Annotated in this window: 45 protein-coding genes and 1 riboswitch; of the genes, 18 read left to right on the top strand and 27 right to left on the bottom strand. The window is 45.6% G+C overall.

Annotated elements, in window-relative coordinates; all coding sequences use genetic code 11:
• Positions 1-157 precede the first annotated feature (157 nt).
• Positions 158-439: a hypothetical protein gene (locus tag DXD78_RS19385; RefSeq protein ID WP_005825583.1), complete on the top strand. Its 282-nt coding sequence runs from the start codon at positions 158-160 to the stop codon at positions 437-439.
• Positions 440-530: 91 nt separating this feature from the next.
• On the opposite strand, the gene DXD78_RS19380 is transcribed toward DXD78_RS19385, so the two are convergent.
• The 3 genes from DXD78_RS19380 to DXD78_RS19370 all read right to left on the bottom strand — a co-directional run bounded on the left by DXD78_RS19380 (position 531) and on the right by DXD78_RS19370 (position 3,938).
• Complete coding sequence (locus DXD78_RS19380) at positions 531-1,922, bottom strand: integrase (protein WP_009038446.1); 1,392 nt, start codon at positions 1,920-1,922, stop codon at positions 531-533.
• Between the two features lie 508 nt (positions 1,923-2,430).
• Positions 2,431-3,393 (bottom strand): S9 family peptidase, encoded by a 963-nt coding sequence (locus tag DXD78_RS19375; RefSeq protein ID WP_008664634.1) that lies wholly within the window; start codon positions 3,391-3,393, stop codon positions 2,431-2,433.
• A gap of 311 nt (positions 3,394-3,704) precedes the next feature.
• Positions 3,705-3,938, bottom strand: a complete 234-nt coding sequence (locus tag DXD78_RS19370) for a YecH family metal-binding protein (RefSeq protein WP_005825578.1) — start codon at positions 3,936-3,938, stop codon at positions 3,705-3,707.
• Positions 3,939-4,147: 209 nt separating this feature from the next.
• On the opposite strand from DXD78_RS19370, the gene DXD78_RS19365 reads away from it, so the two are divergent.
• Positions 4,148-4,861 (top strand): hypothetical protein, encoded by a 714-nt coding sequence (locus DXD78_RS19365; protein ID WP_008664631.1) that lies wholly within the window; start codon positions 4,148-4,150, stop codon positions 4,859-4,861.
• Between the two features lie 72 nt (positions 4,862-4,933).
• On the opposite strand, the gene DXD78_RS19360 is transcribed toward DXD78_RS19365, so the two are convergent.
• The 3 genes from DXD78_RS19360 to DXD78_RS19350 are packed head-to-tail and all read right to left on the bottom strand — an operon-like array spanning position 4,934 to position 8,121.
• The gene (locus DXD78_RS19360) at positions 4,934-6,943 is read right to left on the bottom strand and encodes an alpha amylase C-terminal domain-containing protein (protein ID WP_009038444.1); all 2,010 of its coding nucleotides are present in this window, start codon (positions 6,941-6,943) and stop codon (positions 4,934-4,936) included.
• A gap of 31 nt (positions 6,944-6,974) precedes the next feature.
• Positions 6,975-7,421: a YhcH/YjgK/YiaL family protein gene (locus DXD78_RS19355; protein ID WP_005825575.1), complete on the bottom strand. Its 447-nt coding sequence runs from the start codon at positions 7,419-7,421 to the stop codon at positions 6,975-6,977.
• 34 nt (positions 7,422-7,455) lie between these two features.
• Positions 7,456-8,121 (bottom strand): DUF2461 domain-containing protein, encoded by a 666-nt coding sequence (locus tag DXD78_RS19350; RefSeq protein WP_008664625.1) that lies wholly within the window; start codon positions 8,119-8,121, stop codon positions 7,456-7,458.
• A 335-nt stretch (positions 8,122-8,456) separates the two neighbouring features.
• Here DXD78_RS19350 and DXD78_RS19345 point away from each other — a divergent pair, with 335 nt between their 5' ends.
• A complete protein-coding gene (locus DXD78_RS19345; protein ID WP_009038443.1) occupies positions 8,457-8,687 on the top strand; it encodes a hypothetical protein in 231 nt (76 codons plus the stop codon).
• A gap of 104 nt (positions 8,688-8,791) precedes the next feature.
• Here the strand turns inward: DXD78_RS19345 and DXD78_RS19340 are convergent, their stop codons facing one another.
• From DXD78_RS19340 to DXD78_RS19325, 4 genes are all read right to left on the bottom strand, one after another.
• Positions 8,792-10,489 carry an alpha-amylase family protein gene (locus DXD78_RS19340; RefSeq protein ID WP_008664621.1) on the bottom strand — a complete coding sequence of 566 codons (1,698 nt, stop codon included), beginning with the start codon at positions 10,487-10,489 and terminating at the stop codon, positions 8,792-8,794.
• Between the two features lie 32 nt (positions 10,490-10,521).
• Positions 10,522-11,331, bottom strand: a complete 810-nt coding sequence (locus DXD78_RS19335) for a patatin-like phospholipase family protein (RefSeq protein ID WP_005825568.1) — start codon at positions 11,329-11,331, stop codon at positions 10,522-10,524.
• 285 nt (positions 11,332-11,616) lie between these two features.
• Positions 11,617-12,126 carry a hypothetical protein gene (locus DXD78_RS19330; RefSeq protein WP_009038442.1) on the bottom strand — a complete coding sequence of 170 codons (510 nt, stop codon included), beginning with the start codon at positions 12,124-12,126 and terminating at the stop codon, positions 11,617-11,619.
• A 69-nt stretch (positions 12,127-12,195) separates the two neighbouring features.
• Positions 12,196-13,317: a DUF362 domain-containing protein gene (locus DXD78_RS19325; RefSeq protein ID WP_009038441.1), complete on the bottom strand. Its 1,122-nt coding sequence runs from the start codon at positions 13,315-13,317 to the stop codon at positions 12,196-12,198.
• A 169-nt stretch (positions 13,318-13,486) separates the two neighbouring features.
• Here DXD78_RS19325 and DXD78_RS19320 point away from each other — a divergent pair, with 169 nt between their 5' ends.
• On the top strand, positions 13,487-14,134 hold the full coding sequence (locus DXD78_RS19320) for a DUF4476 domain-containing protein (RefSeq protein ID WP_005825555.1): 648 nt from the start codon (positions 13,487-13,489) through the stop codon (positions 14,132-14,134).
• A 108-nt stretch (positions 14,135-14,242) separates the two neighbouring features.
• On the opposite strand, the gene thiD is transcribed toward DXD78_RS19320, so the two are convergent.
• The 10 genes from thiD to fabD all read right to left on the bottom strand — a co-directional run bounded on the left by thiD (position 14,243) and on the right by fabD (position 22,866).
• Positions 14,243-15,070, bottom strand: a complete 828-nt coding sequence (thiD, locus tag DXD78_RS19315) for a bifunctional hydroxymethylpyrimidine kinase/phosphomethylpyrimidine kinase (protein ID WP_009038440.1) — start codon at positions 15,068-15,070, stop codon at positions 14,243-14,245.
• 21 nt (positions 15,071-15,091) lie between these two features.
• Positions 15,092-15,694 (bottom strand): thiamine phosphate synthase, encoded by a 603-nt coding sequence (locus DXD78_RS19310; protein WP_009038439.1) that lies wholly within the window; start codon positions 15,692-15,694, stop codon positions 15,092-15,094.
• An 18-nt stretch (positions 15,695-15,712) separates the two neighbouring features.
• Positions 15,713-16,408, bottom strand: a complete 696-nt coding sequence (locus DXD78_RS19305; RefSeq protein WP_009038438.1) for a HesA/MoeB/ThiF family protein — start codon at positions 16,406-16,408, stop codon at positions 15,713-15,715.
• A 35-nt stretch (positions 16,409-16,443) separates the two neighbouring features.
• Positions 16,444-17,577: a 2-iminoacetate synthase ThiH gene (thiH, locus tag DXD78_RS19300; RefSeq protein ID WP_008664609.1), complete on the bottom strand. Its 1,134-nt coding sequence runs from the start codon at positions 17,575-17,577 to the stop codon at positions 16,444-16,446.
• Between the two features lie 20 nt (positions 17,578-17,597).
• Complete coding sequence (gene thiC / locus DXD78_RS19295) at positions 17,598-19,280, bottom strand: phosphomethylpyrimidine synthase ThiC (RefSeq protein WP_005825547.1); 1,683 nt, start codon at positions 19,278-19,280, stop codon at positions 17,598-17,600.
• A 157-nt stretch (positions 19,281-19,437) separates the two neighbouring features.
• Entirely contained in the window at positions 19,438-20,217 is a 780-nt protein-coding gene (locus DXD78_RS19290) for a thiazole synthase (protein WP_009038437.1), read from the bottom strand.
• Between the two features lie 23 nt (positions 20,218-20,240).
• Entirely contained in the window at positions 20,241-20,891 is a 651-nt protein-coding gene (locus tag DXD78_RS19285) for a thiamine phosphate synthase (RefSeq protein ID WP_009038436.1), read from the bottom strand.
• A gap of 5 nt (positions 20,892-20,896) precedes the next feature.
• Positions 20,897-21,094, bottom strand: a complete 198-nt coding sequence (gene thiS / locus DXD78_RS19280; protein WP_005837106.1) for a sulfur carrier protein ThiS — start codon at positions 21,092-21,094, stop codon at positions 20,897-20,899.
• 69 nt (positions 21,095-21,163) lie between these two features.
• Positions 21,164-21,254: riboswitch (TPP riboswitch) on the bottom strand.
• A gap of 74 nt (positions 21,255-21,328) precedes the next feature.
• Positions 21,329-21,871 carry a hypothetical protein gene (locus DXD78_RS19275; RefSeq protein ID WP_016273742.1) on the bottom strand — a complete coding sequence of 181 codons (543 nt, stop codon included), beginning with the start codon at positions 21,869-21,871 and terminating at the stop codon, positions 21,329-21,331.
• Between the two features lie 107 nt (positions 21,872-21,978).
• Positions 21,979-22,866, bottom strand: coding sequence for an ACP S-malonyltransferase (gene fabD, locus DXD78_RS19270; RefSeq protein ID WP_005825542.1), 888 nt, complete (start codon positions 22,864-22,866; stop codon positions 21,979-21,981).
• Between the two features lie 398 nt (positions 22,867-23,264).
• Here fabD and DXD78_RS19260 point away from each other — a divergent pair, with 398 nt between their 5' ends.
• The 11 genes from DXD78_RS19260 to DXD78_RS19210 all read left to right on the top strand — a co-directional run bounded on the left by DXD78_RS19260 (position 23,265) and on the right by DXD78_RS19210 (position 37,580).
• The gene (locus DXD78_RS19260; RefSeq protein WP_005825541.1) at positions 23,265-23,996 is read left to right on the top strand and encodes an NUDIX domain-containing protein; all 732 of its coding nucleotides are present in this window, start codon (positions 23,265-23,267) and stop codon (positions 23,994-23,996) included.
• A 47-nt stretch (positions 23,997-24,043) separates the two neighbouring features.
• A complete protein-coding gene (locus DXD78_RS19255; RefSeq protein ID WP_034529774.1) occupies positions 24,044-25,522 on the top strand; it encodes a xylulokinase in 1,479 nt (492 codons plus the stop codon).
• Between the two features lie 105 nt (positions 25,523-25,627).
• On the top strand, positions 25,628-26,944 hold the full coding sequence (xylA, locus tag DXD78_RS19250) for a xylose isomerase (RefSeq protein ID WP_005825539.1): 1,317 nt from the start codon (positions 25,628-25,630) through the stop codon (positions 26,942-26,944).
• A gap of 114 nt (positions 26,945-27,058) precedes the next feature.
• Positions 27,059-28,546 (top strand): D-xylose transporter XylE, encoded by a 1,488-nt coding sequence (xylE, locus tag DXD78_RS19245; RefSeq protein ID WP_005825537.1) that lies wholly within the window; start codon positions 27,059-27,061, stop codon positions 28,544-28,546.
• A 192-nt stretch (positions 28,547-28,738) separates the two neighbouring features.
• On the top strand, positions 28,739-30,271 hold the full coding sequence (locus tag DXD78_RS19240) for a carbon-nitrogen hydrolase family protein (RefSeq protein ID WP_005825535.1): 1,533 nt from the start codon (positions 28,739-28,741) through the stop codon (positions 30,269-30,271).
• A gap of 217 nt (positions 30,272-30,488) precedes the next feature.
• Positions 30,489-31,295: a hypothetical protein gene (locus DXD78_RS19235; protein ID WP_005825533.1), complete on the top strand. Its 807-nt coding sequence runs from the start codon at positions 30,489-30,491 to the stop codon at positions 31,293-31,295.
• Positions 31,296-31,787: 492 nt separating this feature from the next.
• Complete coding sequence (gene ileS, locus DXD78_RS19230) at positions 31,788-35,276, top strand: isoleucine--tRNA ligase (protein WP_009038433.1); 3,489 nt, start codon at positions 31,788-31,790, stop codon at positions 35,274-35,276.
• Positions 35,277-35,309: 33 nt separating this feature from the next.
• The gene (locus DXD78_RS19225; protein WP_004290962.1) at positions 35,310-35,690 is read left to right on the top strand and encodes a TraR/DksA C4-type zinc finger protein; all 381 of its coding nucleotides are present in this window, start codon (positions 35,310-35,312) and stop codon (positions 35,688-35,690) included.
• Positions 35,691-35,692: 2 nt separating this feature from the next.
• On the top strand, positions 35,693-36,325 hold the full coding sequence (locus DXD78_RS19220; protein WP_005825525.1) for a lipoprotein signal peptidase: 633 nt from the start codon (positions 35,693-35,695) through the stop codon (positions 36,323-36,325).
• The gene (locus DXD78_RS19215; protein ID WP_005825524.1) at positions 36,322-37,248 is read left to right on the top strand and encodes a DUF4296 domain-containing protein; all 927 of its coding nucleotides are present in this window, start codon (positions 36,322-36,324) and stop codon (positions 37,246-37,248) included. Before DXD78_RS19220 ends, DXD78_RS19215 begins: the two co-directional genes overlap by 4 nt.
• Positions 37,245-37,580: a hypothetical protein gene (locus DXD78_RS19210; RefSeq protein WP_005837115.1), complete on the top strand. Its 336-nt coding sequence runs from the start codon at positions 37,245-37,247 to the stop codon at positions 37,578-37,580. Before DXD78_RS19215 ends, DXD78_RS19210 begins: the two co-directional genes overlap by 4 nt.
• Here DXD78_RS19210 and DXD78_RS19205 read toward each other — a convergent pair.
• Positions 37,528-38,289, bottom strand: coding sequence for an RNA methyltransferase (locus DXD78_RS19205; RefSeq protein ID WP_008664596.1), 762 nt, complete (start codon positions 38,287-38,289; stop codon positions 37,528-37,530). The two genes, DXD78_RS19210 and DXD78_RS19205, sit on opposite strands and share 53 nt — an antisense overlap.
• A gap of 143 nt (positions 38,290-38,432) precedes the next feature.
• Between DXD78_RS19205 and DXD78_RS19200 the strand changes: the two genes are divergently transcribed.
• A complete protein-coding gene (locus tag DXD78_RS19200) occupies positions 38,433-40,742 on the top strand; it encodes a BamA/TamA family outer membrane protein (RefSeq protein WP_005837118.1) in 2,310 nt (769 codons plus the stop codon).
• A gap of 83 nt (positions 40,743-40,825) precedes the next feature.
• On the opposite strand, the gene DXD78_RS19195 is transcribed toward DXD78_RS19200, so the two are convergent.
• The 3 genes from DXD78_RS19195 to DXD78_RS19185 form a co-directional block, all read right to left on the bottom strand.
• Positions 40,826-41,380, bottom strand: a complete 555-nt coding sequence (locus tag DXD78_RS19195; RefSeq protein WP_005837119.1) for a DUF3332 domain-containing protein — start codon at positions 41,378-41,380, stop codon at positions 40,826-40,828.
• Between the two features lie 138 nt (positions 41,381-41,518).
• The gene (locus DXD78_RS19190) at positions 41,519-41,956 is read right to left on the bottom strand and encodes a DoxX family protein (protein WP_009038432.1); all 438 of its coding nucleotides are present in this window, start codon (positions 41,954-41,956) and stop codon (positions 41,519-41,521) included.
• A 56-nt stretch (positions 41,957-42,012) separates the two neighbouring features.
• Positions 42,013-43,299 carry an NAD(P)/FAD-dependent oxidoreductase gene (locus tag DXD78_RS19185; RefSeq protein WP_005825516.1) on the bottom strand — a complete coding sequence of 429 codons (1,287 nt, stop codon included), beginning with the start codon at positions 43,297-43,299 and terminating at the stop codon, positions 42,013-42,015.
• 208 nt (positions 43,300-43,507) lie between these two features.
• On the opposite strand from DXD78_RS19185, the gene DXD78_RS19180 reads away from it, so the two are divergent.
• Both DXD78_RS19180 and DXD78_RS19175 read left to right on the top strand, forming a co-directional pair.
• Positions 43,508-44,701, top strand: a complete 1,194-nt coding sequence (locus DXD78_RS19180; protein WP_009038431.1) for a BamA/TamA family outer membrane protein — start codon at positions 43,508-43,510, stop codon at positions 44,699-44,701.
• Positions 44,688-46,388 (top strand): sulfatase-like hydrolase/transferase, encoded by a 1,701-nt coding sequence (locus tag DXD78_RS19175; RefSeq protein ID WP_009038430.1) that lies wholly within the window; start codon positions 44,688-44,690, stop codon positions 46,386-46,388. Before DXD78_RS19180 ends, DXD78_RS19175 begins: the two co-directional genes overlap by 14 nt.
• Before the next feature lie 24 nt (positions 46,389-46,412).
• Here the strand turns inward: DXD78_RS19175 and DXD78_RS19170 are convergent, their stop codons facing one another.
• The 3 genes from DXD78_RS19170 to DXD78_RS19160 all read right to left on the bottom strand — a co-directional run.
• On the bottom strand, positions 46,413-46,829 hold the full coding sequence (locus DXD78_RS19170; RefSeq protein WP_005825513.1) for a DUF1893 domain-containing protein: 417 nt from the start codon (positions 46,827-46,829) through the stop codon (positions 46,413-46,415).
• A gap of 1 nt (position 46,830) precedes the next feature.
• The gene (locus DXD78_RS19165) at positions 46,831-48,231 is read right to left on the bottom strand and encodes an aldo/keto reductase (protein WP_009038429.1); all 1,401 of its coding nucleotides are present in this window, start codon (positions 48,229-48,231) and stop codon (positions 46,831-46,833) included.
• Positions 48,232-48,252: 21 nt separating this feature from the next.
• Positions 48,253-48,450, bottom strand: a 198-nt coding sequence (locus DXD78_RS19160; protein WP_117652914.1) for a 4Fe-4S binding protein, incomplete at its 5' end; no start/stop codon positions are given.

Raw genomic sequence — 48,450 nt, 5'->3', positions numbered from 1 at the left:
AACTTATAACTGAATCCCGTTTCTATTTACACAAAATTATGGATACTGCCTTTATATTGTAATAATTGTTCGTTTCTTTTTTGTCAGAAATTCCTATTATAGAGGGTTGTTTTATACAAAATAATGTTTATATTTGTATTCTAATCCCTATTGTATTATGAATGACAAACAACAACTTCTAATTGATTGTATTTCCCTTCTTCCCGTTATAGGCATTCTGGTTTTGATAACTGTTGCCAATGACCAGCTTGTTACTATGGTTGCTGCCTATGTGCTTTGCGGAGAACTCTTATGTGTATTGGTTAGCAGGATATTAAATTTGTACTATATTGATGTGGCTTTTGTTTGGTTGGGTGGGATTATGCTTTGGCTGTGGTATTGGCTCTGGTTGGAGTCAAGCCATGTAGTGATGGAGATTGTGGAAAAGGCAGTTGAATGAATCGCTTCTTTTTCAGTAAAAATCCCCGTAGCGGCTCAACTACGGGGATGGTGTCAAATAACAGAGTATCAATATGAGATACTAAGTGAGCCTATTCCATTACAGATAAATCATCGTCAACTTCATACTGATTACAGCCAAAAGCCGCACACATTAAAATAAAACGTTCTTTTATACCTAATCCGGTATATCTGTCTACAGCTCCGCTGCCTTTTGCATGAAGTCCTGCTGCGTATTTATCTATCTGAACTTTATTCATTAAATCTACATGAGTTTTACGGGCAAGTTTACTGCTTGCAATCTCATATATGGATTTGTACTCATTTGTTCCCAATGCCGCACTAAACATTGCCACTTTCCGGCTAATCTCACAGTATTCAAGTAGTTTTTTTATTTGATAATTGTACCCGGTTTCACCATTGCCATCAGGATAATAGGGTAACAAAGCATTGCTTGGTAGCCTACCTTTATACTTCATAATAATATCATAAGCAATACGAATGATGGGAGTTTTTATCTCAGTGCGTATAAGTCCATCCTTGTGTGTTTTTTGAGGTAAATAATGAATGTAAGGTATTCCTTCTTCAATGCTGATATTATCAAAAGTGAATCGTCTGAAATCACCTATACGGCAACCGAAACAACATTGAACAACGAATACATCTTTTACTCGCTGCAATGTTTCGGGACATTCTTTGTGGACAACTTCATTGAATTCTGTTTTGGTGAGAAAGAAAGGCTCGTCATATTGTTGCTTCATAATGGACTCTTTTTCTTTTCCTATCTTGCGGAAAGGAGATACGGGAATAACATCATTACTTTCAAGCTCCACCATAAATGCTTGTAATAATAATAGTTTCTCAGCAATTGTATTCTGGCTTCTTTCCTTTGATGGTATATTCCGCTTATTCATTTCTGCGTACAGTTCTGGAAATTTTTCAACCAGAGTGTATTCTTTGCGTAGAAAATCACGAAAATTTAGAATATGTTCCTTGTTGAATTTATTGACCGGCAACCCGTCAATGCCATTGATAATGAGGAATCGAGTCAGTTCCCTTATCACTACATCGTAATGTTTCTTTCTGCCGGGACCTATTACACCTGCATTTAGCCATCCGTCAACATAGTGTTGGAACATACTACACATGGATTCCTCTTCACTGCTGATGTTATATTTTTCAGGATGTAAGTGCTGGTCTATTAAGATTTCCAGTTTTTCACTGGTTAATTCTTTGTTGCTCCCATAAATGGATAAAATTAGATTCTTCCGTTCTTCAATAGATGTGTTAAATGATGTTCTTATGTCTAACTTTATAATACTTTTAGCCTTATATTTTTCAGTCTTGGCATCCCAAAGAGTAGGAGAGACCATAATATCTGATTTGTGGAATAACTGTACATTGCGTCCATCAGATAATCGAAATCTGACATTTACTTCTTTATCTTTCTTCCCAGTTCTTATAAATGCTTTTACTGTAGTCATATATTCTCTGTTATATCGGTTGTGCAAATATACATAAATTGCACAACTCAGTTCAAATATTGCACAACATAATGCAATGGCATGCAATATAATATTTTTATATTACTCTGATTTTTAATACAATGTTATATGTATTGGTTTTATAGTATTTTACATTCCGAATCGCAACGGAATCACAAGGAAAAAACCGCAAATGGCTAAAAAAAGCTTTTGCGGTTTTCTTGTTTTAGAATTAGAAAATGTCCGCATTTTGTCAGCATAGGTTGTAATGGGAAACAAATTGGAGTATTTGGTTTACATTGCAGGCAAGATTTATTTGCGATACCTGGAGAAAAAATTATCAATCCAACGGACTAGATATACTATAATAACTCCGGCTATGACCATACTGATAATACGTACCAACATAATTTATAGAATTAAAGATTTGTTTTTATGGAATAATAATGTGCAAAGATAATTGATTGGTGGAGAAACAAAAACTCTGGAAAGGATATAAAGATAGGAATTAACGCATATTTTCACGGATATAATCTTCTATTGTAAAATCACTCTTATATCTAGATATTTCCGGATTCTTCTCTACAGTCGTAATGCAACGTTTTTCTTTACCAAGTACCAACCGGTTTAGGAAGCTCAGGATGTCATGACGATTATCCTTCATAGGAGAATAGGATAGGGAATGTCCTATACCTTCCGCTATATAGAAATAGTATGCTGTCTCTTTTTCTTTCAGTTGCATACAGATAAAGTTTGAGCCCCATAGCCCCATTTCCTCTTCTACTACTGCCTTAGTAAAAGGAACCGTGCTGTCGGCATCACCATGGAACAACATAAGAGGACAAGGGGACATTATCCATTTTGGAATACCATTGGCACAGATTGCTCCAGAAAAGGAAATGACCCCTGCATAATTGAAATTGGCAGGTAATCTGTCCGCAAAAGCCGTTTGATTGCAAATCTCATACTCTGCTTGAAGGGCAGTTATCGCACCTGCACTTGAACCGCAAGCTATAATTTGTGCAGGATTTATTTGCCATTCTACACTATGCTCAATTATATAATTTGTAGCATCACCAAAATCTTCTACAGCACAAGTGATTGCTTGTTGCAGGGCAGAAGAGAATCCTTGCAAGTCCGAATACTCCGATTTATCTATATCCTTTAATTGGGTACGGTAATCTGTTGATACTACCACATAGCCGGCTCGTGCCAAAAAATGAAAATAAGAAATGTAATCGGGATTATCTCTTCTCCCGCCTTTGAAACCTCCCCCAAATGCAAAAAGAATGACGGGCTTTGATTGTGTCCCTTGTATTTGATCAATCATTACATACTTGTCCAGTTTCAGAGTATCAACCTTTTTGATGGCAAAAATATATGTTTGCTTGTCAATATGCTGTGCATGCACAACAGTAGCTATACTCAATAATGAGCATGCCATCAAGATAAAAATAAAGCGTTTTCCCATATTCAGTTTATTCTATTAATGCTGCGTGGATTATCTGACCTACAAAGATAGAATAAAACTATAACTAAAAAGGGGAAAGATGACATTTAGACATAAAAAAAGGCTATCTATCCCAGACAGCCAATCTTTTTTATTAACCTTAAATCTAATACTATGAAAAACACAGTACAAAGATACGTACTTGCAGGAGATATCCAAATTTTAGCGGGTAATCAGCGGATATTATAACATGGTTTAGTAGAATATTATTTCCGTTAACTATTAACATAAATAATATTCAATTTAACAGAAGAAGGAATTAATATTCCTCATCAGTGATTGCAAACTTTAGTCATGTCCACTGTAAATCCACCATTGGCGGGTATAAATTTTCCTTTTCTTTTAAGAAATTCTATCAGGGTATCTACATCCATATTGTTGGCAGAGCAGGTGAAAAAACGCTGCTGCTCGCCGAATTTTTGGATAATGGCTTCTCTCAATGATAACTCAGTATAACTATTACCTTCCATCATGTGAAGGACTTCATGTGCATGTAATTGTTCCATAATCTTTTTTTGTGGCAAAGATAATATGATATTCTAAGTATAAGTGTAACATATGTGACAAAGCCCAACACACATATCCGGATATTTGCTTTTACGTAAAATAACACTTGTTACGACTATGCTAAAAACCTCAAAAAAAGTAAAAAGGTTTTGCTTCTATACCATTGTAAACTAACTTTGGGAATCAACTTTTAAATGAATTAAAGCATATGAAAAAATTAATCTTATCTATTGCACTATGTTGTGCAGCTACGAATTTCTTTGCGCAGAATGCTGACCCTGCCCAGTTGGTCAACGATGGTAAGGCTGCTCTTGAAGCTAAAAATTACCAGGAAGCTTACACAAAATTTAGTACTTATCTGACACAAACAAACAACCAAGATTCCGTAATTGCATATAACTGTGGCGTTTGTGCCGATAAGATAAAGAAACCTGCCGAAGCTTTGAAGTATTTTGATATTGCTGTACAGAAAAAGTATAACCTGGCAAATGCTTATATAGGTAAAGCCGGTGCTTTGAAAGATTTGAAGAAAAATGATGAGTATGTTGCCACTTTAAAGGAAGGGCTGGAAGCAAATCCCGGTAATAAGACATTGACTAAATTGTATGCCACTTATTACGTAAATCAAGGTATCATGGCGCAGAAAGCCAAAAAGATGGATGCAGCCGAAGAAGCATTTAAACAAGCCATAGCTATCCAAGCAGATAATGTAAATGCACTTAACAGTCTGGGTTCTTTGTATTATAGTAAGGGTGCCAATACCATGAAAACAGATGTAGAAAAAGCAAAAGTTGAATTCAAGGAAGCCAAAGAATATTTGGATAAACTTATTCCATTGCTCTCTGCAGACAAACCAGCTCAAAAGAAGATGATGGATAATGCAAAAACGATGTTGAACTTCATCGACAGTCAATTGAAATAAAAGACTCTCCTATATAAAAAAGAGGCAGATATCTGAATTGATATCTGCCTCTTTTTTAATGTTATGAAATGATTATTTAGTTCTTTTCAGTACAACAGCTGTACGTGCCGGTATGTAAAGCTTCAGCCACTCCTTCTTGTCTTTTTTATAAAGCGGATCGTGAATGGTAAAATGTTTGATGGTATCATCCGTCAAACCATTACCGCCATAATCTGGATTATCTGTATTCAAAATAACTTCATAAGTTCCGGCAGGAACCAAGAAACCGTAATCAGTAAAAGACTGCTTAGGGTTGAAGTTGAATACAAAAATCAAGTCCTTGCGCATATAGGCCAATACCTGGTCACCGTCATTATGCCATATTTCTTGGACCGGAGTAGCCTGGAAGTTCTTTATGCTTTTTACAACTCCCAACATGGCAGCATCAAAGTCACCCATATAATGATATGCCAGATTCTTGTTGTCCACCAAATCCCATTGACGGCGGGCATATTTACAAGACCAACCGTTACCTTCACGGGGGAAATCAATCCATTCCGGATGTCCGAATTCATTGCCCATAAAGTTAAGATAACCGCCATTGATAGTAGTCGCAGTCAGTAAACGTATCATTTTATGGAGAGAAATGCCTCGATTTACGGTATAGTTCTCGTCTCCTTTCTGCATGTGCCAGTACATATCCGCATCAATCAAGCGGAAAATGATGGTTTTATCGCCCACCAAAGCTTGGTCATGGCTTTCCGCATAGGAGATGGTCTTTTCATCTTTGCGGCGGTTGGTCACTTCCCAGAACATGCTGGATGGCTTCCAGTCTTCATCTATTTTCTCCTTGATTGTCTTAATCCAATAATCGGGAATATTCATGGCCATACGGTAATCAAATCCGTAGCCGCCATCTTCATATTTTGCCGCCAGTCCGGGCATTCCCGATACTTCTTCGGCAATGGTGATGGCTTTGGCATTGACCTGATGGATAAGCCGGTTGGCAAGTGTCAGATAACAAATGGCATTGTCGTCTTGATGTCCGTTGAAGTAATCTCCATAATTACAGAATGCTTCTCCCAAACCATGACTATAATATAACATGGAGGTTACTCCGTCAAAGCGGAAGCCGTCGAAATGATATTCTTCCAGCCAGAATTTACAGTTAGACAGCAGGAAGTGAATAACTTCGTTCTTGCCGTAATCAAAGCAAAGTGAATCCCAAGCTGGATGTTCCCGACGTCCACCGGGATAGAAATATTGATTAGGATCACCGGCAAAGTTACCCAAGCCTTCCACTTCATTCTTCACAGCGTGTGAATGGACAATATCCATGATAACGGCAATCCCCATACTATGGGCTGTATCAATCAACTCCTTCAGTTCTTCCGGAGTACCAAAACGGGAAGAAGCGGCAAAGAAACTGGAAACATGGTATCCGAAGCTACCATAATAGGGATGTTCCTGGATAGCCATAATCTGTATGCAGTTGTAGCCTTCTTTGGCGATACGTGGAAGAATCTTTTCCTGAAATTCCTTATAGCTACCGACCTTTTCCTCCTGCTGAGACATACCGATATGGCATTCATATATCAATAAAGGATCTGTAGATGGCTTGAAAACCCGCTTTTTCATTTTATAGGGTTTCTCCGGAGCCCAAACCTGGGCACTGAATATTTTAGTCTGTTCGTCTTGTACGACACGTGTAGCCCATGCAGGAATGCGTTCACCGCAACCACCGTCCCAATGTACCATCAGCTTGTACAAGTCACCGTGTTTCACGGCATCAGCAGGAAGCTTGATTTCCCAATTACCGTTTGCTTTACGCTTCAAGCTATATTTTTTTTCTTCTTTCCAATCGTTAAAAGTTCCGACCATAAAGATTTGGGTTGCGTTAGGCGCCCATTCACGGAAAACCCAACCATCGTCAGTACGATGCAGGCCGAAATAGAGGTATCCGGATGCAAAATCAGACAAGGTTAGTTTTCCTTTGTTGGTCAATTCCGATTCTTTGTCTATGGCATGTTGATGACGTCCGTTGATGGCATCGGCAAAAGGTTCCAGCCATGGGTCATTCTTGATTAAATTCAATGTTTCCATAAAGAGGATGAGTTTTGGATATTTGATAAATTTACGCTTTAACTTTCACAATTATTTTTTTTACACCGTCAGGGGTAATACCCGGAGCATGCCCGTCCTGAGGGAAAAAGATAGCAAACATTCCGGGCTTCACTGCAATATAGTCCTCCGCCAGTCCTTCAAAAAAAGTGATGTCTTTTTCCGCATTGTAAGGAGCATCAACCGGAAGGCAGTCTTGGGCGGCGGTATAACCCATTATCTCCGTACCGGACAAGGGTATTTGAATGTCAATATAGTCTTTATGGGTTTCCAGTTTGGCATTTTCTTTTTCTTTTGGGTTTGTCTGCGCCACGTTGACCAGCAAGTCCTTTCCTTTCAGTTCGGTCTTGCCGATTTCCAAAGAGTGCAAGTCATGTGATTTTAAAAAATCAATGGCCTGCTCAAACAGAGGATGCAGCAAAGTATATTTTTCTATGTTTTCAAGTCTGTCTATAACCATAATTCAAATGTTTTAAGTTAGTTATATAGGTAAATTATTCAAAGTCGTCTATGGTGTAATTCACAAAATCAGAAAAACGCTTCATCTGCTTGAAGATGTCGTCTGTACGATCCAAAAAGTCTGGAGCAAGAAAGAAGCTGTCCGGCTGGCAGCAGGCAACCGTATACTCTTTACACTGAAGGTATTTCAGATAGGGATAGTCCTTTGGAAATCCTTTTGGAGCTGTTTTTAGAAAATTCTCTCCGATGACGGGAAAGTATTGCTTGAAAGCAGGATCTTCCACTATACTGCGAAATTCATCTATATTGTCGTGTACCGCTTGTCGCAGAGCTCTTAACAAGGGCGGGGGAGGACAATAACTTCCACCGGCCAACAAGCAGTTTCCCGGTTCCAGATGCACGTAATAGCCACAATGGTCGGATTTCTTTCCTTTCGCATTGATATATCCTCCCAGATGTGTCTTGTAGGGAGTTTTATCTTCGGAAAAGCGTGTATCACGATAAATACGGTATGTACAGTCCTTTGCTTCTATACCACGGATGCTTTCATCAAATAAAGAGATACGGGAGATAATTACTGTAAGCAAGTTTTCAAACTCGCTGCGGGCGACTTCATACTGTTCCCGGTGAGAATTGAACCATTCACGATTGTTGTTTGCAGACAGTTCTTTCAAAAATTGAAATATAACAGGGATATTCATATCATATTCTTTCCTTATTATCTGCCAAATTTACGGATAATATTTCTAACATGCTACAAAGAAGGGTAAAAAAAAGCATCGGCTCTGGTAAACCGATGCTCCTTACACATTTATCAATCAAACAGACGCTTCTGTTTTTGATGTACTTACTTATCACAAGCGGGTACGTCTCTTTTAATTAATCTTATATCTAATACTATGAAAAACACATTTATATAACACAACAAATTGGAATTTTGTTCATGCAGATGAGGATAACTTTAGCATAAAAAAATGGGTGGGTCATTTTATTCTGCATCCGGTTTGCACTATCTTTGCAAGAAAATATGTAGAATATGGCCGAATATAAATTTGATGAAGATAGCGTTAAAGCGCTGATAGCTTGGGCAAAGAGCACATCTTTCCCTCAAAGTGTAACATTGTCTGATGCTGAGAACATAGTGGATGTGAAACGTTTTGTGCAAGCTAACCTGAGTGACATAGATGCACATTATCCTGATGATTTTTATAATCCTGCCATCACGCGGCTATATCGGCTGAAGGAATATATGGAAGAGAACAAATAAAGACTTGGCACTGATTATGCGGAAAACCACGAAGCGATTAAGAAATCCGTGTTGTTCTGCATAATCAGTGCCAAATCTAATAAATCACCAGAGTTGTGATTCCGTTATAGCTTTATCTTAAGTATCTTTCCTCCATATCCTTCGACGGCCACATTAGTAGCCTTATAGGGAAGCAGACTTATGTTTTCTTCTTTTCCGCTGAGCAGCTCCGTAGCTTTGTACTGGTCCATCTGCGGTATTTGCAGGAAGTCAAAAGCATGAGAAGGAATATTTATGGCAAGGTCTGCCGAGATATGGTCGAAGTTCACGACGAACAGCAGCAGGTCTCTCTCAAATTTGCGCAGGAATGTATATTGCTTATGTTCATTAAAGCGCCATCCGTTGACATTGGCATACATCAAATCGAAGAAAGCCCCCTGAGAGATGGCCTTTTCTTCATTGCAAAGAGTCAGTAGCCGTTTATAAATGCTGTATAGGTGTTTCTGGTCCTCCGTCAGCATCTTGCCGTCGAACTTGCCGCCATTGCGCCAACGGCGGATAGTATCTACACTCCAATAGTCAAAGATGGTTGTACGTCCGTCCCGGCCGCTGAAACCTTCACTATCCATGCCCAGCTCACCAAACTCCTGACCGAAATAAATCATCATCGGATTGGTGTTCATGCAAGCTGACACAATGAGTGCCGGAATCGCCTTGCGTGGGTTACTGGCAAAAAAGTCGGAAGCGATACGTTGCTCGTCATGGTTTTCCAGAAAGTTCAGCATGCGTTTTTCTATACCTCCCAGACTTTGCCAGGAACGGGTGATGGCAGTTGCCGATTCATACCCGCAAGTAACAGCCCGCAAGGTATCATAAAGTCCTACTTTGTCGTATAAATAATCAAACTTGCCACGGAACAAGTAATTCTTGTATTCTCCCGGGTTGTAGACTTCGGCTATAAACAGCAGGGAGGGATATTGTTCCTTGACCTGCGGAATTGCCCATTCCCAGAACTCTACGGGAACCATCTCGGCCATATCGCAACGGAAACCGTCTATGTTCTTTCCCGCCCAGAACAGCATGATATCCAGCATCTTGGTCCATGTGTCGGGAATGGGGTCGAAATGGCAAGTCCCGCCGTTCTGGTAATCCACTCCATAATTCAACTTTATAGTTTCGTACCAATCGGTGATGTTTGGATAAGCATCAAAACGGTTGTTTCCGGTAGCTTTTGCCGGAAACTCCCTATAAGGTTCGGCGGCTGCACCTTTCATGTCAAATTGGCCATGCAGTTCCGATTTCGGGATATAATAGAAGTTATTATATGGGCTGAACGCATAATTGGTATCATCGTTTGACCCCAGTTGTGAAGTGCCATCCGGCTGGGCATCCGAGTGATATTGACGGGCTACGTGGTTGGGAACAAAATCTATGATAACCTTCAGACCGCTACGGTGAGTGCGCTGCACCAGATTCTCAAACTCTTTCATACGCTCCGGTACGTCCTTGGCGAGATCCGGGTCGACATCATAGTAGTCCTTGATGGCATAGGGAGATCCGGCTTTACCTTTCACTATGGCCGGATGGTCGGGTTGGATATTGTGACGGCGGTAGTCAGTTTGCGTAGCATGCTCGATGATGCCCGTGTACCAGATATGTGTAGCGCCAAGCTTCTTGATTTCTCCCAACGCCTTGGCTGTAAAGTCGGCCATCTTGCCGCATCCATTTTCAGTGATGCTGCCATTATTGATGCAGTGGTTATTGTTGTTTCCGAATAGTCGGGTGAACACTTGATAAATAATCAATTTGTTTTCGTCGTTCATTTCTTTGTTTTCTATGTTATAGAATGGTTATTTTATTCTTTCCAAATGCTGCCTTTGTCAATGAGCAGGCGTTCCAATATATCATTGGTCGTATTATATCCCTGCATGAATATCTCCTCCGCCTTTTCCAGCTCTGTATTGCTGTATCCTTCCAAGTTATAAGGTTCTATCAGCAAATCAGCCTTCTCGCGTTCAGGAAAAGAGTTGGAGCGGAACATAAAATTATAGGAACGTAAGGCAATGCTCACAATGTTCATTTTATACTTGGTCGCCATCAGAGGGCTGACATTCACGGCAATCACTTTTTCGCATATACGGCGGAGGGTAGAGACAGGCAGGTTCATCAGCAGGCCTCCGTCCACGTAATGGGTGCCGTCTATATTGACCGGGGCAAACAATACCGGCATGCAACACGAAGCTGCTACGCGTTCGGCGATGTCCCCTTTATGGAAATGTACCAGACGTCCGTGGTCCAGGTCAGTAGCTGTAATAATCAGAGGGATTTGCAGTTCTTCCAGTTTCTTGGATTTCAGATTGCTTTTCAGGAAATCGATGAATTCTCCCAATTCAAACAATCCGACTTTGGGAATCACCAGTTTGGTCAGGTCCTGAAACTTGTGCCCGGCAAAGTAGTCAAGAACTTTATGCGGTTCATTGCCGTCGGCGTAGAATACCCCGGCCAAGGCTCCGGCGCTGACTCCGGAAAGTATATTGGGCTTTATGTCATGTTCCAATAAGGATTGCATGGCACCCAAATGGGCAAAGCCTTTGATGAAACCGCCGCTTAAGGCAAAACCTATTGGATATTTTTTAGTGAACCAGTTGTTCGTTACTACTTCCATGTTGAAAATATGATATATTGTTCGGCACGAAATTAATGATTTTATTGTAGGGAGAAAGGAAAATAGCGGAAAAAAGTTCAAAGTATTAAGAGAAAAGTCTTCTCTATTAAGGAGAAAGTTTTTCTTAGTTAGGGAAAAAGTTTTTATCAGTTAAGAAAAAACTTTGTTTATGGTTTGCGGATGTCTATCCCAAGCCTTGGGATAGACATCCGCAAACTGGGGATATGTATCCGCAGTGTGCGAACAAAGTTTTAGGATTAAGGGATACTGTTTGAGAATATACGTTTATTTCTTTGCGATTGCTTTCAGCAGTGCATATCCTCCAAACCACTGAATCAGCATGCCCGGAATGCCCATACGGAAATCTTGCACTGCCAAAAAGAAATTACCGCACAGTGCCCATTCAAAGGCCGTACCGATAATTTGATAGGAGAGGATTACACCCAGCAATGCCAATAAAGAGATATTCTTGGCATAGCGTGCAGCAAGAGCGGCGGTTCCGGCCAGCAGACCGGACTTTATAAGTATGGCCGGCAACACGGCTGCTGCAGGCATGGCAAAAAGCAGATGATTGATGACCGGAGACAAGAGAGCCGTCAGCAGACCTACCTTGAAACCATATTTATAAGCAGCTATCAGTGTAAAGAAATAGATGGGAAGCAACGTCGGACCGCCTGCTGGGACCAGATGGCAGAGTTGCGGCAAGGCGATGTTTCCTGCCACGAACAGCAGGGCGAATAGATAGGTCTTTACGTTGCCGAAAGGCAAAGAATAAAGTTTTGCAGATGTTTCCATTTGTATAATATTATGCATTAGTTGATAAATCTATTTTTATTATGACTGTTTAAAACTGAAAAGGTTTAATCAAATCTTCACCAATTCATATTCCATGGTTCCCAATCCTATTTTCTCGGCATGGCGCAATCCGGCAAGCCAGTCCGTGTCGGGGTGCATCAAGTGGAACTTGTCGCATCCACACAAGTCGTCGTGCTCGTGTGCCGTGGCAAGGCAATTGTTACCGTGCAGTATCGGGGCTTGGATGACCATATCTGCACATGCCTTGTCCAGTGCAACCGGGTCTGCCGAAGCCAGAATGCCGAGGTCGGGCACGATGGCGGCATCGTTGTGGTTCCAGCAGTCGCATTCGGGAGATACGTTCATGATGAAGCTGATGTGGAAATGGGGCTTGCCCATAACGACAGCGAGGGCATATTCCGCAATCTTGTAGTTCAGGCGCTCGGAAGTATCTTCGGCTCCCATCACGGCACCGTCGTGCTGGCAGAGGGCTACGCACTGTCCGCAACCTACGCATTTGGCGTAGTCTATTTCTGCCTTGCGGCTGGCATTGAGGTGCACAGCGTCGTGTGCGCAATGCTTCACGCAGATGTTGCAGCCGATGCAGCTTGCTTCATCAATCTTGGGTTGCGAGGCGCAATGCAGTTCCAGCTTTCCGCCTACGCTGGCACATCCCATGCCCAGATTCTTCAAGGCGCCGCCAAAACCGGCTTGTTCGTGCCCCTTGAAGTGGTTCATACTGATTACAATATCGGCATCGGCTATCGCTGTGCCGATTTTGGGTGCCGGACAATATTCCCCGTTCAGAGGGATTTCGCGGTAGTCCGTTCCCTTCAGTCCGTCGCCGATAATGACCTGGCACTGGGCCGAGATAGGGTTAAAGCCATTCTCCATCGCACTTTGCAAGTGGTCTACAGCATTGGCACGACGACCGGAATACAGCGTGTTGCAGTCCGTCAAGAAAGGTTTGGCTCCCAGGCTGCGGAGCAGGGTTGCCATTCGAGCTGCATAATTGGGACGCAAGTATGCCAGGTTTCCGGGTTCGCCGAAATGGATTTTAATGGCAGCAAAGCTATCTTTCAAAGGAAGTTGCTCGATGCCTGCCCTTTTCAGCAAGCGTTCCATTTTATCCAAAAGATTGGATGTAGGGGAGGTACGCAAATCAGAGTAGTATACTTTTGCTTTTTCCATGTGTTTTTACCTATTTATAGTGATAGTATCTGCAAAAATAACGGATTATTTCCATATTAATAGGTATATGGCTAAAAAAAGTAGGGAAATCCCTTTTGACAAATAGGGGGATAATAAGAGGTCTATCCATGTTTCTGCCTACCTTTGTGGCAACTAAAAACTCGATAAGATGAAAACAATCAGACTAATTATTGCGGGACTGGTAATGACGATGGGATTCAGCAGTTGTTCCAGTTTGTTTTATGATGCTAAGGTAGATGTGTTGAACAGTATCCAGAAGGGGATGAGCAGGCAGGAGGTCACCAAGATATTGGGAACTCCAGAGTATCGCCGCTTCGACCGGGATATAGAAGAATGGGAATATTCCAGAGTGCTGTCCGGTAAAAGTAATATCAGCCGAACTCAGATTGTCGTGACTTTTGAAGGTGGGAGAGTCGTTGCAATGGACTCATTCTCCGGAGAGCCACGTACGTTGCCGGTTGTTCCCAGTGAAGTAGTGATAGATTCTCCAGCTCCGGTTTATGTCAGGGGGATGCACCCCGAAGACTTCCGGCATTTTTATGAAAAAGTGAAGTCCCGCCCTTTCAAGGATGATCAAATCGAAATGATGAGAACTGTTGCCCGAAACAACAGTCTGAACTGTGTGCAATGTGCCAGTTTGATGGCACTATATACTTTTGATGACGACAAGATGAAAGTCCTCAACATATTCGCTCCCAATATCGTAGATCCGGAAAACTACGAAGCGATTTTAGACGTCATTGATTCACTGTTCAAGAAAGACGATGCCAAGAAAATTCTGGGCATACGCTATTAAGAAGCAGGCATGTCGAAACGCATTGTCCGTTGGTGCCAAACACATGATGTATCGGAGGCTGACAGATAATGCGTTTAAGGTAAACAGATAATGCGTTTCGACGAGCTCTTATTCCGATAAAGGAAAGTGCCATAACGGACCGTTCCCGTGCCCTATATTCATGTCTTTCCCCCGGTTTATCGCAGTACCGATATACTCTTTAGCCTTGCAGACCGCTTCATCGAGTTTGTTGCCACCGGCAAGAAATGTAGCTATGGCAGAGGAAAGGGTACACCCCGTGCCGTGCAGGTTACGGCTCTCTATTTTGGGATTGGAATAGAGGATGCATCCGGATGGCAGGACGTCAGCCCCGGCAGAAGGTTGCCGGCAATAAAGCACGTCGCACATGTCATTGCCCTCCAGATGTCCGCCTTTGACGAGAACAGCGGTATTGTATCTGCAGGATAATTCCTGTGCCGCTTGCTGCATCTCCACAGTGCCGGCAATGGTTCGCCCCCAAAGCAGGCTTGCTTCATTCAGGTTGGGAGTAATGAGGGTGCATAGCGGAAACAGTTCCGTCTTAATGACTTGTATGGTTTCTTCGGTCATCAGCCGCCGTCCGCTGGTCGATATCATGACGGGGTCATAGACTATACACTCCGGAGTATATGTCTGAAGACAATCGACAATGGTGGTCACAATACCGGCATCATATACCATACCTATCTTGACGGCATCCGGCCTTAAATCATCCATAACAGAGGTGATTTGTGCCTTAACCATATCCACAGGTATCGGATAAACCGATTGTACTCCCAGTGTGTTTTGTGCAGTAACAGCCGTGATGACGGAAGCGGCATAACCTCCCAAAGCGGAAATGGTCTTTATGTCTGCTTGTATGCCTGCACCGCCCGAACAGTCGGAACCGGCAATGGAAAGGATAATAGGGGGAAGCATGAAATAATTAAAAATTAGAAATTAAAAATTAAAGGGGTGAGAGGAAAGCTGTTTCAGGTGGAGGAAGTGGGGGATGAAAGCTTCCTTCGCTTGCTGCCAGACATCTCCCAGCAGTACGGCACCTCCGAAACCTAAAGCGGCTATTTCCGGAAGATGTTCCAAGGTGATGCCACCCAATGCCATCACCTTTGAGTCGATAATACCAGCTTGCTGCGCCTTCTGCAAGGTATCGCAGGAGTAAGCGGAAGAATAGCCTTCTTTGGATATACTGTCATAAATGGGGCTGAGGAACACATAGTTACAATCTGATTTATGTTTCAACACTTCTTCAAGAGAGTGACAAGAGCGACTGACATGTCCCTTATATCCGGACGGTATCTGCGGATTGCGCCCGTTCAGATGAATTCCTTTCAGACCGAAAACGGATGCCAGCTGGAATTGCTCATGCGTGACAATGCGTGGCATATATTCCATCGGTAGCTGTTGAAGAAAATTCCCCATCTCCTCTGCCGAAGCTCCCGGCTTGCGCAGGTGGAGCATTTCCAAACCGTTTTGGAATAAGGAGGTAACTGCCTCTGCTTCTCCTTCAAAGAATTGCGGCGTGGTAATGACTATCAGTTTCATATCTTTATGGATGTTTGCCTATAGTGAGAGAATATACGACTGCATGGTCCTTAAATCAATCGTCCATAGCTTTCCAGCCAAGGGTTCACCGTAGCCGCAAATCAGTTTCAACACTTCATTGGCTTCTACGCTACCCACAATGGCAGGGGTTACGCCGATAACCGATTTGTCCGGAGATGGCATGAGCAGTGTCCCTTCTTCATCCGGATAGAGGTCACGATAGTTTTTTGCACTCTCACCGTAGCAGAAGACGGACACTTGGCCTTCAAAGCCTTGAATGGCACCATAAACGTAGGGCTTGCCCCAAGCGTTGCATACGTCATTCAGCAAGTAGCGGGTAGCGAAGTTGTCGCACCCGTCTACCACTATATCGTAGTTCCTTATCAGTTCTCCGGCATTCTTCTTGTCCAGACGGAAGGGGTATACTTCCACGTTTACATCGCTGTTCAAACCCTGCACTCTACGGGCGCCACATAGAGGTTTAGGCTGCCCAAGGTCAGCTTCAGCATACAGAACCTGACGTTGAAGATTACTGATGCTGACCTGGTCATCGTCCACCAATCCCAGCGTTCCGACTCCTGCTCCCGCCAGATAGAGGGCAATGGGAGAACCCAATCCTCCCACACCGACTATCAACACCTTGGCATTACGCAGTTTCTCTTGTCCGGCTTCGCCTATTTCAGGGAGGGACGTTTGTCTGGCATATCGGTTCATTTGTTCATTATTATTAAGGTTCTGTATTCGGCCACTCATCTCTTGAAAGCCTTCAAATCAAAACTCGCATCCCAATCTTTCCACACTGGTTCGCGCCCCAGGCGTTTCAATGCTTTGTCCACTTCCACAGCCTTGCGCTCGTCGCTGACATGAAACTGTTCCAGTGTTTGCGGATAGCTGTAATATCCTCCCGGTTCGGTCTTGCTTTCGGCGCTCATGGTTGTCACACCGAGTGTTGCCATATGGTCGCGTATATCGGCAGGCTCGCGGGTGGAGTAGGAGATGTCTACATCATGGTCGAAGATGCGCATGGCGAAAGTGACTTGTGCCAGTTCGCGGTCGCTCATGATGACATTGGGCTGGAAGCCGCCGTTCTCCGAAGGACGCATACGGGGGAAGTTGACGCTGTATTTCGTTTGCCAATAATGTTTCTGGAGATAGCGCAGGTGATAAGCCATCATGGTGATGTCTGTCCGCCATTCTTTCTCCAGACCGATGAGCACTCCCATGCCGATGGAGTGGACGCCTGCCTGCCCCATGCGGTCGAAACCATTGACACGCCATTCGAATTTGGACTTCATGCCACGGGGGTGGTAGATGTTGTAATTCGACTTGTGGTAGGTTTCTTGAAAACAAATCACGCCATTCATGCCGTGTTCTTTCAGCGTTGCATACTCTTCCGTTTTTAAGGGCATCACTTCTATTTTCAGATTGCTGAAGTAGGGTTTTGCCAGGTCCAGTGCACGGGCTATGTAGGGCACGCCTGCTTTGGCCGGATTTTCTCCCGTTACCAACAGCAAATTCTCGAAAGGTGCCAGCTTCTTGATGGCCTTGTATTCGTTCACGATTTCTTCTTCCGTCAGTATGGTACGCGGCATGGGGTTGCTGATATGGAAACCGCAATACACGCAAGAGTTGGTGCAGGAATTCGTGATGTAAAGAGGCACGAACATGGAGATGGTTTTCCCGAATCGTGCCTCGGTGTATTTCTTGCTCAATCGTGCCATCGTCTCCAGATAGGGGGCAGCGGCGGGTGAGATGAGGGCCATGAAGTCCTCTACATTACAATGTTCTTTGGAGAGGGCACGGCGTACATCCGCATCTGTCTTGGCATGGATGCGTGCCGTGGTTTCCTCCCAGGATATATGTTCTAATTCGTCTGAAAACATAGTGCTCTATCAATTCCCATTTATTTCTTTTTTAATTCTCTCGACAACCGCATCGCACAGAAGTTCGGTCCGCACATCGTGCAATACTCCCCATCCACATGCTTCCCTGCATGAAAATAGCTGAACGCACGTTCCGGGTCGAGCGACAAGTCAAACTGGTCTTTCCAGCGGAATTCATAACGTGCTTTGCTCAGTGCATTGTCACGCACTTGTGCTCCGGGATGCCCTTTTGCCAGGTCGGCGGCATGGGCGGCTATCTTATAGGTGATGACACCTACACGCACATCCTCCTTATCGGGCAGTGCCAGATGCTCTTTGGGAGTGACATAGCAGAGCATCGCCGTACCCAGCCAGCCTATCTGCGCCGCACCGATGGCGGACGTGATATGGTCGTATCCCGGTGCGATGTCCGTCACGATGGGGCCGAGCGTATAGAAAGGCGCATCGTGGCATTTTTCTATCTGGCGCTCCATATTCTCCTTAATCTTGTGCATGGGCACGTGGCCGGGACCTTCGATGAAAGCCTGCACATTCTTGTCCCAGGCACGCAGCACAAGCTCGCCCATCGTGTCGAGTTCTGCAAACTGCGCTTCATCGTTGGCATCGTGCGTAGACCCCGGACGCAGCCCGTCTCCCAAAGAGATGGCAACGTCATACTGTGCCAGAATGTCGCAAATGTCATCAAAGTGTTCGTAAAGGAAACTCTCGCGGTCGTGCACCAGGCACCATTTGCTCATGATGCTGCCGCCACGGCTCACGATGCCGCACAACCTTTTCTCGGCCAGATGCACATTGTGGCGGCGTATGCCGGCATGGATGGTGAAGTAGTCCACTCCCTGCTCGCATTGTTCAATCAAGGTGTCGCGGTAGATTTCCCAGGTGAGGTCTTCCACCTTGCCGTTCACTTTCTCCAATGCCTGGTAGATGGGGACAGTGCCCACGGGAACGGGACAGTTGCGGATAATCCATTCGCGCGTTTCGTGTATGTTCTCGCCCGTGGAGAGGTCCATCAGCGTGTCGCCGCCCCATTTGCAGCTCCACAATGCTTTCTCTACCTCTTCTTCGATGCCCGAGGTGGTGGCGGAGTTTCCGATATTGGTATTTATCTTCACCAGGAAGTTACGGCCTATAATCATCGGCTCTGCTTCGGGATGGTTGATGTTGGCAGGAAGCAGGGCGCGTCCGGCAGCAATCTCCTGGCGTACAAATTCCGGTGTGATGTGCGTCTCTATTCCCAGCTCCGCGCAGTTCATGTTCTCGCGAATCGCCACATACTCCATTTCAGGCGTGATGATACCTTGTTTGGCATAGTACATCTGTGTGCAGCATTTTCCTTGAAGGGCGCGGTAGGGCAGGGTGATATGCTCAAAGCGCAGAGAGTCGAGCGACTGGTCGTCGCGGCGCATGCGTCCGTACTCCGACGTTATTTCGGAAAGCTGCTCCACATCGCCGCGTTTCAGTATCCACGGCTCGCGCAGACGGGGCAGCCCTTTCTTCAAATCCACTTCGACGGCAGGGTCGCTGAACGGTCCGCTGGTATCATACACATACACTTCCGGATTCGGAGTAAGTACCTTTTCTCCATCAATGAAGTTCGTACTGGGCACTTGCTCCACCTTGCGCATAGCTACGCGCAATTCGGGAAACAAGGTGCCCGGCAAATATACTTTCTCGGAACGGGGGAATTTTATCTTCTGGTTCATTTTTCTTTAGGTTTTGTTATGTAGAGATTTACGATTAGACAATTTACGATTGGAGTTTGTATTGTTAAACAACCTCTCTCAACCGGTAGGTTTATGATTGCATGAGTAACTTCAATCGTAAATCGTAAATTGTCTAATCGTAAATCTCCCTGTTTTGTCATTTTTCATTCAAGAAAGCCGTCAGCGGTGAGCTGGCTTCCGCAACAAAATTATCTGCCTGTATGCCCAGACCTGCTTCGTATGCCATGCGTCCCGCCTCTACAGCCTGCTTGAACGCTACCGCCATGGTCACGGGGTCGCCCGCCACTGCAATGGCTGTATTCACCAGGCAAGCCGAAGCGCCCATTTCCATAGCCTCTGCCGCATGGCTCGGGGCACCGATACCGGCATCCACCACTACGGGGATATTGGCTTGTTCAATGATTATTCTCAGGAAATCCCTTGTCTGTAGTCCTTTGTTTGTACCGATAGGAGCACCCAGCGGCATGACGGTGGCGGCACCGGCTTCTTCCAGCCTCTTGCACAGTGTGGGGTCGGCCTGGCAATAGGGCAGTACCACAAATCCTAACTTGACCAGTTCTTCCGTGGCTTTCAGCGTCTCTACAGAATCGGGCAACAGATAGCGGGGGTCGGGGTGTATCTCCAGTTTCAGCCAGTTCGTGCCGAAAGCTTCACGCGCCATCTGTGCAGCAAAAACAGCTTCTTCGGCATTGCGCACGCCGGAGGTGTTGGGCAGAAGCTGGATACCGGGATGCTGTATGTGTACCAGCATATTGTCTTCCTTGTTGTCCAGTTCAATGCGTTTCATGGCTACCGTCACCATTTCTGTGCCGGATGCCAGGATAGACTGCTCCATCACTTCATCGGAATTGAACTTTCCGGTTCCTAAAAACAGACGGGAGTTGAACTCACGTTCCGCAATCACTAATTTTTCCATATCAGTCGTCATATATTAATTCTTTATTTTTCATTCTCCATTAAAGAAATGATTCTTTTCATTTCATCTGCCGGACTATCGGCATGCAGTACCGTGCCCGAAAGGGCAATCCCGCTTACCCCCGTCTGCATAACGGCTGGAATATCCGCTATGGTTATTCCACCGATGGCTACTATCGGAAGGTGTATATCCTTCTCCTGCATCCGGTGGATGATAGCTGTATATCCTTCCAGTCCCAATATCGGACTCAGATTCTTCTTGGTAGTGGTGTAGCGGAAGGGGCCGCAGCCTATGTAGTCGGCACCGGCTTTGTAGTGTTGCAGTACATCCTCAAAAGTATTGGCGGTACCGCCTATAATGTACTCCGCGCCCAGAATCCGGCGTGCGTCGGCTATGGGCATGTCTTTCTTTCCAAGATGTACGCCGTCGGCATGCAGTTTTCGCGCCAGTTCCACATGGTCGTCAATGATGAAGGTGGCACCGTATTGCCGGCAAAGGGCCTGCACTTCCAAAGCTACGGGTTCTATCGTTTCCACCGGGGTGTCTTTCATGCGCAGTTGCACCCAGCGGCAACCGCCCTCAAGAGCCATGCGTGCAGCATCCAGATACGAATATCGTTCCGTATAGTGCGTGATGAACTGCATTCCTCCGTTTTTCAGTCTCTCGTCCTTCATCTTCCTCACCCTCCGCAAGCTGCTTTGATAATGATGATGGGCATGTATTCCCTCAGGATGCATTTTGTCCATTCCGTGCGAAGTACAATACGGTTGTCTACGGCCACGGCAATGCCTTGCATCGGTAGGGCAAGTTCCTCGATAAGTTGTGAAAGGGTAGTGGCGCCGGTTTTCACTTCCTTGTTGTTGACCAATACTTTCATTTTTCTGTTCATTAAGAAATAAAACAATGGAAGTAAATACAAAGAAGCGTCTTTACGGCAAGTTCAGTGAAGAAAGAAATATCCAATTCCTACGGCAGTACTAACTGCATCAGGTTCGAGGGTATAATCTCAGCCCGTCGGGGCACCCCTTTGTCTTTACGGCAACAAAGGTAAGGGAAAATCGGAAATAAAAAACAAAAGAACGTACTTTTTATTTCAGTGATTACTTTTTGTTTACTTGCGCCCCTTTGTGGCACGTATCTTTTTCAGCGTATTCCGAACAGTGGTTCTGACTCCAGTTGAATAAAAATCAAGCTCTGTATTTTCTAGTATCAGTTGCAATTCCTGCAGCAGTTCCGGCTCCTTCCTGCAAAGCAGATAGGCTATTCTGATGGAAAGGGCTTGCACTCCTATGCTTTCTTGCGGAGATAGCATGTGGTCCAGGCAGTAATTCAGCAAATCGACGGAGATTGGAGTAGGGATGGGAATATTATACAGTATAGATAATAAGAGACGTTTGGAACCGTCGTGCGTGCAGTCTATCAGCCGTTGAATGATTTCATCGTACAGTAGGATGAACCAGTCGGGATGGATTTCGCTCAATTTCTCGCATACCCATATTGCTCGCCATGACACCGTCTGTTTTTCATCGTATGTCAATCGGTATATATCTTCAAAATACTCGGGGCAGAGGCATACCTCTTGTACCAGAGAGTCTATCGATAACTTATGAATAGGTACTGCCAAGGTATTTCTGAACTCCGTAATCTTTTCCATATATCCCATTTTGTTGTGAGTGGCAAATATAAAGGAAATGGCCTACTAAAACAAGAAAGGCTGTCTATTTGAAGAAAGACAGCCTTGAAAATATTCTATTTAAGGAATTATGCAATCCCGTGAGCCGTAGCTTCCGGTGCAATCTTCTTGATAAGACCTTGCAGCACTGCACCAGGACCGCACTCTGTGAAGTCCGTAGCACCATCGGCAACCATGTTCTTCACTGTTTGCGTCCAACGTACCGATGCTGTCAGCTGAGCCACCAGGTTCTTCTTGATTTCTACCGGGTCAGTATGAGGCATAGCGTCTACATTCTGATATACGGGGCACTTCGGAGCATGGATTTCTGTTGCATTGATGGCTGCTTCCAGTTCAACTTTGGCAGGGTTCATCAGCGGAGAGTGGAACGCACCGCCTACCTTCAACGGCAGAGCACGCTTTGCACCTGCAGCCTTCATCAGTTCGCAAGCCTTGTTGATACCTTCTATGGAACCGGAAATTACAATCTGTCCCGGGCAGTTATAGTTGGCTGCCACGCAAACTTCACCTTCAGCACTTACTTGAGCGCAGATTTCCTCAACCTTTTCATCCGGCAGGGCAATAATGGCTGCCATAGTGGAGGGCTGTGCCTCGCAAGCCTTTTGCATAGCCATGGCACGGGCATACACCAGTTTCAGACCATCTTCAAAGCTCAGTGCACCGGCAGCAACCAAGGCAGAGAACTCGCCCAATGAGTGACCGGCGGTCATCTCCGGCTTAAAGTCATCGCCCATGCAGAGGGCGGAAATAACGGAATGAAGGAACACGGCAGGTTGGGTAACTTTAGTCTGGCGCAGGTCTTCATCTGTTCCGTTGAACATAATATCAGTAATACGATACCCGAGGATATCATTTGCTTTCTCAAAAAGTTCCTTGGCTAATGCCGAATTTTCGTACAGGTCCTTTCCCATGCCAACGAATTGGGCACCTTGACCCGGAAATACAAATGCTTTCATATTTACTCGTTTTTTAGTGTTTAAATAAAAAGTGCTGCAAAGGTAGAGGTTTTTCTGATATTCACCGCACAAACGGATGTTTTTTGTGCAATGCCCTTACTTTAAGGAGGGAAGCTAAAATACAATATGTATGCTTGGGCCTTCTGTGGTATCCGGAGGCTGAAATACTTATAAATGAAACACTTTCTCCTTATTGTACTTCCTACAATTAGACCTCTTGTATATTCTTGTAAATTACATATTGTATTCCATACGATAACAACTGAAAATGATATTGTATAAAGTAAGATATGTATTCAGTTGAAAAATAATGCTTTATAATATTATAAAAATATTCTTTTCCTTTATTGCAAATTAGAAAAACCTATTTATATTTGCAGCGCTTAACGAGATATATTATGCAAAACATAGAACAAAAAACGCCGTTGGCAAACAATCATATCTCTGTGGACTGTGTAGTGATTGGTTTTGACGGAGAACAGCTAAAGGTTCTGCTGATTAAGCGTGCAGGAGAGGAAGAAGGAGAAATCTTTCATGATATGAAGCTTCCCGGAAGTTTGATTTACATGGATGAGGATTTGGATGAAGCTGCCAAACGGGTGTTGAATGAATTGACGGGGCTGAAGAACGTCAATCTGATGCAATTCAAGGCATTCGGCTCAAAAAACCGTACGAAGGACCCCAGAGATGTACATTGGCTGGAACGTGCCATGCAGTCCAAGGTAGAGCGTATTGTCACCATAGCCTATCTTTCCCTGGTGAAGATAGACCGCGCATTGAACCGTGATTTGGACAATTATCAAGCTAGTTGGGTAGCCATGCCGGATATAAAGGCTCTGGCATTCGACCACAACCTGATTATCAAGGAAGCCATTACCTATGTCCGTCAGTACGTCGAGTTCAACCCGTCTTCACTGTTCGACTTGTTGCCGCGTAAGTTCACCGCATCCCAGCTTCGCACTTTGTACGAACTGGTGTATGACAAGCAGTACGACGTACGCAATTTCCATAAAAAAATTGCCTTGATGGAGTATGTCGTCCCCCTGGAAGAAAAACAGCAGGGCGTGGCCCACCGGGCGGCACGCTACTACCGTTTCGACAAAAAGATATACAATAAAATCCGACGGTAGCCGGATTGTAAATTCTTCATATCACTTTCATTTTAATATTGATAGAAATGTATTTATTAGGTTATGACATCGGCAGCTCGTCTGTAAAAGCGAGTCTGGTAAATGCGGAAAGCGGCAAGTGTGTATCGTCTGCCTTCTTCCCCAAGACTGAAGCGGAAATTATCGCAGTGAAGCCCGGCTGGGCAGAGCAAGACCCCGGAAACTGGTGGGAAAACTTGAAACTGGCCACACAAGCGGTATTGGCAGAATCCGGAGTAAACGCAGAAGACATCAAGGCGATCGGTATCTCTTATCAGATGCATGGCTTGGTATGTGTAGATAAAAACCAGCAGGTGTTGCGTCCTGCCATTATCTGGTGCGACTCCAGAGCCGTGCCCTACGGACAAAAGGCTTTCGAAACATTGGGAGAGGAGACTTGCCTTTCACATCTGCTGAATTCTCCGGGCAACTTCACGGCCTCCAAACTGGCTTGGATTAAGGAGAATGAGCCTTCCGTTTACGAAAAGATTCATAAGATAATGCTGCCGGGCGACTATATCGCCATGAAGTTGAGCGGTACCATCTGTACCACGGTGTCCGGTTTGTCCGAAGGGATGTTCTGGGATTTCAAGAACAACCGGGTTGCCGACTTTCTGATGGACTATTATGGGTTCGACTCCTCTCTGATTGCCGACATCAAACCGACTTTCTCCGAGCAGGGACGTGTCAATGCTGCTGCAGCCGCAGAGCTGGGTCTGAAAGAAGGTACGCCTATCACTTACCGTGCCGGCGACCAGCCCAACAATGCCCTTTCCCTGAATGTATTCAATCCGGGTGAAATAGCTTCCACCGCCGGAACGTCCGGCGTGGTATACGGCGTGAACGGTGAGGTGAACTACGACCCCAAGTCACGTGTCAACACCTTTGCACACGTCAACCATGCTGCCGGGCAAACCCGTCTGGGTGTTCTGCTGTGCATCAATGGTACGGGCATTCTCAATTCATGGGTAAAACGCACCGTTGCTCCCGAAGGCATCTCCTACAGCGATATGAATCTGCTGGCAGCACAAGCTCCCATCGGCAGTGCCGGTATCAGCATCCTGCCCTTTGGAAACGGTGCGGAGCGTATGCTTGAGAACAAGGAAACAGGCTGTTCCATTCATGGCATCAACTTCAACCAGCACGGCAAACAGCATATCATCCGTGCAGCGCAGGAAGGCATCGTTTTTTCCTTTAAATATGGAATCGACATCATGGAACAAATGGGCATTCCCGTGCAGAAAATTCATGCAGGCAAGGCTAATATGTTCCTCAGCCCGCTGTTCCGCGAGACATTGGCCGGTGTGACGGGAGCTGTCATCGAACTGTATGATACCGACGGCTCTGTAGGTGCCGCCAAAGGCGCCGGAATCGGTGTGGGCATATACAAGGACAACAACGAAGCATTTGCCACGCTTGAGAAGCTCGAGGTGATAGAGCCGAAAGTGGCAGACCGCCAGGCTTATGCCGACGCATATGCGCGCTGGAAACACTGGGTAATGTGCTAATGTGCACATTAAAACGTTAGCACGTTAAAACAATAAATTAATAATTAACCCCGTGATGAATGTGTCTGTCATTGGCACATTCTCACATTAAAACATTAAATTCTTATGGCAACAAAAGAGTATTTTCCCGGAATAGGAAAGATTAAATTCGAAGGTAAAGAGAGCAAGAACCCGATGGCATTCCGTTATTACGATGCCGATAAAGTAATCATGGGTAAGAAAATGAGCGAATGGCTGAAGTTCGCCATGGCATGGTGGCACACTCTTTGCGCAGAAGGTGGTGACCAATTCGGTGGCGGAACAAAGAAATTCCCCTGGAACGGTGAGGCTGACAAGGTTCAGGCTGCCAAGAACAAAATGGACGCCGGCTTTGAATTCATGCAGAAAATGGGTATCGAATACTACTGCTTCCACGATGTAGACCTCTGCGAAGAAGCCGAGACCATTGAAGAATACGAAGCCAACTTGAAGGAAATCGTAGCGTATGCCAAGCAGAAACAAGCAGAAACCGGCATCAAACTGTTGTGGGGTACTGCCAACGTATTCGGCCATGCCCGCTACATGAATGGTGCAGCCACCAATCCCGATTTCGATGTTGTGGCACGTGCCGCCATCCAAATCAAAAACGCCATCGACGCTACTATCGAACTGGGAGGCTCAAACTATGTATTCTGGGGCGGTCGCGAAGGCTACATGTCATTGCTGAATACAGACCAGAAGCGTGAGAAAGAGCACCTCGCACAGATGTTGACCATCGCCCGCGACTATGCACGTGCCCGCGGCTTCAAAGGTACCTTCTTGATTGAACCGAAACCGATGGAACCTACAAAACACCAGTATGATGTAGACACCGAAACCGTTATCGGCTTCTTGAAGGCTCACAATCTGGACAAAGATTTCAAGGTGAACATCGAAGTGAACCACGCTACTTTGGCGGGCCACACCTTCGAGCACGAACTCGCAGTAGCCGTAGACAACGGTATGCTCGGCTCCATCGACGCCAACCGTGGTGACTACCAGAACGGCTGGGATACAGACCAGTTCCCCATCGACAACTTCGAACTGACCCAGGCAATGATGCAAATCATCCGTAACGGAGGCTTTGGCAATGGCGGTACAAACTTCGATGCCAAGACCCGTCGTAACTCCACCGACCTGGAAGACATTTTCATTGCCCACATCGCCGGTATGGACGTGATGGCACGTGCACTGGAAAGTGCAGCCAAACTGCTTGAAGAGTCTCCTTACAAGAAGATGCTGGCCGACCGCTATGCTTCCTTCGACAGTGGTAAAGGCAAGGAATTTGAAGATGGCAAACTGACGCTGGAGGATTTGGTAGCTTACGCAAAAGCCAACGGTGAGCCGAAACAGACCAGCGGCAAGCAGGAATTGTATGAGGCAATCGTGAATATGTACTGCTAATAATGATCAATGTTTAGTGATTAGTGGTTAATAAGTTGCGCATGAGGTGTTTCAATATTAATCATTAATCGCTAATCATTAATCGCTAATCATTAACCATTAATCATTAATATCATGAATTATACAGAAAAAGGCAGTAAACTCTACCTCTTCTCTATTGTGCTGGTAGCCGTCATCGGGGGCTTGCTTTTCGGCTACGATACAGCAGTCATATCCGGTGCCGATAAAGGGCTTCAGGCATTTTTTATGGGTGCCTCCGATTTTGTCTACACAGATACGATTCACGGCATTACCTCTTCCAGTGCACTTATCGGATGTATCATCGGTAGTGCTCTTTCGGGATTCTTCGCATCCAATCTGGGACGTAAGAATTCTCTTTTCATAGCCGGCGTCTTGTTCTTTCTGTCGGCATTGGGCTCCTACTACCCGGAATTCCTTTTCTTCGACTATGGTGTTCCTTCCTATTCCTTGCTCGTGGCATTCAATTTCTACCGTGTATTGGGAGGAATCGGCGTAGGTTTGGCATCGGCCATCTGCCCGATGTATATTGCGGAAATTGCGCCGAGCAACATTCGCGGGACTCTGGTATCATGGAATCAGTTTGCCATTATCTTCGGCCAGTTGGTGGTTTACTTCGTGAATTTCCTTATTCTGGGCGAGAATTCAAATCCGGTGATAAAGGCCATTGAAGGAGTCAACCAGATTCTGAATCCCGAAGCGGCAGCATGGACCACAGAGATAGGATGGCGTCTGATGTTTGTCAGTGAGGCTGTTCCTGCAGGAGTCTTTGCGTTGCTCGTACTGTTTGTTCCCGAAACGCCACGCTATCTTGCCATGAGTGGCAAGGATGATAAGGCACTCCAGGTGTTAAGCCGTATCAACGGCTTGGCTCAGGCAAAGGTTATTCTGTCTCAAATCAAAGCCACGGCAGAGGAAAAGACGGAAAAGCTTTTCACTTATGGCTGGATGGTTATCTTTATCGGTATCATGCTGAGTGTATTCCAGCAAGCGGTAGGTATCAACGCCGTACTCTATTTCGCACCGCGTATCTTCGAAACGATGGGAATGGGCAACCCGATGGTTCAAACCGTCATCATGGGTATCATCAATATTCTGTTCACGTTGCTGGCTGTCTTTACAGTCGAGAAATGGGGACGTAAACCGCTGCTCATCTCGGGGTCTATCGGCATGGCGATAGGTGCTTTCGGAGTAGCTCTTTGCAACGTTGTGGCAGGGCTTCCTCCCATGTTGGCTGTTGTCAGCATCATGGTCTACAGTGCTTCGTTCATGTTCAGCTGGGGCCCCATCTGCTGGGTACTGATTGCTGAAATCTTCCCGAATACCATCCGTGGCGCTGCAGTAGCCATTGCCGTAGCCTTCCAATGGATATTCAATTTCATTGTATCTTCCACCTTCGTACCTATGTACAATATGAGTTTGGGAGATATGGGAGACAAGTTCGGGCACATGTTTGCTTATGGCTTATACGGAATCATCTGTGTGGTGGCTGCTCTGTTTGTCTGGAAGCTTGTTCCCGAAACGAAAGGCAAGACACTGGAAGACATGACCAAGCTGTGGAAGAATAGAAGAAACAATAGATAAGACCGTCATTGAAACTGTCCATATAAAACGGGAAAGAGGAGGCCTGATGAATGCCTCCTCTTTTTGTTATCAATTCCGTATCTTTTCCCTTATCCGTTCAAGATGGGAAAGAAAAATCTTCGGAGGGGAAGATAACATGTAAGGATAAACCGTACCTTTGCACTGTTTTTAATCAGGAATAGCAAGAAAGTTATGGATTCAATGAAAATCAATAAGGTGCAGATACGCAATCTGCAGATTGAAGATTATGACCAGTTGGCACAATCGTTTACGCGCGTTTATTCAGACGGAAGCGATGTGTTCTGGACGCACAAACAAATAGAAAAACTGATACGCATCTTCCCCGAGGGGCAGATTGTGACGGTGGTTGACGAGAAAATCGTGGGCTGTGCGCTTTCCATCATAGTGAACTACGATGATGTGAAGAACGACCACACTTACGCCCAGGTTACGGGCAAGGAGACTTTCAACACCCACAATCCGAAAGGCAACATACTTTATGGCATCGAAGTCTTTATCCATCCCCAATACCGTGGCCTGCGTCTGGCACGCCGTATGTATGAATACCGCAAGGAACTTTGCGAGACATTGAACCTGAAGGCAATCATGTTTGGCGGACGTATCCCCAACTACTACAAATATGCCGATCAAATCCGCCCCAAGGAGTACATAGATAAGGTGAAGCAAAAGGAAATCTTCGACCCGGTGCTGACCTTTCAGCTCTCTAACGACTTCCACGTGCGCAAGGTGATGCGCAACTACCTTCCCAATGATGAGGAGTCCAAGCACTACGCCTGCCTGCTGCAATGGGACAATATCTACTATCAGGCTCCCACACAAGACTATGTAAACCCCAAAACCACTGTCCGCGTAGGCTTGGTACAATGGCAGATGCGTACCTACAAGACACTGGATGACCTTTTTGAGCAAGTGGAATTTTTTGTGGATGCCGTGAGCGACTACAAGAGTGACTTTGTCCTTTTTCCCGAATACTTCAACGCACCGTTGATGGCAAAATTCAACAACGAGGGCGAGTCGCAGGCTATCCGCGGGCTGGCGGCCTATACCGAGGAAATCAAGGAGCGTTTCGTCAAGCTCGCCATCAGCTATAACATCAACATTATTACGGGCAGTATGCCGCTTATCAAGGAAGACGGGCTGCTATACAACGTAGGATTCCTCTGCCGACGTGACGGAAGTTATGAAATGTACGAAAAGATACATGTCACTCCCGACGAGATAAAGTCCTGGGGACTGAGCGGAGGCAAGTCCATCCAAACTTTCGATACGGACTGTGCTAAGATAGGCGTGCTGATATGCTACGATGTAGAGTTCCCCGAACTGAGCCGCATCATGGCGGACCAAGGCATGCAGATACTCTTTGTTCCTTTCCTTACCGATACGCAGAATGCTTACAGCCGCGTAAAGGTGTGCGCCCATGCTCGTGCCATCGAAAACGAGTGCTTTGTAGTGATAGCCGGCAGTGTAGGCAATCTTCCCCGCGTGCACAACATGGACATCCAGTATGCCCAGTCCGGCGTGTTCACTCCCTGCGACTTCGCTTTCCCCACAGACGGCAAGCGTGCGGAAGCCACTCCGAATACCGAAATGATTCTTGTGTCGGATGTGGATCTGGACTTGCTGAATGAACTGCATACCTACGGCAGTGTACGCAACCTGAAAGACCGGAGAGGCGATTTGTACGAGGTGAAGATGAAAAGATGACTTTCCCGAATGCCACACTCGGTTGCCTCCAATGCCACACCTTATTCTCCGAAATGCTACACTTCATCGTCCGGAATGCCATAGGTTTCGGACAACGGAGTGTGGCATTTCAGCTGCTGAAGTGTGGCATCCGGGACGATGAAGTATGGCATTTCGGATGGTAATTCCATAGTTTATCCGTATCTTTACAAAACTTTTATTCTAAAAAACAGAAACAATGGCCAAGAAAGCTCTCTCTGCTCCCGAAATACCTCTCTGCATCAATGTGTTGCGATTACTTAACTACCGTCTGGCTCCCGACGAGCTGATTCTGTTCGACTGGCTTACAGTAAAACAGATTTCTTTTAAATACAAGCCTTTCCATTACTCCCAGGCGCGTGTAGAGGAAGAAACCCGTATCCGCCGTACCCGGCAGGAAGTCATCATTAAGCAATTCTCGGCCTTGGGCTTCTTGAAAACCGACATAAAGGTCAATTCCGTCACCCGTGGACGTGTCCGCTATTACTCCGTGGACTTCAGTGTACTTGCCGACGTGGATGTCCTGGTAGAAATCATCATGCCCCAAACCACGCTCTTCCGTGACTTCATCCTCTACTTTGCCTACCACGCCACTATGCAGAAGAAGAGCAAGGAAGAACAACTGAAGCCTGCCTCCGCCATAAATCACGAGGCTGCCGCCCGAATCTATCAACTGCTGAGCCAAGTCTATGACGAGCGCCGCCAATACTATAATGATGGGGGACTGACCGGAGATGTGAAGCCTGAACGCTCGAAATCTGCCATGCAATTGCAGCATAACAAACCCATAGAACGTAAACTGGCAAAGTTGGCAGACTACTACAACGATAACAGCATCAAAAACGCCTTTCTTGCCTATGTGGACGAAATCCTGACCCAAAAGAAAGAACCCGAAAACCTGATGTATTACTTTCTCTCTTTCGATGAGACATCGGATTGTTTCGGAGTGGTGAATCATTACCTTAATTATTTCACCTTGCATTATAGTTACAGCAGCAACAGTTGAAGTCTATCCGCTGATGATGCTGTTATTATTTCTTTTAATATAATACTTTATTATTCTTTCCCATGCTGTTCTCTGCACGCTTATTGCTGATTGCGGCAATAGCATTCGCAGAATTCTACATACCATTTGTTGAACTCAGCAAAATAGCCCTCTCATTTGTTGTTTTCAACGTAGTTTTCAGGGGGTAGGTTTTGGCAAATTCTGCGTTTTTTGTCGTTTTTTGCTTAGGGAACCCTGCATTGCCCCAAACGACATCTACAGATGCACTTCTATGTACTAATTCGGGAAAAGAGAAAAGAGGGACAGTGTTGAGTGAGCGAATATTTTTTAAAATCGTACCTGCATATTTTTTTGTTCTTAAAAAGTCTCTTGTATTTAAGTTTTTTGTAAATTTGCACCCTTAAAATGGAGAAGGTAGCTTTTGACGTACCAAATGCCTATCAAGAGTATCTTCAATCGTAAATTGTAAATTGTCAAATAGTAAATATCAAGATGGGTAAGAAGTTTGCCGAATATTCGAAGCTCGACCTTTCCGAAGTGAACGGAAAAGTGTTGAAGAAATGGGACGAAAACCAGGTTTTCGCCAAGAGTATGACAGAACGTGAAGGTTGTCCTTCTTTCGTATTTTTCGAAGGACCTCCCTCGGCCAATGGTATGCCGGGCATTCACCACGTAATGGCTCGCTCCATTAAGGACATTTTCTGCCGTTACAAAACGATGAAGGGGTTCCAAGTAAAGCGTAAGGCCGGATGGGATACTCATGGACTGCCCGTGGAACTGGGTGTGGAAAAAGCACTCGGCATTACGAAAGAGGATATTGGCAAGACTATTTCCGTAGCAGAATACAATGCTGCCTGCCGCAAGGACGTCATGAAGTTCACCAAGGAATGGGAAGACCTGACGCACAAGATGGGCTACTGGGTGGACATGACGGACCCGTATATCACCTACGACAACCGCTACATCGAAACCTTGTGGTGGCTGCTGAAACAGCTCTATAAGAAAGGACTCCTTTATAAAGGGTATACCATACAACCTTATTCTCCTGCTGCCGGAACCGGACTCAGCTCGCACGAGTTGAACCAGCCCGGATGTTACCGTGACGTAAAAGACACGACCATGGTGGCACAGTTCAAGATGAAGCATCCGAAACCGGAAATGGCAGAGTGGGGAACTCCTTACTTCCTGGCATGGACCACTACTCCGTGGACGTTGCCCAGCAACACTGCGCTCTGCGTCGGTCCCAAGATAGACTACGTGGCCGTACAGACTTACAACGGATATAGCGGTGAGAAGATGACTGTTGTCTTGGCAAAAGCACTGCTCTACACTCACTTCAACAAAAAAGCGGAAGGCATTGCATTAGAGGATTATAAGCCGGGTGATAAGCTGATACCTTTCAAGATAGTAGGTGAGTACAAAGGCCCCGATTTGGTAGGTATGGAGTACGAACAGCTCATCCCTTGGGTGAAACCGATAGACGTTGCCGAAGACGGTAGCTGGACTCCCAGCGACAGAGGTTTCCGTGTAATTTCTGGTGACTATGTGACGACTGAAGACGGTACGGGTATCGTACACATTGCCCCGACCTTTGGTGCGGACGATGCTTTTGTGGCACGCGCTGCAGGTATACCGTCCTTGTTCATGATAAACAAGAAGGGTGAGACCCGCCCGATGGTAGACCTCACCGGTAAGTTCTTCTTGATTGACGAACTGGACGAGGAGTTTGTAAAGGCATGTGTCAATGCAGACCTTTACAAAGACTATCAGGGCAAGTGGGTAAAGAATGCCTATGACCCTCAATTCACTGTAGACGGCAAGTATGATGAGCAGGCTGCACAAGCTGCCGAATCATTGGATATCGAACTCTGCATGATGATGAAAGCCGCCCGCCAGGCATTCAAGATAGAAAAGCATGTACACAATTATCCGCACTGCTGGCGTACGGACAAACCCGTATTGTACTATCCGCTGGATAGCTGGTTTATCCGCAGCACCGCTTGCAAAGAACGTATGATAGAGTTGAACAAGACCATCAACTGGAAGCCGGAAAGCACCGGTACGGGACGTTTCGGCAAGTGGCTGGAAAACCTGAATGACTGGAACCTCAGCCGTTCACGCTACTGGGGTACTCCGCTGCCCATCTGGCGTACAGAGGACAATAGCGAGGAAAAGTGTATCGAGTCTGTAGAAGAACTTTACAACGAAATAGAGAAATCCGTAGCTGCCGGCTTGATGCAGTCCAATCCTTACAAGGAGAAGGGCTTCCAGCCGGGTGTATATACCAAAGAGAATTACGACAAGATAGACTTGCACCGTCCTTACGTGGACGATGTCATCCTTGTTTCCAAAGACGGCAAGCCGATGAAACGCGAAACGGACTTGATTGACGTTTGGTTCGATTCCGGTGCCATGCCTTATGCACAGATACACTATCCGTTCGAGAATAAGGAACTGCTGGATAGCCACCAGGTATATCCTGCCGATTTCATCGCCGAAGGGGTGGACCAGACACGCGGTTGGTTCTTCACGTTGCACGCCATCGCTACAATGGTGTTCGACAGTATTTCTTATAAGGCTGTCATTTCCAACGGCTTGGTGCTCGACAAAAATGGTAACAAGATGTCCAAGCGTCTGGGCAATGCCGTAGACCCCTTCTCGACCATCGAGAAATACGGGTCCGACCCGTTGCGCTGGTACATGATCACCAACTCTTCTCCGTGGGACAATCTTAAGTTCGACGTGGATGGCGTGGAAGAGGTGCGCCGCAAGTTCTTCGGAACACTCTATAACACCTATTCATTCTTCGCCCTCTATGCCAATGTAGACGAATTTGACTACAAAGAAGCCGATGTGCCCATGGCAGAACGCCCTGAGATAGACCGTTGGATTCTCTCTGTACTGAATACGTTGGTGAAGAACGTGGATACCTGCTACAATGAATACGAGCCCACGAAAGCAGGACGTCTCATTTCCGAATTCGTGAACGACAACCTCTCCAACTGGTATGTCCGCCTGAACCGCAAACGTTTCTGGGGCGGTGGTATGACGCAGGACAAGCTCTCTGCATTCCAGACACTCTATACATGCCTCGAAACCGTGGCTAAGCTGATGGCACCCATCGCTCCGTTCTATGCTGATATGCTCTATTCCGACCTGATTGCAGCTACGGGACGCGACAATGTGGTTTCCGTACACCTTGCCAAGTTCCCCGAATATAAGGAGGAAATGATAGACAAGGAATTGGAAGTCCGCATGCAGATGGCACAAGACGTCACTTCCATGGTATTGGCACTGCGCCGCAAGGTGAACATCAAAGTCCGCCAACCGCTTCAGTGTATCATGATACCGGTAGTGGATGAAGAACAGCGTGCACACATCGAGGCTGTGAAAGCACTTATCATGAACGAGGTGAATGTGAAAGAAATCCAGTTTGTGGACGGTGCTGCCGGTGTACTGGTAAAGAAAGTGAAATGCGACTTCAAGAAGCTGGGACCGAAATTCGGTAAGCAGATGAAAGCCGTGGCTGCTGCTGTGGCGGAAATGTCCCAGGAAGCCATTGCCGAGCTGGAGAAGAAAGGCTCTTATACGTTCAATCTGGACGGTGCAGAAGCCGTGATTGAAACGGCAGATGTGGAAATCTTCAGTGAGGATATTCCGGGATGGCTGGTTGCCAACGAGGGCAAACTGACCGTGGCTCTGGAAGTTACCGTTACCGAAGAGCTGCGCCGTGAGGGTATTGCACGCGAGCTGGTAAACCGCATTCAGAATATCCGCAAGTCGAGCGGTTTTGAGATAACAGATAAAATAAAGATTACATTATCAAAAAATCCTCAAACAGATGATGCGGTAAATGAATATAATGACTATATTCGCAACCAAGTTTTAGGAACTTCACTGACGCTGGCAGACAACGTAGAAAATGGTACAGAACTGAACTTCGACGATTTCTCGCTGTACGTGAGCGTTGTGAAAGAATAATTAAATACTAACCCTGATTAACACGTAAAAGTTATGGCAGAAAAGACTAGATACTCAGATGCTGAATTGGAAGAATTCCGCGCTATCATTATGGAGAAGTTAGAGTTGGCACAACGTGACTATGAACTGTTAAAGGCCAGCCTGACGGGTGCAGACGGTAATGACACCGACGATACATCTCCTACGTACAAAGTACTGGAAGAAGGTGCCAACACCTTATCCAAGGAAGAAACCACACGTCTGGCCCAACGCCAGTTGAAGTTCATCCAAGGATTGCAGGCTGCTTTGGTGCGCATTGAGAACAAAACATATGGCATTTGCCGCGAAACCGGCAAACTGATACCGGCAGAGCGCCTTCGTGCAGTGCCCCATGCCACTTTGAGCATCGAAGCTAAAAACAACGGCAAGAAATAAAAATGGGTAAATTCTTTACGAAGGGCCGGATAGCCTGCCTTATCATATTTTCGGTATTGGTTATAGACCAAATTATCAAGATTTGGATAAAGACCCACATGTACTGGCATGAGAGTATCCGGATTACGGATTGGTTCTATATATACTTTACCGAGAATAGTGGTATGGCTTTCGGTATGGAAATATTCGCCAAACTGTTCCTGACCTTGTTCCGCATTGCTGCAGTCACGGTCATTGGCTGGTTTCTGTACAAGTTCGTGAAGCAAGGCATGAAGACCGGATTTATCATCTGTGTGTCTTTGGTCTTGACGGGAGCCTTGGGAAACATTGTCGACAGTGTGTTCTATGGCGTGCTGTTCAACGAAAGCACCCATTCGCAGATAGCCTCCTTCATGCCTGAAGGAGGGGGATATGCCCCGTGGTTCCATGGCAAGGTGGTGGATATGTTCTATTTCCCCATCATTGATACAAACTGGCCCGCATGGATGCCGTTTGTCGGTGGAGAACATTTCATTTTCTTCAGCCCGATATTCAATTTTGCGGATGCAGCAATCAGTTGCGGTATCATTGCTTTGCTGTTGTTCTACGGCAAGGACTTCAATGATGCCTATCATGCTGCCATAAAGAAATCATGAAAGGAATAAATCGAATTCAATGGTGTAGCGTAGTCCTTCTGGTGTTCAGTCTGACGGCTTGTAAGGTGAAAAGACCTGAAACCGTCCTTCCGGATGCCAAGATGGAAAACGTGCTTTATGATTATCACATAGCCAAAGCTATGGGTGAAGAAGTGCCGTATAACGAAAGTTATAAGCGGGTGCTATACATTGAATCGGTTTTCAAGAAATATGGCATTACTCAGGCCGATTTTGACTCTTCTATGGTCTGGTTTGCCCGTAACCCGGAAGTACTTACCAAAATCTACGAGAAAGTGAATGTACGGTTGAAAGCCGAGAGAGACGGTATCAACCACTTGATTGCCCTGCGTGACAACAAGCCGAAAGAATCACTTCCCGGAGACAGTATCGACGTGTGGATATGGCAGCATATCTATCAGTTGACGGGTATGCCCCTGGACAACAAGATAACGTTTACGTTGCCATCAGACACCAATTTCCACGACCGTGACACGCTGCGCTGGAGCGTGCGCTTCCGTTTCCACAACGGTGCACCGGACAGCATACATGCTCCGTTGATGGCGATGCAGATTCTTTACGAAAAGAATGACAGTGTCATCAGTGCCATTCGGAAAGTACAAGACACAGGTGTGGAAACGCTCACCTTGTTTGCCGATACTTTAGGAGAAATCAAGGAAATACGCGGGTTCATCTATTATCCGCAGCAGGAGACTCCACAGCCTTTGCTGGCAGACCGTATCTCACTGATGCGCTATCACGCCACGGACAGCTTGGTCATTGCCCCAAAGGACAGCCTTCAGCAGGCGACAGACTCCCTTCGCAAAGACAGTATCGGAAAACCTGAGAAATTGAAACCTCTGGAAATTCAGGAGCAGGAAAATACCACGACTCCCAGAACCATACGTCCCCGTCCGAAAGCATGAAACGCTACGCTTCCCATTTTCTGTTTCTTCCCGGGCATGGCTATCTGAAACAATATGTGGTGGAGATAGGTGAAGGACAATGTGTATCACGTATCTTCCCATTGACAGAAGAGGTGGAGAATACGGAATGGCTACCGGGAGTCATAGCTTTGCTTACGGAGGTGGAAACAGACTATCCTCATTTTGATACGTGCTGCAATATACTGACGGCAATCCCTCCGGTTATCGAGGAAGAATTGCCTTATTTGATTCCCTGGTTGTTTTTTCCTTTTGATTTTACTACAATGCAGCCTGGCGCCGGAACTCAGCGCAAACTACTGCTGTGGCAATAGCCACGTTCAATGACTCCGAGGTCTCACGGCTGGCGGGATAATTCGGTATGTATAGTTTGCGGTTGATGAGTGCCTCCACTTCTTTTCCGATGCCATTTCCTTCATTACCCATCACAATCAGCCCATTTTTCGAAAGCGGTTGTCCGTACATATTCTCTCCGTCCAGGAAAGTGCCGTAAACGGGAATATCCTTCAGTGAGCGGATGAACTCGGGTAGGGGAGTATAATGCAGTCTGACGCGTGCGATACCTCCCATCGTTGCCTGCACAGTTTTGGGATTATAGATATCCACCGTGTTGGGCGAACAGAAAATATGCTCTATCCCGAACCAATCAGCAAGGCGGACAATCGTTCCCAGGTTACCGGGGTCTTGCACATCATCCAAAGCCAGACAGAGGGAGTGGCTGATGACGGAAATATCCGTCTCCTCATCCGGCTGCCGGAACACAGCCAGCACTTGTTGGGGAGTTTTCAGCAGGCTGGCACGCGAAAGTTCCTCCTCCGATACTTCCGTGACATCCGTTACGGTGGAGAGAGGGCGGTTCCGGGAAAGCCATTCTGAAGTTGCCAGCAAGAACTGACAAGGAAAATGTCCCAACAAATCCCCTACGAGTTTAGGTCCTTCTGCCAGAAATACCTTGTCGGCCTTCCGGTTCTTTTTCTGCTCCAACGAGTGGATATATTTAATGCGATTTTTACTTAATGCCATAGGACACACATGTTATCATTTGACAAAAATACGTGATTATTTCAATATAATCAAAAACTCTGCACTCTTCCGGCGTTTTTTATTTCGGGAACAAAAAAATACAAGTATATTTGTAGCTGTTTATGCGCAATTAATGACTCGGTATGAATAAAGGTTTCCGCTACGCGATACTTACTACTATCGTACTTTTGTTGGCTTCCTGTTCTTCTACCAAATATGTGCCGGACGGCTCGTATTTGCTGGATGAAGTGCGCATACATACTGATAATAAGGAAGTAAAACCATCCAATCTCTCCATGTACATCCGCCAGAATCCCAATGCGAAGTGGTTCAGCCTGATAAAGACCCAGTTGTATGTCTACAACTGGTCCGGACGGGACTCTACACGCTGGATAAACCGTACATTGAGGAAATTAGGTGATGCCCCGGTCATATACAGTGAGGAGGAAACCAACCGGACCAGGGAAGAAATCACTAAGGCTGTGCAGAATATGGGCTATATGGGCGCCCTGGTGGAACCGGTACGCCAAGTCAAGAAGAAAAAGATGAAGTTGGTCTATAAAGTGACAACCGGCAAGCCCTATAAAGTTCGTACCTTGAAATATGATATCCAGGACAGTAAAATAAAGGAATACATGCGGCAGGATTCCGCAGTAACCTTATTATCCGAAGGCATGTATTTTGATGTCAATGTACTGGATGCAGAACGCCAGCGCATCACAAACAAACTGCTTCAGAATGGATATTACAAGTTCAATAAAGAGTACATATCCTATACTGCGGATACTGTCCGTAATTCTTATCTGGTAGATTTGACACTGCATTTGGCTCCATACAGACAGCATAACGAGGATACGCCGCAGAATCACCGGCAATACACTATCAATAAAGTGAGTTTCATTACCGATTATAATGTGTTGCAGGCATCCACCCAGAACAGCATCGAGGTGAATGATTCATTGCATTACAAAGGCTTTCCCATCTACTACAAAGACAAGCTTTATCTGCGCCCCAAAGTGCTGACCAACAATCTGCGCATCACTCCGGGAACTCTCTATAACGAGCAGAACGTGCAGCGTACCTACTCCAACTACGGACGCCTGCAAGCCCTGAAATATACCAATATCCGTTTTTTTGAAGTGCAACAGAGTGACAGTGCAAAGCTCAACGCCTATGTGATGCTGACCAGAGGCAAGCATCAGTCCGTATCTTTTGAGGTGGAAGGCACAAACTCTGCCGGCGATTTGGGAGCTGCCGCTTCGGTGGCTTTTCAGCACCGCAACATGTTCAAAGGTTCCGAAACATTCATGTTCAAGCTACGTGGGGCATACGAGGCTGTGTCCGGTTTGCAGAGCTCCTTGAATCAAGACTACATAGAATTAGGTGCGGAAGCAACCATCAACTTCCCACGGTTTATGTTTCCCTTTGTATCCAGCGATTTCAAGCGGAGGATAAGGGCTACTACAGAATTCGGATTGCAATATAACTACCAGATGAGACCCGAATTCACGCGCATTGTAGCATCTGCCGGATGGAGCTACAAATGGGGGGTACAACAACAGCGTTCGCAGCATCGCATTGATTTGCTGGACATCAACTATCTGTATATGCCCAGCATAGACCAGACATTCAAAGAGGATTATCTGGAGAAAGACGAGAACTACATCCTCAAATACAATTATGAAGACCGCTTTATTGTCCGCACCGGCTATAGCTATATCTACAACAGTGCCGGAAGAGCATTGATGAATAACTCCGGTATCGGAAATTCCTATACCATCCGCCTCAATTTTGAATCGGCGGGTAACTTGTTGTATGCTGTGGCAAAGCTCGGAGGAATGAAAAAGAATGCATCGGGGGAATACACTTTGTTGAACATTCCTTTTGCCCAATACCTGAAAGGCGATTTTGACTTTGCCAAGAATCTGGTCATTGACAACCGCAATTCATTGGCATTTCATTTTGGTGCCGGTATTGCCATTCCATACGGCAATGCAACAATGCTTCCATTTGAGAAGCGCTACTTCTCCGGCGGCGCCAACAGTGTGCGCGGATGGTCTGTACGTGATTTGGGGCCCGGTTCTTTCCCCGGCGATAATAACTTCATGAACCAGTCGGGAGACATCAAGCTGGATGCCAGCATTGAATACCGCACACGGTTGTTCTGGAAATTCAGAGGAGCCCTCTTTGTAGATGCCGGGAATATCTGGACAATACGGGATTATAAAGACCAGCCGGGAGGTCAGTTTAAATTTGACAAGTTCTATAAGCAGATTGCCGTGGCATATGGTTTGGGATTGCGTCTTGACCTGGATTTCTTTGTATTGCGTTTCGACGGAGGTATGAAGGCCATCAATCCGGCTTATGAAAAGAAAAAAGACCGTTATCCCATTATTCATCCTAAATTCAGCCGCGATTTTGCTTTCCACTTTGCTGTGGGATATCCGTTCTAATGAAAGTTGAAAATGGAAAGTGAGAAATGCTTATTGGGCATCTATGTACCAGCCACTTTCCATTTTCAATTTTCCATTTTCCATTAATTAAAAGCGTAGTACGTGCCAATCATCGTCGCCTGACGTGCTGCTGCCACACCTTGGGCATCCAGCGTCACTGTCATTTCCTCACCGTTCGGAAGGGTCATTTGTGCAGTGCCGTCATTGTTCATTTGCAGCAATTCTGTGCTGACACCATCGGCAACAACATTCCAAGTATTCAACTCTTTGTTGTAAATGAGTTCCATAGAAGCAGTCTCACCTTCTTTGGTGATAGAATAGCCGTTTTCAAGTGTCTCTACCAGGTAGTCACCGTTTTCGCCTTTCACTTTCTTTACATCACCAATGCTGGCCATAGGGTTTGAACCACTCCAGAATTCGATGGAGTTGATGACCAATGCATCGGCCAGATAGCAAACGCCATATACCGGGATAATATTGAATGCCAGATAAACCAGTTCGTTTACAAACTTGGTACCAATACCTTGATTCCAGCTGACCAGTTTACTATGCAGTCCAAAAGAACCGATACAAGAACTGAAAAGAAACGAGCCGCAAATCATTACGGTCGCAGCCATCTTCAAATTGAACTTTTTCATAATCACTCTTTTTTATTTTACTGTGTTTAATTAGCTTTATAGCTCATCGAGTTATTTTAAGCATCCGCAAATATAGGATTTTTTACGAAAATACATCCTATTTGAGCTTAAAATCTGTTTTCAGTAAAACGGAAGTGTCTATTTACGAGCCTTTTGGAAAAGAGCTTTTCTTATCCAGCGGTCAACGGCAAACTTGCCCGGACCTATGATATACATCAATATGAACACTACCAGATATACAAAAGCCAACTCTTTCGTGGCAAACGGGTCATTACCATGAATTACAAAAAAGGCAACAGCCATTGTAAACACCATTGGTATCATAGCCAAACGATAGAGAAAACCTATAATGAATGCCATGGAACATGCCAATTCACCAAAGATAGCCAGTCCTAAAGACAGCGGACTGCCTACACCCAGCGGGTCAGGGAAAACGGCCGACAGCTCTTGAAAGTTAGTCCACTTCTGGATACCGTGGTTCATTAATAATATACCGAATACAATTCTTGCAATCAATAGCATAGCAGATGTTGCCGTTCCGTCCGGTTTGGCGGGAAATAAAAGTTGTTTTAACATATTCATTCGTTTTTAAGTTCGTATATGAACTATAACAAATATTACTCAATAAAAGTTTACTCCCGCTTCAAGGGTTTGATGATAATCCGTAAAGACGGGTCATAGGTAAAGTAACTCCACATCCAGTCTACGAAGATGAAAAGACGGTTCTTTACACCCACAATACTCATCAAATGGATGAATAGCCACACAGCCCATGCCGGAAAACCGCCAAAACGCAGTTTCTTAAGCTCGACTACGGCATGATTGCGGCCAATGGTCGCCATGGAGCCTTTGTTTTGATATATAAACGGCTGTAACGGCAGGCCTGTTTCTGCACGCTGCAAGTTCCTTATCAAGTTGCGGGCCTGCTGGATGGCTGGTTGCACCACTTGCGGGTGTCCTTTGGGATACTCCTCAGAAATCATAAGGGCCGTATCCCCGATAGCGAAAATATTGGGATATTGAGAAAGACGGTTATAAGTGTCCACCTTCAAGCGGTTTCCCGGTCCATAGGCATCGGCAGGCAATCCTTGAAGGCTGTTTGCCTTGACACCGGCCACCCAGAATACATTTTTGGTATCGATGGCAGTCCCGTCATTCAATGCCAATTGATAATTCTCGTATCCCATCACCCGTTGGTTCAATTTGATTTCCACATCACGCTTCTTCAGATAATCGGCCACTTCTTTGGAAGACTCTTCTGAAAAAGCAGACAAGAGCCGGGAAGAGCCATCCAACAAGATGATACGCATCTCATTGATATTCAAGTCCGGATAGTCTTGAGGAAGGACAAACTTCCTCATCTCGGCCAAAGCACCAGCCAACTCTATTCCCGTAGCTCCACCGCCTACAATGGCAAAGGTCATCAGACGCCTGCGATCTTCTTTATTACCGGTGTTCTGGGCTTGTTCAAAACTATCCAATATCTGGTTTCGGTTGAACAAGGCTTCCGAAGTATTCTTTAGTGCCATGGTCTGTTTCTCCAGCCCGTCGTTTCCAAAATAATTTGTGTTGCAGCCGGTGGCAATGACCAAATAGTCGTATGCCAGCGTGCCGATGGAAGTCTCCAGCAGATTGTGTTCCGGGAAGACTTGCTGTGCTTCACAAATACGTATATGGAAATGCTCTCTTTTTTTGAAGATTTTTCGGTATGGGAATGATATGGCACTCGGTTCAATACCTGCTGTGGCCACTTGATAGAGTAACGGTTGGAAGATGTGATGGTTATTCTTATCCAGTAAAACTATCTGAAACTTGTTGCTTTTCAATTTTCGTGCCAGCTTTAATCCGCCAAAGCCGCCGCCTACGATTACCAGTCGTTTCTGTCCCTCTTTATCGGGAATGTCCATTGCTGTTTTCATAATTCAATATCATGTTGTTCTTTGTAATATTAAAATAACAGTATAAATCGAGGAAAGTTCTATAAATGATGTAGTTAAAAAGAGTAAACCCCACATGCAATGTAGAAATGAACATTAAAAGAGAAAAATTGGAAACAAAAAGAACAGTAACATTGTTGTAATGAAGAACATAAAAACTAACTTTGCCACGGAAGTTTTCTACAAGTAAATGGACACTAAATTGACAAAATGGATATTACCAATATTGATGCTGATTACAGAAACGGCTGTTCATGCACAAACACACCTTGCAGAAGCAAAAAACTCTGTGGACTCAATTTCTACGTATCCGATAGACTCGCTTCCCAAGAAACGCAGTTTTTTCGGAAAAATTTTGAATTACTTCAACGATGCCAACAAAGAAAAGAAAAACAAGAAATTTGATTTCAGCATTATAGGCGGGCCTCATTATTCCAGTGACACCAAATTTGGAATCGGACTGGTGGCGGCAGGACTCTACCGTACCGACCGGAACGATAGTATTCTCCCTCCGTCCAATGTCTCTCTGTATGGGGATGTCTCCACAGTGGGATTCTATTTGCTGGGAGTACGTGGAAACCATCTGTTTCCCCAAGACAAATACCGGTTGAACTACAATCTGTATTTCTATTCTTTCCCAAGCCTTTACTGGGGACAAGGATATGACAATGGAGCCAATGATGACAATGAGAGTGAATACGATCGCTTTCAGGCGCAGGTTAAGGTGGACTTCATGTTCCGGATGGCACGTAACTTTTATATCGGTCCGATGACAACATTTGATTACGTGTATGGACATGACTTTGAAAAACCGGAATTATGGAAAGGAATGAAAGCGCGTAGCACCAACGTGAGCTTGGGGTTTTCCTTGTTGTATGATTCACGCGATTTTCTGACAAATGCCTATAAAGGATATTACCTACGGATAGACCAGCGCTTCAGTCCGGCCTTTTTGGGAAATAAATATGCATTCAGCAATACGGAACTGACGACCAGCTATTACCAGTCCGTGTGGAAGGGTGGGGTGTTGGCAGGCCAGTTCCATACTCTGCTGAACTACGGAAATCCGCCCTGGGGACTGATGGCAACATTGGGAAGTTCCTATTCTATGCGTGGCTATTATGAGGGGCGCTACCGTGACAAGTGTGCAATGGATGCCCAGCTGGAACTACGCCAACATGTATGGAAGCGAAATGGAGTTGCCGTATGGGTAGGGGCGGGAACCATATTCCCGAATTTCTCGGAATTGGAGGCCAGGCATATTCTTCCTAATTATGGTTTCGGCTACCGCTGGGAGTTCAAAAAGAGAGTAAACGTACGTTTGGATTTAGGTTTTGGCAAACACCAGACCGGATTTATATTCAATATCAATGAAGCTTTTTAGAGACATAAAAAAATGGTTCGACAATCAGGAACATTTGTTCTATCTGTTTCTGGTCATTCTGATAGTGCCCAATGTAGTGCTATGCTTTACAGAACCCATATCATGGACGGCAAAGATATGTAATATCCTGCTACCCCTTTCTATATATTATGCTGTAATGGCTTGGTCGAGAAACTGTGGCAGGACATTCTGGCTGCTATTTCCGTTCATCTTCTTCGGAGCCTTCCAGCTTGTATTGCTGTATCTTTTCGGTCAGTCCATTATCGCAGTGGATATGTTTCTGAATCTGGTGACAACCAATTCGAGCGAGGCGCTGGAACTGCTGGACAATCTGATACCTGCCATCGTTATTGTGGTAGTGCTCTATATACCTGCATTAATTCTGGCAACCATATCCATTGTACACAAACGCAGACTGTCCGAAGCATTCATCCGGCAAGCTCGCCGTCGCACTCTGTATGTGTTGTCTGCCGGAATATTATCCTTAGGCACTGCTTATTTGACAGATAACCGGTATGAGCCGAAATCCGAACTGTATCCTGCCAACGTATGCTACAACATAGCACTTGCTTTTCAACGGACGGCCCAGACGCGGAATTATCACAAGACCTCTAAAGATTTTACCTTTCATGCTAGAAGTACTCATCAGGCTGATGAAAGGGAAGTATATGTAATGGTGGTGGGAGAAACCTCACGGGCATGCAACTGGGCTTTGTACGGCTACGAACGGGAGACTAACCCGGGACTGTCGGGCATTGGCGGACTGACAGCTTTCAGCCATGTGCTGACAGAATCAAACACTACCCACAAGAGTGTTCCGATGTTGCTGTCACCGGTCAGTGCTTCCAGTTTTGATTCCATCTATTATCAAAAAGGGATTATCACAGCATTCAAGGAAGCCGGTTACCAGACCGCCTTTTTCTCGAACCAGCGCTATAACCACTCATTTATAGACTTCTTCGGCAAAGAAGCCGACACGTATGATTTCATTAAAGAAGATGTGGGGGATTCCAATTACAACCCCTCTGATAACGAACTGTTGAAACTGGTAGCAAAAGAACTGGGCAAAGGAGTTTCCAGGCAATTTATAGTTCTCCACACTTACGGTTCTCATTTTAATTATAAAGAGCGCTATCCGGCAGAGCAGGCTTTCTTCCTGCCGGACATGCCCGTTGATGCGGAAGTGAAATACAAAGACAACCTGATTAATGCCTATGACAATTCTATCCGCTACACGGATAATTTTCTGGTTCGTCTGATAGATATGCTTCGAGAACAACATGTCAATTCTGCCCTGATATACACTTCAGACCATGGAGAAGATATTTTCGATGACAACCGGCATCTCTTTCTGCATGCTTCACCGGTACCTTCCTATTATCAGATACATGTGCCATTCTTTATTTGGATGTCCGACAACTACCGGCAGAGATACCCATCGTTATTGGAGGCCGCACAAGCCAATAGGCAGAAGAATGTATCTTCCAGTGCCTCATTCTTCCAGACAATGCTGGAAATAGGTGGAGTGGAGACCCCATACCGGAATGACTCTTTATCTGTCACCAGCGCTCTGTTTATCGAAAGACCCAGAGTCTATCTGAACGACCACAATGAAGCCCGCACACTGGATGATGTCGGTATGCTCAAGGAAGACTTCAAGATGCTGGAAGAGAAAGGCATCAGGTAATCAGGGAAAGAGAGCAGGCTGTTGCTATTTTGCCCTGATTCTTGATATAAAATTCTGAATCACCGGATACATCTCCTCTACCGTATTCAGCTCCATGCAAGCCGTCTCCAACGGGCACCAGCCGGTCTTGTCACGGTTAATGATATGGGGAACCTCTTGGGCAAAAGTCGTTTCAATTCCTGCTTCGCACAGCAATGCCAGCGCAGGAGTGCTGATTATATCGGCATAGACCGTTTTAAAGCCTCCCAGTACCATCAAAGCAGCGGCACCTTTCCCTATAACCTTATCGGCAATGGCAGCCCCCTTCATAAATGCAGAATCTGCCTGGTACAAATCATACAAATCCGCTACTCCCCGTTGGGTGAAAGTACGGACTTCCTCCCGGTTCTTCATAACACAAGAGTATCCTCCCTTGTGCAGTATGTCAATGATACTCTCCATTTTATAAAGTCTCTTGTTTCAACTGTTCTACAAATTTGTCAATACGATGCAGTTCTTTGGGAATATCAATCGTTTGCGGGCAATGCGGAGAACACTGGTTGCACCCGGTACAATGGTCGGCCTGCCTCAGTTTGGGTACACTTCGGTCATATCCTACGAGAAAAGCACGGCGTGCTTTCCGATAATTCTCATCCTGGCTGCTTTCCGGCACATTTCCTTCATTGACACATTTATTGTAATGTATCAATATGGCAGGAATGTCAATTCCATACGGGCAAGGCATGCAGTACTTGCAGTCGTTGCAAGGTATGGTGGGGTACTCCATCATCAAATCTGCCGTATCATACAGATACTGAGTTTCCTCTTCCGTGAGTGGTACCAATGGAGAGTAAGTACGGATGTTATCCTGCAAATGTTCCATATAAGTCATGCCGCTCAGCACTGTCAGTACATCCTGGGGAGAACCGGCATAACGGAATGCCCAAGACGCCACACTGCGTTCGGGTTCGCGCTGCTTCAGCCGTGCCACAATATGGTCGGGGACATTGGAGAGCCGCCCACCCAGCAGAGGCTCCATAATGACAGCAGGGATCTTACGCTTGGCCAGCTCGTCATACAGATACTCTGCCTTGAAGTTGCTGCCCGAAGCATGTTTCCAGTCCACATAATTCAACTGTATTTGTACAAAGTCCCAATGAACTTCACCACGGTCATGCATCTGCAAGGCATAGTCATAGACTTCGATATCTCCGTGGAACGACCATCCCAAACGGCGGATGCGTCCTGCTTCACGCTCCTTGACAAGAAAATCAATCATACCGTTGTCTATGTAGCGTTTGCGGAATTGCTCCATGCCACCGCCACCAATCATGTGTAGCAGATAGTAGTCTATATAGTCCACCTGCATATCCTCGAACGACTTACGGTACATGGCGATGGAACCCTCGCGAGTCCAGGTATCAGGATGAAAATTGGATAGTTTGGTGGCAAGATAGAACGATTCGCGTGGATGGCGTTTCAGAGCTATTCCCGTAGACTTCTCACTCCATCCTTGTACATACATCGGAGACGTATCGAAATAATTCACGCCATGGGCAATGGCATAATCCACCAGTTCGTTTACAGCATCCTGGTCTATCATTTCCCCTTTTCCATCCGGAGCAGGAACGGTAGGCCAGCGCATACAGCCGTATCCTAAAATAGAAACTTTGTCACTCCCCAAACCAGGAAAACTACGATAGGTCATTTTATCCGTCGGAATGGGGCCCAATACTTTACTGCCTTCACTGCTTCCTTCCTTAGAACCACATCCATAGAGGGCAGCAGTAGATGTGGCGGTTGTAATTCCCACTATCTTCAAGAAATCACGACGGTTCATATTGTTTTTATGATGTTCTTCCATACTTATAGAAATTCTACTTTGTTATATAATTCGATGTCTTTCATGTCCTTCCACATAGATGGCACTGAACGGACGGGCCGGACAAAGATTCTCACATGCCCCGCAGCCGATACAACGCTCTACATTGATTACCGGAATCTTTGGAGAATCCTTGTCTTCAGGTATACTCGGCACCATTTGTATGGCTCCCGTCGGACAATGGCGTGCACAGTTGCCACA

Source organism: Bacteroides sp. D20, assembly GCF_003436255.1.
GTDB lineage: Bacteria > Bacteroidota > Bacteroidia > Bacteroidales > Bacteroidaceae > Bacteroides > Bacteroides uniformis.
The sequence above is the reverse complement of the archived record's forward strand: the minus strand, read 5'-3'. Positions and strand labels throughout refer to the sequence as shown.

Coding starts and splice junctions, on each gene's coding strand:
- DXD78_RS19255 (WP_034529774.1), top strand. CDS start 24,044: ATGTATTTATTAGGTTATGACATCGGCAGCTCGTCTGTAAAAGCGAGT.
- DXD78_RS19350 (WP_008664625.1), bottom strand. CDS start 8,121: ATGAATATCCCTGTTATATTTCAATTTTTGAAAGAACTGTCTGCAAAC.
- fabD (WP_005825542.1), bottom strand. CDS start 22,866: ATGAAAGCATTTGTATTTCCGGGTCAAGGTGCCCAATTCGTTGGCATG.
- DXD78_RS19365 (WP_008664631.1), top strand. CDS start 4,148: ATGAAAAAATTAATCTTATCTATTGCACTATGTTGTGCAGCTACGAAT.
- DXD78_RS19260 (WP_005825541.1), top strand. CDS start 23,265: ATGCAAAACATAGAACAAAAAACGCCGTTGGCAAACAATCATATCTCT.
- DXD78_RS19220 (WP_005825525.1), top strand. CDS start 35,693: ATGGGTAAATTCTTTACGAAGGGCCGGATAGCCTGCCTTATCATATTT.
- DXD78_RS19330 (WP_009038442.1), bottom strand. CDS start 12,126: ATGGAAACATCTGCAAAACTTTATTCTTTGCCTTTCGGCAACGTAAAG.
- xylE (WP_005825537.1), top strand. CDS start 27,059: ATGAATTATACAGAAAAAGGCAGTAAACTCTACCTCTTCTCTATTGTG.
- DXD78_RS19215 (WP_005825524.1), top strand. CDS start 36,322: ATGAAAGGAATAAATCGAATTCAATGGTGTAGCGTAGTCCTTCTGGTG.
- ileS (WP_009038433.1), top strand. CDS start 31,788: ATGGGTAAGAAGTTTGCCGAATATTCGAAGCTCGACCTTTCCGAAGTG.
- xylA (WP_005825539.1), top strand. CDS start 25,628: ATGGCAACAAAAGAGTATTTTCCCGGAATAGGAAAGATTAAATTCGAA.
- DXD78_RS19170 (WP_005825513.1), bottom strand. CDS start 46,829: ATGGAGAGTATCATTGACATACTGCACAAGGGAGGATACTCTTGTGTT.
- DXD78_RS19225 (WP_004290962.1), top strand. CDS start 35,310: ATGGCAGAAAAGACTAGATACTCAGATGCTGAATTGGAAGAATTCCGC.
- DXD78_RS19235 (WP_005825533.1), top strand. CDS start 30,489: ATGGCCAAGAAAGCTCTCTCTGCTCCCGAAATACCTCTCTGCATCAAT.
- thiS (WP_005837106.1), bottom strand. CDS start 21,094: ATGAAAGTATTGGTCAACAACAAGGAAGTGAAAACCGGCGCCACTACC.
- DXD78_RS19305 (WP_009038438.1), bottom strand. CDS start 16,408: ATGAACCGATATGCCAGACAAACGTCCCTCCCTGAAATAGGCGAAGCC.
- DXD78_RS19275 (WP_016273742.1), bottom strand. CDS start 21,871: ATGGAAAAGATTACGGAGTTCAGAAATACCTTGGCAGTACCTATTCAT.
- DXD78_RS19370 (WP_005825578.1), bottom strand. CDS start 3,938: ATGGAACAATTACATGCACATGAAGTCCTTCACATGATGGAAGGTAAT.
- DXD78_RS19185 (WP_005825516.1), bottom strand. CDS start 43,299: ATGAAAACAGCAATGGACATTCCCGATAAAGAGGGACAGAAACGACTG.
- DXD78_RS19180 (WP_009038431.1), top strand. CDS start 43,508: ATGGACACTAAATTGACAAAATGGATATTACCAATATTGATGCTGATT.
- DXD78_RS19285 (WP_009038436.1), bottom strand. CDS start 20,891: ATGAAGGACGAGAGACTGAAAAACGGAGGAATGCAGTTCATCACGCAC.
- thiD (WP_009038440.1), bottom strand. CDS start 15,070: ATGCTTCCCCCTATTATCCTTTCCATTGCCGGTTCCGACTGTTCGGGC.
- DXD78_RS19175 (WP_009038430.1), top strand. CDS start 44,688: ATGAAGCTTTTTAGAGACATAAAAAAATGGTTCGACAATCAGGAACAT.
- DXD78_RS19375 (WP_008664634.1), bottom strand. CDS start 3,393: ATGGGAAAACGCTTTATTTTTATCTTGATGGCATGCTCATTATTGAGT.
- DXD78_RS19165 (WP_009038429.1), bottom strand. CDS start 48,231: ATGGAAGAACATCATAAAAACAATATGAACCGTCGTGATTTCTTGAAG.
- DXD78_RS19200 (WP_005837118.1), top strand. CDS start 38,433: ATGAATAAAGGTTTCCGCTACGCGATACTTACTACTATCGTACTTTTG.
- DXD78_RS19310 (WP_009038439.1), bottom strand. CDS start 15,694: ATGAAACTGATAGTCATTACCACGCCGCAATTCTTTGAAGGAGAAGCA.
- DXD78_RS19210 (WP_005837115.1), top strand. CDS start 37,245: ATGAAACGCTACGCTTCCCATTTTCTGTTTCTTCCCGGGCATGGCTAT.
- DXD78_RS19335 (WP_005825568.1), bottom strand. CDS start 11,331: ATGGAAGTAGTAACGAACAACTGGTTCACTAAAAAATATCCAATAGGT.
- DXD78_RS19340 (WP_008664621.1), bottom strand. CDS start 10,489: ATGAACGACGAAAACAAATTGATTATTTATCAAGTGTTCACCCGACTA.
- DXD78_RS19195 (WP_005837119.1), bottom strand. CDS start 41,380: ATGAAAAAGTTCAATTTGAAGATGGCTGCGACCGTAATGATTTGCGGC.
- DXD78_RS19385 (WP_005825583.1), top strand. CDS start 158: ATGAATGACAAACAACAACTTCTAATTGATTGTATTTCCCTTCTTCCC.
- DXD78_RS19380 (WP_009038446.1), bottom strand. CDS start 1,922: ATGACTACAGTAAAAGCATTTATAAGAACTGGGAAGAAAGATAAAGAA.
- DXD78_RS19355 (WP_005825575.1), bottom strand. CDS start 7,421: ATGGTTATAGACAGACTTGAAAACATAGAAAAATATACTTTGCTGCAT.
- DXD78_RS19190 (WP_009038432.1), bottom strand. CDS start 41,956: ATGTTAAAACAACTTTTATTTCCCGCCAAACCGGACGGAACGGCAACA.
- DXD78_RS19290 (WP_009038437.1), bottom strand. CDS start 20,217: ATGGAAAAATTAGTGATTGCGGAACGTGAGTTCAACTCCCGTCTGTTT.
- DXD78_RS19240 (WP_005825535.1), top strand. CDS start 28,739: ATGGATTCAATGAAAATCAATAAGGTGCAGATACGCAATCTGCAGATT.
- DXD78_RS19320 (WP_005825555.1), top strand. CDS start 13,487: ATGAAAACAATCAGACTAATTATTGCGGGACTGGTAATGACGATGGGA.
- DXD78_RS19205 (WP_008664596.1), bottom strand. CDS start 38,289: ATGGCATTAAGTAAAAATCGCATTAAATATATCCACTCGTTGGAGCAG.
- DXD78_RS19325 (WP_009038441.1), bottom strand. CDS start 13,317: ATGGAAAAAGCAAAAGTATACTACTCTGATTTGCGTACCTCCCCTACA.
- thiC (WP_005825547.1), bottom strand. CDS start 19,280: ATGAACCAGAAGATAAAATTCCCCCGTTCCGAGAAAGTATATTTGCCG.
- DXD78_RS19360 (WP_009038444.1), bottom strand. CDS start 6,943: ATGGAAACATTGAATTTAATCAAGAATGACCCATGGCTGGAACCTTTT.
- DXD78_RS19345 (WP_009038443.1), top strand. CDS start 8,457: ATGGCCGAATATAAATTTGATGAAGATAGCGTTAAAGCGCTGATAGCT.
- thiH (WP_008664609.1), bottom strand. CDS start 17,577: ATGTTTTCAGACGAATTAGAACATATATCCTGGGAGGAAACCACGGCA.